50 protein-coding genes (1 of these 50 only partly in view) are annotated in these 56,618 nt (G+C 69.9%); 16 read left to right on the top strand and 34 right to left on the bottom strand.

From position 1 onward, the window contains the following. Window positions 1-46: 46 nt before the first annotated feature. The 3 genes from ACFVVM_RS31960 to ACFVVM_RS31970 are packed head-to-tail and all read right to left on the bottom strand — an operon-like array spanning window position 47 to window position 2,247. Window positions 47-556 carry an SMI1/KNR4 family protein gene (locus tag ACFVVM_RS31960; RefSeq protein ID WP_387625949.1) on the bottom strand — a complete coding sequence of 170 codons (510 nt, stop codon included), beginning with the start codon at window positions 554-556 and terminating at the stop codon, window positions 47-49. 16 nt (window positions 557-572) lie between these two features. Further along, a complete protein-coding gene (locus ACFVVM_RS31965; RefSeq protein ID WP_387625951.1) occupies window positions 573-857 on the bottom strand; it encodes a GNAT family N-acetyltransferase in 285 nt (94 codons plus the stop codon). Between the two features lie 16 nt (window positions 858-873). Continuing rightward, the gene (locus tag ACFVVM_RS31970) at window positions 874-2,247 is read right to left on the bottom strand and encodes an FAD-binding oxidoreductase (RefSeq protein WP_387625953.1); all 1,374 of its coding nucleotides are present in this window, start codon (window positions 2,245-2,247) and stop codon (window positions 874-876) included. A 361-nt stretch (window positions 2,248-2,608) separates the two neighbouring features. Here ACFVVM_RS31970 and ACFVVM_RS31975 point away from each other — a divergent pair, with 361 nt between their 5' ends. Both ACFVVM_RS31975 and ACFVVM_RS31980 read left to right on the top strand, forming a co-directional pair. Beyond that, window positions 2,609-2,920: a hypothetical protein gene (locus tag ACFVVM_RS31975; protein WP_387625955.1), complete on the top strand. Its 312-nt coding sequence runs from the start codon at window positions 2,609-2,611 to the stop codon at window positions 2,918-2,920. Between the two features lie 265 nt (window positions 2,921-3,185). Further along, on the top strand, window positions 3,186-3,656 hold the full coding sequence (locus tag ACFVVM_RS31980; RefSeq protein WP_387626092.1) for a GtrA family protein: 471 nt from the start codon (window positions 3,186-3,188) through the stop codon (window positions 3,654-3,656). A 38-nt stretch (window positions 3,657-3,694) separates the two neighbouring features. Here ACFVVM_RS31980 and ACFVVM_RS31985 read toward each other — a convergent pair whose 3' ends face one another. Genes ACFVVM_RS31985 through ACFVVM_RS31995 form a run of 3 tightly spaced genes read right to left on the bottom strand, consistent with a single transcriptional unit; the run spans window position 3,695 to window position 5,619 of the window. Next, the gene (locus tag ACFVVM_RS31985; RefSeq protein ID WP_387625957.1) at window positions 3,695-4,336 is read right to left on the bottom strand and encodes a Type 1 glutamine amidotransferase-like domain-containing protein; all 642 of its coding nucleotides are present in this window, start codon (window positions 4,334-4,336) and stop codon (window positions 3,695-3,697) included. Next, entirely contained in the window at window positions 4,336-5,178 is an 843-nt protein-coding gene (locus ACFVVM_RS31990) for a maleylpyruvate isomerase N-terminal domain-containing protein (RefSeq protein WP_387625958.1), read from the bottom strand. Before ACFVVM_RS31990 ends, ACFVVM_RS31985 begins: the two co-directional genes overlap by 1 nt. Then, window positions 5,179-5,619 (bottom strand): HIT family protein, encoded by a 441-nt coding sequence (locus ACFVVM_RS31995; RefSeq protein WP_387625960.1) that lies wholly within the window; start codon window positions 5,617-5,619, stop codon window positions 5,179-5,181. A gap of 405 nt (window positions 5,620-6,024) precedes the next feature. Here ACFVVM_RS31995 and ACFVVM_RS32000 point away from each other — a divergent pair, with 405 nt between their 5' ends. The 3 genes from ACFVVM_RS32000 to ACFVVM_RS32010 are packed head-to-tail and all read left to right on the top strand — an operon-like array spanning window position 6,025 to window position 8,878. Then, a complete protein-coding gene (locus tag ACFVVM_RS32000) occupies window positions 6,025-7,143 on the top strand; it encodes a Re/Si-specific NAD(P)(+) transhydrogenase subunit alpha (RefSeq protein WP_387625962.1) in 1,119 nt (372 codons plus the stop codon). Then, window positions 7,143-7,445, top strand: a complete 303-nt coding sequence (locus tag ACFVVM_RS32005; protein WP_387625964.1) for an NAD(P) transhydrogenase subunit alpha — start codon at window positions 7,143-7,145, stop codon at window positions 7,443-7,445. Before ACFVVM_RS32000 ends, ACFVVM_RS32005 begins: the two co-directional genes overlap by 1 nt. A gap of 14 nt (window positions 7,446-7,459) precedes the next feature. After that, window positions 7,460-8,878, top strand: coding sequence for an NAD(P)(+) transhydrogenase (Re/Si-specific) subunit beta (locus ACFVVM_RS32010; RefSeq protein WP_387626094.1), 1,419 nt, complete (start codon window positions 7,460-7,462; stop codon window positions 8,876-8,878). A 132-nt stretch (window positions 8,879-9,010) separates the two neighbouring features. Here the strand turns inward: ACFVVM_RS32010 and ACFVVM_RS32015 are convergent, their stop codons facing one another. Continuing rightward, window positions 9,011-10,144, bottom strand: a complete 1,134-nt coding sequence (locus ACFVVM_RS32015; RefSeq protein ID WP_387625966.1) for an isochorismate synthase MenF — start codon at window positions 10,142-10,144, stop codon at window positions 9,011-9,013. Window positions 10,145-10,305: 161 nt separating this feature from the next. Further along, entirely contained in the window at window positions 10,306-11,895 is a 1,590-nt protein-coding gene (locus ACFVVM_RS32020; RefSeq protein ID WP_387625968.1) for an MFS transporter, read from the bottom strand. Between the two features lie 80 nt (window positions 11,896-11,975). Here ACFVVM_RS32020 and ACFVVM_RS32025 point away from each other — a divergent pair, with 80 nt between their 5' ends. Continuing rightward, window positions 11,976-13,130: a DUF5925 domain-containing protein gene (locus tag ACFVVM_RS32025; protein WP_387625970.1), complete on the top strand. Its 1,155-nt coding sequence runs from the start codon at window positions 11,976-11,978 to the stop codon at window positions 13,128-13,130. Here the strand turns inward: ACFVVM_RS32025 and ACFVVM_RS32030 are convergent. Beyond that, a complete protein-coding gene (locus ACFVVM_RS32030) occupies window positions 13,093-13,698 on the bottom strand; it encodes a TetR/AcrR family transcriptional regulator (RefSeq protein WP_387625972.1) in 606 nt (201 codons plus the stop codon). The two genes, ACFVVM_RS32025 and ACFVVM_RS32030, sit on opposite strands and share 38 nt — an antisense overlap. A gap of 105 nt (window positions 13,699-13,803) precedes the next feature. Here ACFVVM_RS32030 and ACFVVM_RS32035 point away from each other — a divergent pair, with 105 nt between their 5' ends. After that, window positions 13,804-15,504, top strand: a complete 1,701-nt coding sequence (locus ACFVVM_RS32035; RefSeq protein ID WP_387625974.1) for a nitroreductase family deazaflavin-dependent oxidoreductase — start codon at window positions 13,804-13,806, stop codon at window positions 15,502-15,504. On the opposite strand, the gene ACFVVM_RS32040 is transcribed toward ACFVVM_RS32035, so the two are convergent. The 9 genes from ACFVVM_RS32040 to ACFVVM_RS32080 all read right to left on the bottom strand — a co-directional run bounded on the left by ACFVVM_RS32040 (window position 15,494) and on the right by ACFVVM_RS32080 (window position 32,754). Next, complete coding sequence (locus tag ACFVVM_RS32040; RefSeq protein ID WP_387625976.1) at window positions 15,494-16,879, bottom strand: MFS transporter; 1,386 nt, start codon at window positions 16,877-16,879, stop codon at window positions 15,494-15,496. The genes ACFVVM_RS32035 and ACFVVM_RS32040 overlap by 11 nt on opposite strands. Before the next feature lie 104 nt (window positions 16,880-16,983). Then, window positions 16,984-17,985, bottom strand: a complete 1,002-nt coding sequence (locus ACFVVM_RS32045; protein ID WP_387625978.1) for an ABC transporter substrate-binding protein — start codon at window positions 17,983-17,985, stop codon at window positions 16,984-16,986. A gap of 34 nt (window positions 17,986-18,019) precedes the next feature. Continuing rightward, window positions 18,020-26,773 (bottom strand): amino acid adenylation domain-containing protein, encoded by an 8,754-nt coding sequence (locus ACFVVM_RS32050; protein ID WP_387625980.1) that lies wholly within the window; start codon window positions 26,771-26,773, stop codon window positions 18,020-18,022. A gap of 214 nt (window positions 26,774-26,987) precedes the next feature. After that, window positions 26,988-27,830 carry a siderophore-interacting protein gene (locus ACFVVM_RS32055; protein WP_387625982.1) on the bottom strand — a complete coding sequence of 281 codons (843 nt, stop codon included), beginning with the start codon at window positions 27,828-27,830 and terminating at the stop codon, window positions 26,988-26,990. Next, entirely contained in the window at window positions 27,827-28,822 is a 996-nt protein-coding gene (locus ACFVVM_RS32060; RefSeq protein WP_387625984.1) for an ABC transporter substrate-binding protein, read from the bottom strand. Before ACFVVM_RS32060 ends, ACFVVM_RS32055 begins: the two co-directional genes overlap by 4 nt. A 46-nt stretch (window positions 28,823-28,868) precedes the next feature. Then, window positions 28,869-29,681 (bottom strand): ABC transporter ATP-binding protein, encoded by an 813-nt coding sequence (locus tag ACFVVM_RS32065; RefSeq protein WP_387625986.1) that lies wholly within the window; start codon window positions 29,679-29,681, stop codon window positions 28,869-28,871. Window positions 29,682-29,689: 8 nt separating this feature from the next. Then, window positions 29,690-30,745 carry a FecCD family ABC transporter permease gene (locus tag ACFVVM_RS32070; RefSeq protein ID WP_387625988.1) on the bottom strand — a complete coding sequence of 352 codons (1,056 nt, stop codon included), beginning with the start codon at window positions 30,743-30,745 and terminating at the stop codon, window positions 29,690-29,692. After that, window positions 30,742-31,740 carry a FecCD family ABC transporter permease gene (locus ACFVVM_RS32075; protein WP_387625990.1) on the bottom strand — a complete coding sequence of 333 codons (999 nt, stop codon included), beginning with the start codon at window positions 31,738-31,740 and terminating at the stop codon, window positions 30,742-30,744. Before ACFVVM_RS32075 ends, ACFVVM_RS32070 begins: the two co-directional genes overlap by 4 nt. Window positions 31,741-31,911: 171 nt before the next feature. Then, window positions 31,912-32,754: an NAD(P)H-binding protein gene (locus tag ACFVVM_RS32080; RefSeq protein WP_387625992.1), complete on the bottom strand. Its 843-nt coding sequence runs from the start codon at window positions 32,752-32,754 to the stop codon at window positions 31,912-31,914. Between the two features lie 81 nt (window positions 32,755-32,835). Between ACFVVM_RS32080 and ACFVVM_RS32085 the strand changes: the two genes are divergently transcribed. Beyond that, window positions 32,836-33,786, top strand: coding sequence for an AraC family transcriptional regulator (locus tag ACFVVM_RS32085; RefSeq protein ID WP_387625995.1), 951 nt, complete (start codon window positions 32,836-32,838; stop codon window positions 33,784-33,786). Window positions 33,787-33,813: 27 nt separating this feature from the next. After that, a complete protein-coding gene (locus ACFVVM_RS32090; protein ID WP_387625997.1) occupies window positions 33,814-34,230 on the top strand; it encodes an acyl-CoA thioesterase in 417 nt (138 codons plus the stop codon). Window positions 34,231-34,232: 2 nt separating this feature from the next. Here the strand turns inward: ACFVVM_RS32090 and ACFVVM_RS32095 are convergent, their stop codons facing one another. From ACFVVM_RS32095 to pdhA, 5 genes are all read right to left on the bottom strand, one after another. After that, complete coding sequence (locus tag ACFVVM_RS32095) at window positions 34,233-35,036, bottom strand: SDR family oxidoreductase (protein WP_387625999.1); 804 nt, start codon at window positions 35,034-35,036, stop codon at window positions 34,233-34,235. A 155-nt stretch (window positions 35,037-35,191) separates the two neighbouring features. Next, on the bottom strand, window positions 35,192-36,592 hold the full coding sequence (locus ACFVVM_RS32100; protein WP_387626001.1) for a uracil-xanthine permease family protein: 1,401 nt from the start codon (window positions 36,590-36,592) through the stop codon (window positions 35,192-35,194). 76 nt (window positions 36,593-36,668) lie between these two features. Continuing rightward, the gene (locus tag ACFVVM_RS32105; protein ID WP_387626003.1) at window positions 36,669-38,012 is read right to left on the bottom strand and encodes a dihydrolipoamide acetyltransferase family protein; all 1,344 of its coding nucleotides are present in this window, start codon (window positions 38,010-38,012) and stop codon (window positions 36,669-36,671) included. 1 nt (window position 38,013) lies between these two features. Then, the gene (locus ACFVVM_RS32110; protein WP_387626005.1) at window positions 38,014-38,988 is read right to left on the bottom strand and encodes an alpha-ketoacid dehydrogenase subunit beta; all 975 of its coding nucleotides are present in this window, start codon (window positions 38,986-38,988) and stop codon (window positions 38,014-38,016) included. Beyond that, complete coding sequence (pdhA, locus tag ACFVVM_RS32115; protein WP_387626007.1) at window positions 38,985-40,067, bottom strand: pyruvate dehydrogenase (acetyl-transferring) E1 component subunit alpha; 1,083 nt, start codon at window positions 40,065-40,067, stop codon at window positions 38,985-38,987. The genes ACFVVM_RS32110 and pdhA overlap by 4 nt, the downstream gene beginning before the upstream one ends. 169 nt (window positions 40,068-40,236) lie before the next feature. Here pdhA and ACFVVM_RS32120 point away from each other — a divergent pair, with 169 nt between their 5' ends. Next, window positions 40,237-40,731, top strand: a complete 495-nt coding sequence (locus tag ACFVVM_RS32120) for an Lrp/AsnC family transcriptional regulator (protein WP_387626009.1) — start codon at window positions 40,237-40,239, stop codon at window positions 40,729-40,731. A 170-nt stretch (window positions 40,732-40,901) separates the two neighbouring features. On the opposite strand, the gene ACFVVM_RS32125 is transcribed toward ACFVVM_RS32120, so the two are convergent. Next, window positions 40,902-42,104, bottom strand: coding sequence for a benzoate/H(+) symporter BenE family transporter (locus tag ACFVVM_RS32125; RefSeq protein ID WP_387626011.1), 1,203 nt, complete (start codon window positions 42,102-42,104; stop codon window positions 40,902-40,904). Window positions 42,105-42,577: 473 nt separating this feature from the next. On the opposite strand from ACFVVM_RS32125, the gene ACFVVM_RS32130 reads away from it, so the two are divergent. Beyond that, entirely contained in the window at window positions 42,578-43,384 is an 807-nt protein-coding gene (locus ACFVVM_RS32130; RefSeq protein ID WP_387626096.1) for a sulfurtransferase, read from the top strand. 61 nt (window positions 43,385-43,445) lie between these two features. Continuing rightward, the gene (locus ACFVVM_RS32135) at window positions 43,446-43,622 is read left to right on the top strand and encodes a DUF6670 family protein (RefSeq protein WP_387626013.1); all 177 of its coding nucleotides are present in this window, start codon (window positions 43,446-43,448) and stop codon (window positions 43,620-43,622) included. A gap of 7 nt (window positions 43,623-43,629) precedes the next feature. Here the strand turns inward: ACFVVM_RS32135 and ACFVVM_RS32140 are convergent, their stop codons facing one another. Both ACFVVM_RS32140 and ACFVVM_RS32145 read right to left on the bottom strand, forming a co-directional pair. Beyond that, on the bottom strand, window positions 43,630-44,316 hold the full coding sequence (locus ACFVVM_RS32140) for an HNH endonuclease family protein (RefSeq protein WP_387626015.1): 687 nt from the start codon (window positions 44,314-44,316) through the stop codon (window positions 43,630-43,632). A 117-nt stretch (window positions 44,317-44,433) separates the two neighbouring features. Then, on the bottom strand, window positions 44,434-44,796 hold the full coding sequence (locus tag ACFVVM_RS32145) for a hypothetical protein (protein ID WP_387626017.1): 363 nt from the start codon (window positions 44,794-44,796) through the stop codon (window positions 44,434-44,436). Window positions 44,797-44,992: 196 nt separating this feature from the next. Between ACFVVM_RS32145 and ACFVVM_RS32150 the strand changes: the two genes are divergently transcribed. After that, window positions 44,993-47,860 (top strand): DEAD/DEAH box helicase, encoded by a 2,868-nt coding sequence (locus ACFVVM_RS32150; RefSeq protein WP_387626019.1) that lies wholly within the window; start codon window positions 44,993-44,995, stop codon window positions 47,858-47,860. Next, entirely contained in the window at window positions 47,861-48,610 is a 750-nt protein-coding gene (locus ACFVVM_RS32155) for an SWIM zinc finger family protein (RefSeq protein WP_387626021.1), read from the top strand. It abuts the gene before it with no gap. A 2-nt stretch (window positions 48,611-48,612) separates the two neighbouring features. Here ACFVVM_RS32155 and ACFVVM_RS32160 read toward each other — a convergent pair whose 3' ends face one another. The 7 genes from ACFVVM_RS32160 to ACFVVM_RS32190 all read right to left on the bottom strand — a co-directional run bounded on the left by ACFVVM_RS32160 (window position 48,613) and on the right by ACFVVM_RS32190 (window position 54,485). Beyond that, entirely contained in the window at window positions 48,613-49,020 is a 408-nt protein-coding gene (locus tag ACFVVM_RS32160; RefSeq protein ID WP_387626023.1) for a DUF3224 domain-containing protein, read from the bottom strand. A 41-nt stretch (window positions 49,021-49,061) separates the two neighbouring features. Next, on the bottom strand, window positions 49,062-50,117 hold the full coding sequence (locus ACFVVM_RS32165) for an amidohydrolase family protein (RefSeq protein WP_387626025.1): 1,056 nt from the start codon (window positions 50,115-50,117) through the stop codon (window positions 49,062-49,064). Between the two features lie 88 nt (window positions 50,118-50,205). Beyond that, window positions 50,206-50,610, bottom strand: a complete 405-nt coding sequence (locus ACFVVM_RS32170; protein ID WP_387626027.1) for a hypothetical protein — start codon at window positions 50,608-50,610, stop codon at window positions 50,206-50,208. A gap of 11 nt (window positions 50,611-50,621) precedes the next feature. After that, entirely contained in the window at window positions 50,622-52,142 is a 1,521-nt protein-coding gene (locus tag ACFVVM_RS32175) for a flavin-containing monooxygenase (protein ID WP_387626029.1), read from the bottom strand. After that, window positions 52,139-52,702 (bottom strand): NAD(P)/FAD-dependent oxidoreductase, encoded by a 564-nt coding sequence (locus ACFVVM_RS32180; RefSeq protein ID WP_387626031.1) that lies wholly within the window; start codon window positions 52,700-52,702, stop codon window positions 52,139-52,141. The genes ACFVVM_RS32175 and ACFVVM_RS32180 overlap by 4 nt, the downstream gene beginning before the upstream one ends. Then, window positions 52,699-53,622 carry a ferritin-like domain-containing protein gene (locus tag ACFVVM_RS32185; protein WP_387626033.1) on the bottom strand — a complete coding sequence of 308 codons (924 nt, stop codon included), beginning with the start codon at window positions 53,620-53,622 and terminating at the stop codon, window positions 52,699-52,701. The genes ACFVVM_RS32180 and ACFVVM_RS32185 overlap by 4 nt, the downstream gene beginning before the upstream one ends. Before the next feature lie 26 nt (window positions 53,623-53,648). Next, complete coding sequence (locus tag ACFVVM_RS32190) at window positions 53,649-54,485, bottom strand: SDR family NAD(P)-dependent oxidoreductase (protein ID WP_387626035.1); 837 nt, start codon at window positions 54,483-54,485, stop codon at window positions 53,649-53,651. A gap of 109 nt (window positions 54,486-54,594) precedes the next feature. Between ACFVVM_RS32190 and ACFVVM_RS32195 the strand changes: the two genes are divergently transcribed. Beyond that, window positions 54,595-55,239, top strand: coding sequence for a TetR/AcrR family transcriptional regulator (locus tag ACFVVM_RS32195; protein WP_387626098.1), 645 nt, complete (start codon window positions 54,595-54,597; stop codon window positions 55,237-55,239). Window positions 55,240-55,323: 84 nt separating this feature from the next. Further along, a complete protein-coding gene (locus ACFVVM_RS32200; protein WP_387626037.1) occupies window positions 55,324-56,289 on the top strand; it encodes a DUF2157 domain-containing protein in 966 nt (321 codons plus the stop codon). Window positions 56,290-56,292: 3 nt separating this feature from the next. Here ACFVVM_RS32200 and ACFVVM_RS32205 read toward each other — a convergent pair whose 3' ends face one another. Further along, a protein-coding gene (locus ACFVVM_RS32205; RefSeq protein ID WP_387626039.1) for a hypothetical protein crosses the window boundary here: on the bottom strand, window positions 56,293-56,618 show its 3' portion. It continues 226 nt past the right edge of the window; 326 of the gene's 552 nt are visible here — the last part of the coding sequence; its start codon lies beyond the right edge, outside the window — the gene reads right to left on this strand; the stop codon is at window positions 56,293-56,295.

Raw genomic sequence — 56,618 nt, forward strand, 5'->3', positions numbered from 1 at the left:
TGCCGACGGAGTGAGTCGGCGGTCGCCGACGCAGTCCCGGTCGTCGTCAGCCAGTCGGATCGATCTCGTCGTTGAAAGTGCTTTCTGGGCAGAGGGATTCGAGGAATCTGCCGAAGTCGGGAGCGACCGGCTGGGACGTGCCGGTGTCGGTTTCGAAATAGGCCACCGAGGGTTCCCCTTGTGGCCCGCAGTCGCGATAGTCCAGGGCTAGCCAGCGGTGCCCGTCGCCATCGAGGAGCACCAACTGGGCCGGTAGATCCCACTCCTGCGTGAGGTAGGGGGTTTCGAGGATCGACAGCTCGGTGTCCGGATCGATGCCCATCAACTCGCTCAGCGATGCCCAGTCTTCGTCCCAGGCCGGGTCGGGAAGGCGGAACGCGTTCCACTGATCCGACACCCGGCCACCGTTCTGCTCACGGAGCAGGCGGCACATCAGAGTTGGAAGACGCATGCCCAGCGTCTGCTCGGCCGAGGAGATGAGCGTGTCGGTCGCAGGTTCGGGGGCGTCCTCTCCGGGTTCCCAGAAGGTGGCGAGGACGGTGTCGAGCTTGTTCACGGCGTCGGCTGCTCTGCTAGGCGACAAGATTCGCGTATTCGGGGTGGTCGGCGATGTATTTTTCGACGTACCAGCAGGTGGGGATGACGCGGTAGTCGTTGGTGCGGGAGTCCTGGAGGGCGAATTCGACGACCTTGGCGGCGACGCCGTGGCCGCGGAATTCGGGGAAGGTCATGGTGTGGTGGAAGTCGCGGACCTTCGGGTTCTCGCGTTCGGCGTAGTCGGCATAGCCGGCGAGGACGTCGTCGAGGTAGATCTCGAAGCGGGTGTCGTCGACGTTGTGTTCGAGCCTGGTGGTCATAGGCGATGCTAACTCGCTAGAGGACGGCGCCGGGGTTGAGGATGCCTTCGGGGTCGAGGGCGTCCTTGATGCGGCGGGTCAGGGCCATCACCTCGGGGCCGACCTGGTCGGGGAGCCAGGCCTTCTTGAGGCGGCCGACGCCGTGTTCGCCGGTGATGGTGCCGCCGAGGGTGATGGCGAGGTCCATGATCTCGCCGAAGGCGCGGTGGGCGCGGGCGGTGTTGTCGGGGTCGGTGGGGTCGTGCACGATCAGCGGGTGGGTGTTGCCGTCGCCCGCGTGCGCGATGACCGAGACGAGCACGTCGTTGCGTTCGCCGATGGCGGTGACGCCGGTGATCAGTTCGCCGAGCCGGGGCAGTGGCACGCCGACGTCCTCGAGCAGCAGCGGTCCGATCTTCTCCACCGCGGGAATGGCGAATCGCCTTGCGGCAGTGAAGGATTCACCTTCGGTCGGGTCCGCGGTGTGGAAAACCTCGGTGGCCCCGGCCTTTTCGCACAGCGACACCATCAACTCCGCCTCCTGCCCGGCGTATTCGCCCGGTGCGTCCGAACGGGCGACCAGCAGGGCGGCGGCGGTGCGGTCCAAGCCCATTCGCATCTCGTCTTCGACGGCGTTGATGGCGACGGTGTCCATGAACTCGAGCATGGCGGGCCGCAGGGTCGAGGTGATCGCCAGGATGGCGTCGGTCGCGGCGGTGAGCGAGCCGAAACTCGCGACGACGGTCGACTGTGGCGGCTGGGCGGGCAGCAGGCGCAGGGTGAGCTCGGTGATGATCCCGAGCGTGCCCTCGCTGCCGACGAACAGTTTCGTCAGCGACAATCCGGCGGAGTCCTTGAGCCGTGGACCACCGAGGCGCACCACGGTCCCGTCGGCGAGCACCACCTCCATGCCGAGCACGTAGTCGGTGGTCACGCCGTATTTCACGCAGCACAGTCCGCCCGCGTTGGTCGCCGCGTTCCCGCCGATCGAGCAGATCTCGAACGAGGACGGGTCCGGCGGATACCACAGCCCCTCGGCCGCGACGGCCCGCTTCACTTCGGCATTGAGCAGCCCCGGCTGCACGACCGCGGTCCGGGTCACCGGGTCGACGCTGATCTCGCGCAGCAATTCCGTACTCAGCACGATCCCGCCGTCCACCGCGGTCGCCCCGCCGGAGAGCCCCGACCCGGCCCCGCGCGGCACCACCGGCACCCGATGCTCGTGCGCCCACCGCATGGTCGCCGCGACGTCATCGGTACCGCGCGCCCGCACCACCGCGAGCGGCGTCCCCGCCCCGGGATCCCGCGCCCAGTCCTGCCGATACCCCGCCAGCACATCCGGATCGACCAGCACCGCCCCCGCCGACACCGCACCGACCAACGCCCCCAGCGCCACGCTTCGCTCAGCCACCTCCCCACGCTAACCCGCCGACCCCGCCCCCCGCGGGCACTCCAGATATCGCCCGCGAGCATTCGAGTTGGTCGGGTGATCACCACGCTCTGGTGGCGGCATCGGCCGAGAGGCGAACGCCATCAGAGCGTGGTGATCGGGTGACCAGATGTGATGTGGGCCGGGACCACGCAAGTTGCGCATTGTTGTGATTCGGCGCGCCCGGGTGGTGTATACGGCGTCCAAGTGGTCACAATGCGGGGGAGGGTGTTCGTTTTTCGGGGACGCCCGGCGTGTTTCGAGTTCCGCTCCGCGATGCGGTCAGCGCATCGACCAGGCGACGCTGTTGTTGCGCCGCACCGCTTTTCCCGAGGAGGACCGGATGACGAGGGAACCGCAGGACCGTGCCGAGCTGGTCGGCGCGCTGTTGGCGGCCGAGTTCGCCGACGCCGGGATCGACACCGAAGCGATGCGCCGCGTCTACACGGGCGCGCACGAGGAGTGGTTGTCGGCGCTGGAGTCGACCGGACTGTTCGGCGTGCAGGCGCTCGCCGAGATCGCCAGCCACTGGACCGCCGACCCGCGCCTGCTGCGCGACGCCCTGCTCGCCGAAGCCGACGAGTTCACCCGCCGCCGCTGCTCGGCCGCGTGGGCCTCTTTCGAGGCCGCCCCGATCGCCGCCGCGGGCGGGTGACGTGAGCAGGTGATCGCCGCCCTCGAAGGCTGACCCGTGGAGTTCGGCTGACGTTGAGCTCGGGGTGCGGGCGTGCCGCCGGATGGTGACTTGCCGGGGTGTGGGCGTGCCGAAGCTGGATGGTGACTCGCCGGGCGCTGTGCTCGCGGTCTCGGAGCGGACCACGTTCCCCCGCTGACGCGCCCGTTTGCCGGCTGCTCACTTCGGCGTCACCTGCCGCTGGCAGGCTGACTTCGTGGAGCAGCAGGGGAGTGTCACCGGCCCGATGGCCGACCGGTTCGCTCGCTGGTGCGAGGCCGTCGTGGCGCGGCTGCCCTGGGGACTGGATGCCGTCGTTCCGGCGACCCTGCTCGGGTTCGCGCTGATCAACAGCTTCACCTTCGGCGTGGACCTGATGTTGCTCACCGCGATGCACGGCGGTCTCGGGTTGCCGATCGCGTTGTCGATCACGCTGGCCTACATCGTCGCGTTCGGGCTCGCGTTCGTGCTCAACCGCACATTCAACTTCCACTCGCACGCCCCGATGGGCAAGCAGGCCGCGGTGTACGCGGTCGTGGTGCTGGTGAACTACCTGGCGTTCATCCTCGGCGTCGGATCGGGCCTCACCGCCCTCGGCCTCGACTATCACCTGGCCCGGCTGGCGGCAGGGGCCTGTGAGGCGGTCTACATGTACAGCGCGATGCGCTGGATCGTGTTCCGGCGCAAGCGATCCGCCGAACCTGTCGCGACCGGCTAGTGCGAAACGCGGGCCCAGTAGTCTTGGCCCGGCCGTGCTCAGCCTCGCAGCAATTGCGGACGCCCTCCGTCGACCATGACGACGTCGTCGTCGGTCAGCGCCCAGTGTGGGAAGCCCTCCGCACGGCAGCGGGCCACCATCTTGGCCGATTCACCGTCCGGGTCGGCGGGGGAGTCGAGGTGGACGACCAGGCGGCGATCCACCAGACCCAGTCCGTCCCACTGCGGTTCGATGCCGGTGGCGGGCAGTACCTCGGCCGGATCGTCCATCGTTTCGAGGCCGTGCAGGTCGGGCCCGAGCAGGCAGGCGCCCGCGCTGTACCCCGCGTAGACGAGGGCGTCTTCGCGCAGCAGGGCGGGGAGCACGGAATCGGCTCCGCTGCGGGCGAATTGGGCGCGCAGCACGAAGGTGTTGCCGCCGCGGACCCACACCATCGGGAACTCGCGCAGGTGCTTCTCCAGCCGGTCGGGCTGGTCGACGTAGTCTCGCAGGTCGAAGACCTCGGGCGAATACCCGTGCTGCTGTAGCGGTTTCAGGTCGCTGGTGACCGCCGAGGCCCAGGCGGCGGGCCAGGCGTCGCAGGCGTTGGGAATCACCGCGACCCGGCCGGGCGTGCCGACGAGTCCGGCGAGGCGGTCGGCGAACGCGCCGAACCGATAGGAAGCGAGGAACAGTCTCATCAGATGGTGAACGCCAGATTCCGCACGAGCCGCCGGCCCAGGTCCACATCGCCCTCGACGACGACCTCGTCCAGATGCGCCTCGGCGGTCGAACGACCGCCGCGCAGGCGCGCGAACAGCCCGGAATCCAGCCGCAGCACCGTGGTCGGATCACCATCGGCCTCGTCGAGCAGCACGCCACGCCCGTCGGTCACCGCGAGGCGGACCTGCCTGGTCACCGGTCCGGTGAGATCGATGGTGACCCGTGCGCCCTCGGGCGCCTTGGCGCCCTTCACCACGGCGCGGCCGAGTCCGAGGGTGAGTTCGGTGAACGCCGTCTCCGCGCGGGCACCGCCCTCGGCCACCGGCCTGCCGATCCCGTCGGCGAGGTCGAGTTCGTGCATCCAGCAGTCGAACAGCCGGACCCGCATGAACCGCCCGTAGGGCACCGGACCGACCGGCGACACGGTCGAGGCCTGCCAGGCGTCCTCGTCGAGCGCGGCCAGTGCCGCGCGACGCAGGTCGGTGACCTCGTCCAGCAGTGCGAGCAGGCGCTTGCCCGAGAGCGGGCGCAACCGGTCGACCCAGATCTCGTTGAGCACGGCCACTTCGTTGCGCACGTGCGGCAGGGTCCGCACATCGGTCTTGGGGCGCAGCGGATCGTGCGGCGGCGGTGTCTGTCCGAGCAGCCAGGATTCGGTGCCGATCACGTGCGCGACCACGTCGAACAGGGTCCAGCCGGGCAGTGGAGACGGTCGGCGCCATGCCTTCTCGTCGAGGTCGGCGACGAGCAGGGTGATGGCGTCCCACTGCTGGGAGAGCAGATCGGTGAGCTGTTCGCGATCGGGAACACGGTCGGGCATCTACTGTGCCCCTTCGCCGTCGAGCTCGGCGAGGCCGGCGCGGATCGCCGCCGCGGTGGTCTTGGGATCGTGCGGGCGCCGCAGCAGGAAGCCCTTGGCGAAGGTGAGTTTGTCGCCGTGCTTGCGCGGAACCACGTGGACGTGGACGTGGCCGACGGTCTGGAAGGCCGCGGTGCCGTCGTTGACCACGAGGTTGGCGCCGTCGCTGGCCAGTCCGCCGCGGCGCACGGCGCGCGCGAGCCGATGGGCGACGCCGAACATCTTCGCCCCGAGTTCGGGGTCGAGATCCTCGAGTTCGTCGGCGTGCGCTTTGGGCACGACCAGGGTGTGGCCCCGGGTGACCGGCCGGATGTCGAGGAACGCGCACACCGCGTCGTCCTCGTAGACCTTGGTCGCGGGCGCCGCACCCGCCACGATCAGACAGAAGACGCAGTCGTTCACGGCGAGAACCCTACGTGTCGGCCCGGTCCGGGGACAGCCAAGCGGCGATTCCGGCATGACTCGCATCACGTCTGACGCTGTATAGATCACCTGACCAGGACTCGTACGAGAAGGTAACCAGCTCACCTGGATGTTCGGTCTTGTCCGTTCCTACCTGCGGCGACGAATCTCGGAGTGGGCGCCACCCGGTGCCCGGTGGGCTCGCGAGCCGCTGTCGCGGCGAAACCGCTGTGCACGGTCGAATTCGAGCGCGAGAAACGAGCATCCCGCTGTGACCGGCATCTCGGCTAGGCTCACCGCGAGCCGAGTACAGTAGCGAGGATTTATGCCGAACTTACTCGTAGGTAACTTCGGCTGGACCGTTGTTCCCAGGCTCGAAGCCAGCACGAAAAGGAAGTCTGACTAGTGGAGACAACGCAAAACGCCGGCGAGGAATCGCCGCGGGGAGCGCGTGTCGGAGTCGTTCGCGAGTCCGGTGCGGGCGAGCGCCGAGTCGCCTTGGTGCCCAAGATCATCCCCGCCCTGTCCAAGCAGGGTGTCGAGGTGGTCGTGGCTGCCGGGGCGGGTCTAGGTGCGCTCATTCCCGACGAGGCCTATGTCGAGGCGGGTGCGACCATCGGTGATCCGTGGTCGGCCGACGTCGTCGTCAAGGTGGCCCCGCCCAGCGATGCCGAGATCGGCAAGCTGTCCGCGGGCCAGACCCTGATCGGGTTCCTCGCGCCGCGCAATGCCGACAATCAGATCGGCGCGCTGAAGGCCGCCGGGGTCCAGGCGTTCGCGGTGGAGGCGATTCCGCGCATCTCGCGCGCGCAGGTGATGGACGCGCTGTCCTCACAGGCGAATGTGGCCGGATACAAGGCAGTACTGCTCGCCGCCTCGGAGTCGACCCGCTTCTTCCCGATGCTGACCACCGCCGCGGGCACCGTCAAGCCCGCGACCGTGCTGGTGCTCGGCGTCGGTGTCGCCGGTCTGCAGGCGCTGGCCACGGCCAAGCGTCTCGGCGGCCGCACCACCGGCTACGACGTGCGTCCCGAGGTCGCCGATCAAGTGCGCTCGGTCGGTGCCCAGTGGCTCGACCTCGGCATCGACGCCGCCGGTGAGGGTGGCTACGCCCGCGAACTCACCGACGACGAGAAGGCCCAGCAGCAGAAGGCGCTCGAAGACGCGATCAAGGGCTTCGACGTGGTGATCACCACCGCGCTCGTGCCGGGTCGCCCCGCGCCGCGCCTGGTCACCGCCGCCGCCGTGGAGGGCATGAAGCCCGGCAGCGTGATCGTCGACCTGGCCGGGGAGACCGGTGGCAACTGCGAGCTCACCGAGCCCGGTGAGACCGTCGTCAAGCACGAGGTGACCATCGCCTCGCCGCTGAACCTGCCCGCCACCATGCCCGAGCACGCCAGCGAGCTGTACTCCAAGAACATCGCGGCGCTGCTGGAACTGATGCTGGTCGACGGGAAGGTCGCCCCTGATTTCGACGATCAGGTGCTCGCCGATTCCTGTGTCACCCGTGAGGTGGAAGCCTGATGTACACCGAACTCATCGCGAACCTCTCGATCCTGGTGCTGTCCGGATTCGTCGGCTTCGCCGTCATCTCCAAGGTCCCCAACACCCTGCACACCCCGCTGATGTCGGGCACCAACGCCATTCACGGCATCGTCGTGCTCGGCGCGCTGGTCGTCCTCGGCAACATCAAGGACCCTTCGCTGCTGGCGCAGATCATCCTGTTCGTCGCCGTGGTGTTCGGCACGCTGAACGTGATCGGTGGCTTCGTGGTCACCGACCGCATGCTCGCCATGTTCAAGGGTAAGAAGAAGGCGGCCGAGTGATGCACGCAGACACCATGACCTACGTGGTCAACGGCCTCTACATCGTGGCCTTCTCGATGTTCATCTACGGCCTGATGGGCCTGACCGGTCCGAAGACCGCGGTGCGCGGCAACCAGATCGCCGCGGTCGGTATGGCCATCGCGGTCGTCGCCACGCTGATCTCGGTCCGCAACGCGGACCTGCTCAACTGGATCCTGATCGGCGCCGGTCTGGTCGTCGGTGTGGCACTGGGCGTGCCGCCCGCCGTGCGCACCAAGATGACCGAGATGCCGCAGCTGGTCGCCGCGTTCAACGGCGTCGGCGGTGGCACGGTCGCCTTGATCGCGTGGGCCGAGTTCATCGACAGCTCGGGCTTCTCCGATCTGCACGAGGAGCCGACCGTCCACATCATCATCGGCTCGCTGTTCGCCGCGGTGATCGGTTCGATCTCGTTCTGGGGCTCGATCATCGCCTTCGCCAAGCTGCAGGAGATCCTGTCCGGCAAGCCGATCGGCATCGGCAAGCTGCAGCAGCCGCTGAACCTGCTGCTGCTGCTCGGCGCCATCGCCTGCGCCGTGGTGATCGGTGTCGGTGCGGGCAGCGGCGGCGTCTCGCAGCTGTGGATGGTCGCGCTGCTGGTGCTGGCCGGTGTGCTCGGCCTGATGGTCGTGCTGCCCATCGGCGGCGCGGACATGCCGGTCGTCATCTCGCTGCTCAACGCGCTCACCGGTCTGTCGGCCGCGGCCGCGGGCCTGGCGCTCAACAACACCGCGATGATCGTGGCGGGCATGATCGTCGGCGCGTCCGGCACCATCCTCACCAACCTGATGGCCAAGGCGATGAACCGGTCCATCCCGGCGATCGTGGCCGGTGGTTTCGGCGGCGGTGGCGCCGTGGCCGGTGGCGGTGGCGGCGAGGCCAAGTCGGCCAAGGCCACCTCGGCGGCTGACGCCGCGATCCAGATGGCCTACGCCAACCAGGTCATCGTGGTGCCCGGTTACGGCATGGCCGTGGCGCAGGCCCAGCACGCGGTCAAGGAGATGGCGGCGCTGCTCGAGGCCAAGGGCGTCGAGGTCAAGTACGCGATCCACCCGGTCGCCGGGCGCATGCCCGGGCACATGAACGTGCTGCTGGCCGAGGCCGAGGTGTCCTACGACGCGATGAAGGAAATGGACGACATCAACGGCGAATTCGGCCGCACCGATGTGGCCCTGATCATCGGCGCCAACGACGTCACCAACCCCTCGGCCCGCGAGGACGCCAGCAGCCCGATCTACGGCATGCCGGTGCTCAACGTGGACCAGGCCAAGAACGTCATCGTGCTCAAGCGCTCGATGAACTCCGGCTTCGCCGGTATCGACAACCCGCTGTTCTACGCCGACCACACCTCCATGCTGTTCGGCGACGCCAAGAAGTCCGTCGGTGCGGTCACCGAGGAACTGAAGGCGCTGTAGGGCAACCGCTCTCACCGCGAAGAGCCCCCGCTCGTTCTCCGGAACGGGCGGGGGCTCTCTCGTGTTCGGGGGTGCCGTACGACAGCACCGAGCCCCTCCGCGGTATCTCGTGAAGGGGCTCGGTGGGTCGATCTAGGAGACGCCGACCGGCAGGTCGGTGACGCCCAGCGCGCCGAGGATGCGCCCGAGCTTGCCGGTGGTCTCGGTCAATTCGGCGGCCGGATCGGATTCGGCGACGATGCCGCCACCCGCGTGGGCGAGCAGGCTCAGGCCGTCGGCGGACAGTTCGGCGCAGCGGATGCTCACCATCCACTCGCCGTTGCCCTCGGCATCGCACCAGCCGACCGCGCCCGCGTAGAAACCGCGCTCACCCTCGAGCTCGGCGATGACGCGGGCCGCCGCGGCGGTGGGGGTGCCGCAGACCGCGGGTGTCGGGTGCAGTGCGACCGCCAGTTCCAGCGCCGTCGGTCCGGCCGTCGGCACGGTCGCGGTGATCGGGGTGCCGAGATGCCACATCGCCGGGGTGCTGGTGAGTTCCGGTGCGGGAGTGCGCACGTCGGCGCAGCGGTCACGCAGCACCGTCGACACCTGGTCGGTGACGAAGCGGTGTTCGGCGTGGTCCTTGGGCGAGCCGAGCAGCGCGTCGGCGGCGGCCTGGTCCGCGACGCTGTCGGTGTGCACGCGGCGGGCCGATCCGGCGAGCGGATGGCTCAGGATCTCGTTGCCGTCGCGGCGCACCAGGATCTCGGGACTGGAACCGACGAGGTGCAGGCCCGGATAGCGACCACCGGCGGCGGACAGGTCGACCAGGAAGCCGTTGGCGTGCGGGTCCGAGGCGACCATCAGGTCCAGAATGTGTTGTGCGCGTACCGGTTGCGTGGCCAGGCCGCGAACTGCCCTGGCCAGCACCACCTTCCGCACCGGATGCCCAGGGTTGGCGAGCAGCTCGACCGCCGCGGCGACGCGGCGGTGGTGCTCCTCGGGCGCGGGGATCGCGGCGTCGATGGTGAAGCCGGGCAGTGTGCGCGGCTCGGGGCGGTGCGGCGCGTCGGTGATGGTCACCGAGTCCGGCGCCCACAGCGCCGCGGGGGCGCCGGGGGTGAACGGCAGGGCGCCGACGATGTGGCTGATCCGGCCGCTGCGCAGGGCGGTGATCGCGTCGTGTGCCGAGCGGAAGACCGTGTCGCCCGCTGTCGCGGACACCGTCCGATGCGGGCGGGACAGGACGAAAGCGGGATCGGAGCTGTCGGTATTGATGATGATCATCCTCTCGGTCACGTGTCGTGCACTGCGCCACCGTCGCCTCGTGGCGCGACCGGAGACGCCTCCCCCTCTGGTTAGCCTATCCTGAATTGACCACTAAGTGGTCAGCTCTGGTGGCAGGGGTGCTTGACAGAACCGGCGGAATCACCCGCTCGGACCACCCGTCAGTGCGAGTCCGCGACCTCCGCGACGGGCTCGGCTTCCCGCGTTTCGTTCGGTGCCGGGAGATGGCGCAGCAGCACCATGACCAGCACTGCCGCGAGCGCGGTGAGTCCGATGCCGACCACCGAGTTCACCTGCAGCGCGTGCGTATACGCCTGCCGCGCGACCTCGGCCAGCTCGCCGCCGAGCGCCGCGGGCAGCGACGTCGCGACGTGCAGTGCCCCGGCGAGGGTGTCCTCCGCGACACCGGCGACCTCGGCGGGCAGCCCGGCGGGCATGGTCTCGGCCATCTGCCCGCGATAGACCGCGGTCCCGATGCTGCCGATCACCGCGACGCCGAGCGCCGCCGACAGTTCCTGGCCGGTCTCCGAGATCGCCGAGGCGGCACCGGCGCGCGCCGGGTCGACCGCGCCGACGATCAGATCGAGGCCGAGCACGAACATCGGGCTGAGGCCGAGGGAGAACACGACCATGCCGGTGACGATCAGCGCGAGGTCGTCACCGCCGGAGAGCTGGGTGAACACCGCGTAGCCGAGCATCGCGAGGACCAGGCCACCGGCCATCAGGTACGCGGGGCGCACCCGTGGCGCGACCGCGCTCACCACACCGGCGGCCACCACCATCGCGACGGCCTGCGGCACCGTCCACAGTCCGGCCTCGAACGCCGAGAGCCCCAGGACGAGCTGCAGGTACTGGGCCAGCAGCAGGAACAGCCCGCCCATCGCGAGCATGGCGATCATCAGCGCCACCAGCGACCCGCTGAACCGCACATTGCCGAACAGGCGCAGGTCGATCAGTGGATCGGTCAGCCGTCGCTGGCGCAGCACGAACACCGTGCCGAGGGCCAGACCGGCCGCCAGCACGCCCGCCGCCTCGATCGACCAGCCGTCCTTGGCCAGTTCCTTGATGCCGTAGATGACCGACATCACCGCCAGCAGCGACAGCAGGGCGCTGAGCAGATCGAGCTTGCCCGGATTCGGGTCCTTGTACTCCGGCAACAGCACCGGGCCGCTGGCCAGCAGCAGCACCATCGCCGGGACCGCGACCAGGAACACCGAGCCCCACCAGAAGTTCTCCAGCATCGCCCCGCCGACCAGCGGGCCGATCACCATGCCGACCATGAAGCTGGTCATCCACACGCTGATCGCGGCGGTGCGCTGGCGATCGTCGTGGAACATGTTGCGGATGAGCGCCAGCGTGGACGGCATCAGCGTCGCGCCGGCGATGCCGAGCAGCGCGCGGGTGCCGATGAGCATGCTCGCGCTGGTCGAGTACGCGGCCAGCACCGAGGCGATGCCGAAGGCCAGCGCGCCGATCATCAGCAGTTTGCGGCGGCCGATGCGGTCGCCGACGGTGCCCATGGTGATCAGGAATCCGGCGACCAGGAAGCCGTAGATGTCGAGGATCCACAGCAGTTGCGAACTACTCGGCGCCAGGGCCTCGCTGATCTGCGGGATCGCGAGGTAGAGCACGCTGAGGTCCATCGAGATGAGCAGCGTCGGCAGGGCCAGGACCGCCAACCCGATCCATTCCTTGACTCCGGCTCGCGCGGGAGGTTCGCCGGGGGTCTGTTCGTGCTGGGTTGACGTCACGTCACGACGCTACCGACGGATCGAGCACGCGCGCCAATAGATTTTTACTGGTTGGACATCGCGGGGCCGGTCCAACGATGATGGGCGCGGTGTCCACACGTCATGAACAGCTCCGTCTCGTCGACCCGCCGCACCGGTCGGACGATCCCGGCGAGCCGTTCCCGTGGTCGGCGGCGATCGACTCGACCTATTCGACCCGCGACGCCATCGACGCGCTCGCCCTCGCGCCGTTCCTGCGCGGTGACCAGCCCTTCGCCCGTCAGGCCCACCTCGACCGGGTCCGTCCCGAGGCGACCCTGCGGCCCGCGGTCTCGCGCATCGTGCGCGCGGTCGCCGACGACGACAGCAGCGCGTTGCTCGCCGCCGGTGACGGCTGGTCGCTGCGGGCCGTGCGCTGGGCGGGTGGTTCGGCCACCGTCGAGGTGACCGCGGTCAGCGACGAACTCGCCGTCGAGGTGCTGGCGCAGGCCACCGAGGGCGCCGCCCAGCCCGCCGGTGCCGCGGCCTCGGTGGAAATGGGCTTCTGGCACATGGATGTTCGCCGCCCCGCGCGCAGGCGCAGGCAGATCGCGGCGCCGGCCTGGCCGGAGATCCGCGGCAATTACGCGGGGGAGGTGGCGGCGAGTCTGGACCGGCTGATGGGTCTGCGGGTCGACGACGTCCGGGGCAGGCTGGTGCTGCTGCACGGCGAGCCGGGCACGGGCAAGACCACCGCGTTGCGCGCGCTGGCGCGGGCCTGGGCGCCGTGGTGTCAGGTCGACTGTGTCGTCGATCCCGAGGAGCTGTTCAGCAATCCGGGCTATCTGATGGAGGTCGCCGCGGGCGCCGACGGTGACGACGAGGACGGCCGCTGGCGCCTGCTCGTGCTGGAGGACTGCGACGAACTCATCCGCGGTGAGGCGAAAGAGGCTGCGGGGCAGAAGCTTTCCCGACTGCTCAATCTGACCGACGGCATGCTCGGCCAGGGGCGCAAGGTGCTGATCGCCATCACCACCAACGAGGATCTGTCCCGGCTGCACCCCGCCGTCGTCCGGCCCGGTCGCTGCCTGGCCCAGCTGGAGGTCGGCCGGCTCTCGGCCGCGGAGGCGCGCGCCTGGCTAGCTGAGACTGGCTGTGCCGCAAGCGATTCCGTTGGTGATGGCGCGACGCTGGCCGAGCTGGTCTCCCGCCGTGACGGGGAGATCCGGATCCGGTCGGTCACACGGGAGTCGGCCGAGGTCGGTCTGTATCTATGAGCTGCTGGGGCGGGACGTGTGCCCGGATCAGCTCGGTGAGATGACGGCCCACCCGGTCCAGCGGCTCGGCGCTGCGCTTGGCCAGTGACATGACCACCGCGCCCTCGATCGCGGCGATCACGGTGGTCGCCAGCGACAGCGCGGTCTCGGGCGCGACGTGCTCGGCGCGCAGCCGGGTGGCCAGGGCCTGCTCCCAGTCGTCGAACGCCGCGCCTGCCGCGTCGGCGGCCCCGGCCGACTCCGACCGGCCCAGCGCCGCGGCCACGACCGGGCACCCGGCGAGGAAATCGCTGGATTCGACGACCTGCTTCCAGGTGTCGGTGAACGAGGTGACGGTCGCCTCGGGCTCGCCGCGGCGGCCGAAGGTCTCGATGAGCGTCGTCATCGCCCGGCCCGCGACCCTGGTCGCCTCGGTGATCAGTTCGGATTTGCCGCCGGGGAAGTTCAGGTAGATCGTCCGCCGGGAGATGCCGCTGTGGTCGAGCAGCTGGGTGACTCCGGTCCCGGCCACGCCGTTGCGGCGCACCAGGTCGATCGCGCTCTGCACGAGTCCGTCACGCGCTGCCATCGGCGTCCTTTCGTTCGGTCCGATTGAAGTATACCGATCGGTGTACTACTGTGCGGTAAGGTACACCGATCGGTGTACCACAGGCATCCCGCGGAGGAGTCGACGATGACAGCCCTGAGCGATCCGCTCGCCCTACCGTGCGGCCAGGTGCTGCCCAACCGGCTGATGAAGGCCGCGCTGAGCGAGGGTCTCGGCTCGACGGAGTTCGGGCCCGACGAGCGCCTCGACCGGCTCTACCGGCGCTGGGGCGCGGGCGGTTTCGGCCTGATCGTGACCGGCAATGTGATGGTCGACCGCACTCAGCTCGGCGAACCGGGCAATGTCGTCATCGAGGACGAGCGCCACCTCGCTGACCTGCGCCGCTGGGCCGAGACCGCGAAGGCGGGCTGCGCGCGGATCTGGATGCAGATCAACCATCCCGGCAGGCAGGCCAACCCGCTGGCGACCAGGACTCAGCCGGTGGCGCCCTCGGCGATCGGCCTCGAGCTGCCCGGTGTGCCCGCGCCGCGCGCGCTCACCGATGCCGAGATCGTCGACATCGTCGGCCGCTTCGCCACCACCGCGCGGATCGCGGAGGCCGCCGGATTCGACGGCGTGCAGATCCATGGCGCGCACGGCTACCTCGTCTCGCAATTCCTCTCGCCGCTGGCCAATCAGCGCGAGGACCGCTGGGGTGGGAACGCCGAGAATCGGGCGCGCTTCGTGCTCGAGGTGGCCCGCGCGATCAGGGCCGAGGTGTCGGACTCGTTCGCCGTGGCGATCAAGCTCAATTCCGCGGACTTCCAGCGTGGCGGTTTCACCGAGGACGAGTCCCGCGAAGTGGTGCGGCGCCTGGCCGCCGAGCGGCTGGATCTGATCGAGATCAGCGGTGGCAGTTACGAATCGCCCGCGATGATGGGTCGGCCGGTCACCCGGTCGGCCAGTACCGCGGCGCGGGAGGCGTACTTCCTCGAGTACGCGCGGTCGGTCCGCGCGGTCGCAGGGGCGGTGCCGCTGGCGGTGACCGGCGGGTTCCGTACCAGGACCGCGATGGACGCGGCGGTCGAGTCGGGGGAGTGCGATGTGGTCGGGCTCGGCCGCCCCGCCGCCATCGTGCCGAGCGCGGCCGGTGATCTGCTGCACGGCCGCACTGCCCGGCTGCGTTCGCCGCGGGTGTCGTTGCGGCTGCCCGCGGCGATGACGACGCTGGCCGGGATCAAGGCCGTCGAGGGCGCGCTCGACCTGCAGTGGCACACCGACCAGCTGCACCGCATCGGTGCGGGCATCGACCCCGACCCCGAGCGCACCGCGTGGTTCACCGCGGCGACCATGCTCAAGCGCAACGGCGTCGACGCGTTCCGGAGCAGAAGGAGTTCGACCGTGAATCAGAAACCGAAGGATCCGGCCCTGCGCAAGTTCGAGTTCGAACGCGCGGTGGGCCGCTATGTCGCCAACCCGACCGTTCGCGCGCTGAGCCGCCTCGGCATCCGCACCTCGTTCGCGACCGACCTGGAGACCACCGGCCGCAAGTCCGGCCAGATCAGGGTGGTCCCGGTCTCGGTGGCCTTCGACGACACCGGCGCCTGGGTGATCAGCCAGCACGGCACCCGATCCGGTTGGGCCGCCAATATCGGCGCCGAGCCGAAAATCCGGGTCCGCCAGGGCGATCGCTGGCGCACCGGCGTCGCCGAACTCCGCCCGTCCGACGACGTGGTCGCCCGGGCCCGCACCTTCGCCCCGAACCCGCTGTTCGCCGGACTCACCGCCGCGACCTTCCGGGCGTTGCAGAGCACCCCGGTCTCGGTGCGGATCACCTTCACCGACTGACTGTCCGCGCTGCCGCGGCGCAGGCCAGAGTGAGGACGAGCGGGACGGCCAGCGCCGCGGTGAGCGGGATCAGGGCGGTCAGCCAGCCGATGACCGACGGTCCCGCCAACAGGCCCAGGTAGCCGATGGTGAAGACGCGGGACATGTCGGTGGCGGCGGTGCTGCCACCGAGATTGCCTGCGGCGGAGAAGATCTGGGGGACGCCGCCGGCGATGCCGAGGCCGCACATGGCCCAGCCGACCAGCGTCAGCGGTAGCCAGGGCGAGGCGATCACCACCGCGAACCCGGCGGCGGCGAGCAAACTGCCGTACCGCACGATGGCCACCGGACCGAACGCCCCGCTCACCCGGTCGGTGAGGAACCGCCCGATCGTCATCGTCGCCGAGAAGGCCCCGAACGCCAGCGCCGCATCCGACTCCGACGCACCGAGATGCTCGCGCGCCTGCAACGCACTCCAGTCCGCGGCCACTCCTTCGGCCAGCAGCAAGACGAACGCGATCACCCCGAGCGACAACACTTTTCGCCGCCGATCGCGTGCCCAGCGATCCTCGGCGCCGGTCATGCTCGGCGCCACCTCGACCTTGCCATCCTCGGCGCCAATTTCATGAGCGGCGGGCTTCGCCACACCGGCGTCGGCCGCGGGCCGTGCGGGTGTTTCGTGAGCGGGAGCGGTCGTCTCATCAGAAGAAGCGAGCCGGGCGGTCGCTGCGTCCGTGGCGACGATGTGTGGCGCCGTCGTCTTGTCGCCGCCAGCGGGCTGCCCGGTCGCCTCGTCGTAGTCTTCGAGGCGCGATGTCGCATCGTGGTGGTCGACCAGGCGGGGGACCAGCAGGGCGGTGCAGATCAACCCGGCGATGCTCGCGCAGGTCAGGGTCAGCTGGGGTGGCCAGTCGGCGCGCTGGGCGGCGGCGCCGACCAGTGCCCCGGCGAAGCCGCCCGCGGAGAACATGGCGTGGAAGGCCGACATGATCGGCCGGTGATACGCCCGCTCGACGTGCACCGCCTGGGTGTTCATCGAGACATCGAGTGCCCCGTTCCCGAAACCGAAACAGACCAGCGCGATGCCGAGGGCGAGCGGACCGGTGGCCAGTCCCGGGCCGAGCACGGTGATCGACACGGCCGTCGCCGCGATCGCGACCAGCGTCCGACTCCCGATCCGATCGGCCACCGGCCCCGCCAGCCGCATCCCCACCAGCGCCGCCCCGGCCAGCAGCAATACGAACATGCCGAGCGCCGACGCCGAAACCCCGGCCCGATCGGTGATCGCCGGAATGTGCACAACCCACATCGCCAGCAGGAACCCGTTCAACGTGAACGCGCTGAACACCGCCACCCTCGCCGACCGAAGCCGCCGATCAACCGTCGCTGACCTCACCGGCTCGACGGTACCGCCGCCACCGAGCCCCCGCCCGAAACGCGATCACCCCGTCCGCCGGGTACGGCGAACGGGGTGATCGTGGTTGTGCCGGCCTCGGGTGGTCAGGCCTTGAAGCGCTCGGCCAGCAGGTCGAGGGTGGCCATGGCCTCCCGGTAGTCCGGGCGCTTGGCGCTCGCGGGGAGCTCGTAGACCTGGTTCTGCTGGAAGGCGGGCAGGATGCCCAGCGCCGGATCGGCCTGCAGCCCGGCGATGTCGCGGCCGCCGTCGAGCTTGATGACGAACAGCACCGGTGCGGTGACGACAGTGCTCAGCAGCTCGGGGCTGAAGGTCACCCAGTCACCTGCCTCGGCCTTGGTCGGGTTGCCCGCCTTGGCTTCGATCTGGTCGTCGATGGTGAAGCCGACCGAGGACAGCAGCGTGGCCAGCGGGGTGTTGGGGGCGAGCAGGATGGGCTTGCCGTCCGCCTGCGACTGCATCACGGCGGTCGCGCCCTGCGGCAGCTTCACCGCGGCTTTCACCTCCGCGACCTTGGCGTTGTAGGCGGCGATCATGCCGTCGACCTTTTCGGGGCGGTTGACGAAGTCGGCGACCGCCTTCAGCTGGTCTTCCCAGTTGGCGAGGTTCGAGGGCACCAGCGCGGTGGGGGCGACAGCGGCGAGCTTGTCGTAGTTCTTGATCGTCTGCTGGCCGGGCCAGCCGGGTCCGCCGCCGATGATCAGGTCGGGCTGCTGGGCGGCGATGAACTCCAGGTTCAGGTCGTCACCGGAGGTCACCGCGACGGTGCCCTGCTCCTTGGCGTCCGCGGCCCAAGCGGCCGGGAACTCGCCGGGCTCGAGTGTAACGCCGAGGATGCGCGGATCCGCGGCCTTCACCTTGGCTTCGAGGTCGAACAGGAAGCCGGCGAGCGCGCCGTTGAGGACCACGACGCGCTGCGGGTCGGCGGGCACGGTGACCGGGCCCTTGGCGGTTTCCACCTGGCGGGTGCCCGCGTCGGCGGGCTCATCGGCGGTGGAGCTGCCGCAGGCCGCTGCCGTCGCGGACACCGCGACGATCAGGAGCGCGGCGGCGGCACGCATGCGTGCCGTCATTCGGTGCGTTGACATGGAGGGTTTTCCTTCTTTCTTTCCAAGTGGAAACTCAGGTGCGGATCGCGGGATCCGCGTCGAGCAGCGCGGCGACCTCTATCCAGCCGGTCGGCATCGCGATGTCGTTGTGGGTGTAGGGAAGTCGCCGGACCACCAGCTGCGCGCCCGCGGCCTGCCACTCGGTCAGCTGGGCGTGCACGCGCTCGGGTTCGAGGCCGTTGTCCGCGCAGTACAGGGCCATCGGACCGCTGTAGCTGGGCGACTCCGACGTGGTGACCATGCGCAGCAGCTCGGTCGCGGCATTGCGCACGACCACCGCCAATTCCGGGGCGTACTCGGCGATCTCGGGGAGCAGCTCGTCCATCCCGGCGGGGTTGGCCAGGGTGGCGGCGGCCCGATCGGTCAGGTTCGAGAGCGGATGGGAGTCGAGCAGGCCCACGTAGCCGACCTGCTCGCCCTCGGCTTCCAGGATGGCCGCCATCGCGTGGGCGAGATTGCCGCCCAGCGAGTAGCCGAGCAGGTGGTACGGACCCCGCGGCTGGATGCGGCGGACGGCGGCCAGGTAGAACTGCGCCAGGTCGTCGAGCGTGCGCGTCTGGGTCTGCGGGTCGGTGAGCTGGGGCATCTGCAGGCCGATGATCGGTCGTTCGGCGCGCAGCAGGCGGGCCAGCGGCGCGTATTTCCATGCGGTGCCGCCGATCTGGTGGATGCAGAACAGCGGTGCGGCCGAGCCCTCGGCGCGCAGCTCCAGCACCGGATCGAGGCGGCGGCCCAAACTGGCCAGACCGTCGGCCGGTCGCGGCGTGCTCGGATCGACCGCGCCGATGCGTGCCGCGAGCCGACGCGGCGTGGGCGCGGTGAACACGTCGTCGAGGACCGCGGGCAGGTCGGCGCGGGTCAACCGGCCGATCAGCCGCACCGCGAGCAGCGAGTGCCCGCCCTTGTCGAAGAAGTCGTCGTCGGCGCCGATCTCCTCGACCGACAGCACCGCCGCCATGGCCTGGCAGATCGTGTCGAGCAGGCCGGGCGACACGGCCGTCGTCTCGGCAGGGGAACCGGCGATGCTGTCCGGGGACCGGGGGGCTTCCGGCGCGGGCAGCTGCTGCCTGGCGATCTTCTCGGTCGCGGTGCGCGGAATGTGATCCAGCGCCACGAAGGCCGACGGAATCATGTACGCGGGCAATGCCGTTCGCAGCTGTTCACGCACCGCGTCGGTGTCGAGCGCGATGCCGGACCTGGCGATGAGATAGGCGACCAGGCGCTGATCACCCGGTGTGTCCTCGCGCAGCAGCACCACCGCCTGGGCCACCCCGGCACAGGTGAGCAGGGCCGATTCGATATCGCCCAGTTCGATGCGCTGGCCGCGCAACTTCACCTGGCTGTCGGTGCGGCCGACGTACTCGAGTTCACCGCGCGGGTTCAGCTTCACCAGATCGCCGGTGCGGTACATCCTTTCGCCGTTCCCGTACGGGTCGGCGACGAAGGCGGCGGCACTGAGATCGGGACGGGCCAGATAGCCGCGCGCCAGCCGGACACCGGTCATGTAGAGCTCGCCGATGGTGCCCTCGGGGACCGGCCGCAGCTCGTCGTCGAGGATGCGGACGGTGTCGGCGGGTGCGCCGACCGGGACCGAGGCGGTGTCGGCGTCGACGGTCTCGTGGAAGGTGAAGCCGATCGCGGCCTCGGTGGGACCGTAGAAGTTGTACACGGCGGTGCCGGTCAGCGCGCGCATGCGATGTGCCGTCGCGGGCGGCAGCACCTCGCCGCCGGTGAGGACGCAGCGCAGATCCGTGCAGCCCGACAGGTCGGCCTCTTCGGCGAGCACGGTCAGCATGGAGGTCGTCATCCACATCGCGGTCACCCGCTCCGCGCTCATGAGCTGGGCCTGGTAGTAGGGATCGCGATGACCGCCGGGGCGGGTCAACACGATTCGCGCGCCGACGTGCAGCGGGAGGAACATCTCCATGAGCGAGGCGTCGAAGATCGGCGGGGTGCGGTAGAGCATCGTGTCGCCGGGCCCGAACCGGCGTTCGCGCTGCAGCCATTCGAAGGTGGAGATGATCGAGGCGTGTGACAGGCTCACGCCCTTGGGCACCCCGGTGGAGCCGGAGGTGAACAGCAGGCACGCGGTGTTGGCGGGGCGCAGGGGCGCGAGTCGGTCGGCATCGGTGAGTGCCGTATCGGCGAATTCGCTGGTGTCCGCCTCCATCAGCGAGTGCAGCACCAGCCGGGGTGCGGCCGTGTCGAGGATCTTCTCGACGCGCTGCGCGGGCTGTTCCGGGTCCACCGGTAGATACACGCCACCGGCTCGGCAGATGGCGTGCGCCGTGACGACCGAGTCGATGGAGCGTGGCATGGCGACGGCCACCACGATCTCGGGGCCGACACCGCGTGCGATGAGCCAGCGGGCCAGGCGATTCGCCCTTGCCTCGAATTCCTGGAAGTCGATCGTGACGCCTTCCGCCGTGATGGCGGGCTGCGCCGGATCGACGGGGGTGCCCCATTCGGCGAGGGTGTCGCCTTGCGGGTCCGGCTGGGCACTGGTGGTGGGTCGTGCCGTGGCAGCGGGTGGCGTCGTCGCGACAGCTGGTGTGGTGGCGGCAGTCGCGGGCGGGACCACCGGGGCGAGGGGGTCGAGGAACAGCGCGGGGGCGGGGTCGGTGTCGGAGGTGACGGCGGTCAGGATCGCACCGATCCGGTCGGCGATCCTGGCGAGCGTGGTGTCGTGGACGGCGGCGCGGTCGTACCAGATCACCAGCTCGAGCCGGTCGCCTGGCGGCGCGATCAGGGTCATCGGGTAGTGCGTGTTGCCGTGGTTGTGGAAGTCGCCGCGGCGAAGTTCGTGCGACTCCGGCTGTCCGGCACCGGAATTCGGGAAGTTCTCGAAAGCCACCAGGGTGTCGAAGAGAGTGCCGACGCCCGCGATCCGCTCGATCTCCGCGAGGCTCGCGTGGTCGAACTCCTGCATGGCGAACTGGTTCTCCTGCAGGTCGGCCAGCTGTTCGAGCAGCGCGCGCTCCGGGTCGAGCGCGCAGCGCACCGGCACGGTGTTGGCGAACAGGCCGACCATGCCCGCCACGCCGGGCAGTTCGGCGGGGCGGCCGGAGACCGTCGCGCCGAACACGACGTCGGTGCGGCCGGTGAGCGCGGCGAGCACCAGGGCCCAGGTGCCCTGTACCAGGGTGTTCATCGTCAGACCGCGTCGGCGGCCGAGCTCGGCGAGCGCCGTGGCGAGCGATTCCGGCAGCGGAACCTGCCACTGCCGGAACTCGCGTTCGCGAGAGGTGTTGGTGCGCACCAGGGTCGGTGCGGCGAGACCGGCCAGGCGCCGCGACCAGGCCGCGCGGACGGCCGCGCGGTCCCGGGTGCCGATCCAGGCCAGGTAGTCGCTGTAGGAGGCGGGCGAGGGCAGTTCGTCGCCGTGGTAGGTGGCCAGCACCTCGCGCAGCACGATCGGGGTCGACCAGCCGTCGATCACCAGGTGGTGGGTGTTGAGCACCAGCCGGTGTGCCTGACCGGGCATGCGAATCAGGGTGGCGCGCAACATCGGTGACCGGTCCACCGCGAACCGGTGCCGGATCGCCTCGGCTTCCAGGCGGTCGGCGGCGGCCTGCGCGGTACGCAGCGGCAATCCGGACAGGTCCACTTCACGCCAGGGCATGCCGACCGACCGGGGGACCGCCTGCACCGGCTGATCCAGGTTCTCGTAGTGGAAGGCCGCGGCCATGGTGGGGTGTCGGCCGACGACGGTGTCGAAGGCCGCCGACAAGCGGGGGCCGTCCAGTGGTCCGTGCAGGTCGACGCGGGCGCTCAGGGTGTAGACATCGTCGGCACCGTCGCGAATCGCGTGGAACAGCAACCCTTCCTGCAACGGCGACAGCGGCAGCAGTTCGGCCAGCGGGCCGTGTGCGGCCTCGAGCGCGCCGATGGTCTCCTGGGTGACGGACAGGCCGGGGGAGTCCGAGGGTGTGAGCCCGCCGGGGAACAGCACCGCGTGCGCGGCGAACGCCTCCAGGGCGAGTTCGAAGTGCCGCTGGAGCTCCGCGACCTGGCGCGCACCGAGAATCCGGCTCGCGGCGGTCCACTCGATGGCGAGCCGGGCGGCACCCTGCGCGGTACCGGACTCGTGCACGAAGACATTGAGCGCGAGCACTTCCGTGAGTGCCTTCTCCGGCGGTTCCGCCACCGCGAACGCGTCGTGTTCGGGCAGGCTCCAGCCGAGCGCGCCACCGCCACCGAAGCGGCCGAGGTAGTTGAGCAGCACCTCGGGCGCGCGCCGTCCGGCGAAGCGCGGCGCGGTCTCCGGATCGAGCCTGCGCAGCACGCCGTACCCCACGCCATTGCCCGGGGTGGCTCGCTTGGCCTCCTTGACCGCGCGCAACAGCGTGCCTGCCGCCGCGCCGCCGGCCAGTGCCTCGGCGAGCCCGTCCGGCGCGTCGATTCCGGTCGCGGGCGTCCACACCGGGAACTCGCTGGTGAACCAGCCGATGGTGCCTGCGAAATCGGTGTCGGCACGCAGGGCTTCGCGCCCGTGGCCCTCGACCGTGACCGGCCTGCCCGGCTCGAGCGCCTCGCCCCGCTCGTGCCGCCAGGCGTTGAGCGCCAGCATGAGCGCCGCGAGCAACACCTCGTCGGTCTTCGCCCGATAGGCGGCGGGCAGCGTGGTCAGCAGCGCTTCGGAGATTTCCGGCGGCGCGAAAGTCCTTGTCTGCTCGGCACTCTCGACGAGATCGAGAGCGTGGTCGAGCGCCCGTTCGCCGAGCGTCGCGACGGTGCCGTCACCCAGCGCACGCTCCCAGTGCGCCAGTTCCGAGCGGCGCTCGCCTGCCGCACCGGACTCGGCGAGCAGCGTGGCGTACCGCCGCCACGAACTACCCTTCGCGGTCAGCCGTGCCGGACGTGCGTCCCGCGCCGCCACACACGCCTCGTACAGCTCGGGCACCAGAATCCGCCACGAAACCCCGTCCACCACGACGTGATTGGCCACGAGGACCAGCCGATCGGCGGTTCCCGGCGCGGTGCGCACCAACGCGGCACGAATCTCGACACCGGCGGCGGGATCCAATTCCCCCGCCAGCTCGGTCGCCACCGACTCGATCAGCGCGGCCGTGTCCTCAGCCGAGTCAGCGTGCTGCGCTGGCTCGTCCGAGGACAGCTCGCGGACCAGGTCCGATGCGCGCACCGTGCCCACGCCCGCGACCTCCAGCCGGGGGCCGGTGTCGGAATCGTCGAGGATCAGGCGCAGGGCGTCGTGGCGGTCGAGCAGGGTTTGGAGGCCGGTGATCAGGTGGTCGAGCGCCAGGTCCTCGTGCAGGGTCAGGGCTGTCCACTGGGCGTAGCCGGCGACGGCGGTGCGGCTCGGGTTCGCTTCGAGTAGGGCGGCCACCATGGGCGGGATCGGGACGAGGCCGGTGGCCTCGTCCGGTACCGCGACCAGGGCGCGGTCTGCGGCCACCTCGGCCGCGGCGGCGATCGTCGCCAGATCGCGTTGGGACAGCAGGGTTTTCGGCTGGACCTCCCAGCCCAGTGCGCGCAGACGGCTGCTCACGCCGATCGCGGTGATGCTGTCGCCGCCGAGGCCGAAGAAGTCGTCGGTGGCATTGACCTGTGGCACGCCGAGGACGTCCGCGACCACGCCGCACAGCGCGCGCTCCTGCTCGGTGCGGGGCGGGCGGCCGGTCGAGGTGAGCTGGGGCGCGGGCAGGGCCGCGCGGTCGAGTTTGCCGTTCACGGTGGTCGGCAGGGCATCGAGCACCACGAGTGCCGAGGGCACCAGGTGGTCGGGCACCAGGGTGGTCAATCGGTGGCGCAGCTGGTCGGCGTCGAGGGTACGGCCCGCCTCGGGGACCAGGTAGCCCACCAGGCGGGTGCTGTCGCCGGACTTGCGGATGGTGGCGGCCGCGGCGACCACCCCGGGCAGTGCGCCGAGTGACGCCTCGACCTCGCCCAGCTCCACGCGATAGCCGCGCACCTTGATCTGCTGGTCGGCGCGTCCGAGGTAGTCGTAACCGTGGCCGGGAATCCAGCGCGCCCGGTCGCCGGTGCGATACATGCGCTCACCCGCCGCGAACGGATCGGCGACGAACCGCTCCGCCGTCACCACCTCACGTCCGAGGTAGCCGCGCGCCAATTGCGGACCGGCCAAATACAATTCGCCGATCTCGCCGTCCGGCACCAGCTGCAACCCACCGTCGAGCAGGTAGGCGCGGGTTCCGGCGAGCGGACCGCCGATATGCGGGAACTCACCGGTCACCGACGCACTGAGCGCGTCAACGGTGGCCTCCGTCGGGCCATACATGTTGCGGGCGGCCACCTTCGACGCGACGATCGTCGACCACAGCGCGGGCGGAGTCGCCTCGCCACCGAGCAAGAGCAGCTCGGGACGATGCGCGCTGCCGAGCAGCCCGTTGTCGATCAGGGCGGTCGCCATGGAGGGTGTCGTGTCGACGACATCGATCCGATCGGCGCGCAACGCCGCGATCTGCGCGGCCGCGTCCTTCTGGATGTCGGTGTCGTACAGATGGATCCGATGCCCACACCACAACCACAGCAGCTGATCGAGCGCAGCGTCGAAGGCGAAGGAGTAGGTGTGCGCAACGTGCAGCTGCCGCCCGCCTGCCCGTTCGGCGGTATCGGCGTAGACGGTGGACCGGTGGTGGTGCAGCAACTGGGCCATCGCCCCACAGGAGATCTGCACGCCCTTGGGCTTGCCGGTGGACCCCGAGGTGTACACGACGTAGGCCAGATGCGCGGCCGAGCGCGGCGCGGCGAGTTCGGCCGCGGCCAGGGGACCGTCTGGGAGCGCGGCGACAGCTTCGCGAATTCCGCTGTCCGACAATCGAATCAGTGCACCGGAGCGATCGGCGTGCGCCGAGTCGTCAGTCGGGCTCAGCGAACCGGAGTGAGGGGCATCGTCCGCGGGGTCGCCATTCGAGGTCGGCGCACCCGGCTGAGGGGCGTGTGCCACGTCGCCGTTCGGGGTCGGCGTGGCCGATCTGTCGGCGGACGCCGCGTTCGCGGTTTCGTCGGCCATCGCGATCAGGGAGGCGGATCGGTCGGCGAACACGGTGTCCGCGACCGCGTCATCGGTGAGGATCAGCACCGGTGCGGCGTCCTCGACGATGTCGGCGATGCGCTGCGCGGGGTGGGCGATGTCGAGGATCAAGTACGCGGCGCCCGCGTGCCGGACGGCGAGCATCGCGACGACCAGTTCCACCGTGCGCGGCAGCGCGATGCCGACGATGTCCTCGGGACCGACGCCCCGGCCACACAGATACCGTGCCAACCGGTGCGCCCGGGCGCCCAGTTCGGCGGCGGTGAGCCGGTGGGCACCGTCGACGAGCACGATGTCGTCCGGCTGGGCCGCGACCATGCGGTCGAAGACCTCGACCGCGTCCTCGGGCGCACCGGGCAGGGCGGCACCGGCGCGGTCGAGGGCGATGCGCGCCCCGATCTCGGCCGGGTACGGGGTGATCGCGCCGAGGGGCTTGTCCGCCGCGTCGACCAGTTCGGTGATCAGCGCGACCAGTGCGGCCATCCGCCGCCGGGCCGTGGCGGCGTCGAGAGAGCGGGCGTCGACCTCGAAGCCGAGCTGGATCCGGTCGCCCGACAGCGGGGTCACGGTCAGGCCGAGATCCTCCGGCGGGCCACCGGCGACATTGCGCAGCGTGCCGGTGGCGCCGTCGAAATCGAGGGCGAAGTCGAAGGCCTTGAGGTTGACGCCGATGCCGTGCAGCAGCGCTCCGGTCTGTGCGCCGCCGAATTCGCGGGCCAGGTCCTCACCGCGGAATCGCTGGTGGGCGCGCATCTCCCGCAGGGCATCGGCGACCCGCTTGCCGAGGTCGCCGAGATGATCCTGGCCGGAGACCGTGACGCGCAGCGGTAGCACGTTGACCGCCATCGACGGCGTGGTGAGGGCGGTCTTGCCGACGCGCGCCATCATCGGCAGCGCGATGACCACATCGGTCTCGCCGAGCAGCCGGTGCACGAAGCCCGCGTATCCGGCGACGAGCACGTCGGCCCAGGTGATGCCGGTCGCCGTGGCCGCGGCCTTGACGCGGGCCACCAGATCGGCGTCGAGGACGGCGCGGACTTCGTGGGTCCGCTCGACCACGCCCTCGGGCGCGCTGCCGCGACTGTCCAGCGGCGGCAGCGGGGTGAGCCGGTCGCGCCAGTAGGCGCGGTCGAGCTGATGTGCCTGGCTCGCCCGGTATTCCAGGTCCTCGGCCACCAGCGTCTCGAGCGAGCCCCACCGCAGCGGCGGCACGTCACCGCCGCGGCGCAGCGCGGTGTAGTGGGCGGCGACCCTGCGCGAGACCATGGCCGCGCTGTAGCCGTCGATGATCAGGTGGTGGTAGAGCTGGATGCACCACACGTCGGTGTCGGTGAGGCGCAGCAGTGTGTAGGTGGAGAGCTGCCGGTCGACCATGGCCCGGCAGTAGGTGGCGGAGCGTTCGCGTTCGGCGGCGACCAGCCGGTGCGCGGCCGCCACCGGGTCGGCCTCGCCGCGGAGATCGATGAGCGGCCGCAGTTCGGGTTCGCGGTCGGTGATCCGCTGCCGCGGTCCCTCGGGGGTGTCGGCGAATCGCAGTCGCATCGTGTCGGTTTCGACGATGGTGCGGCGAATCGCGGTGTCGAGCAGGGTCACGTCGATGGGACCGGGTCCGGAGATCTCCAGTACCTCGCCGACCATGTAGCTGAGTGAGTCGGGGTCGAGACGCTGGGCGTTCCAGATGCCCAGTTGTGCTCCGGTGAGCGGTGATCCGGGATCGTCGGCGCTTACGTCGTCCCGTTCCACCGTTCCCACAGCAACTCCTTCATCGACGTTCTCGACCCCTCCCTCGTGTCACTCGGGCTCACGGAGAGCCCACCCGGACCGAGGCGGAGGGTAGGTTAGCCTAAGTCCGTGCGAAACAGCAGATTGTGGCTCGTGTCACCGAGGAACTCGGCCTGAGACATATGATTAGCCTAACCTGAATAGTGCACGGAATGGTTAACTTCCTCGCAACCTTCGCCGGGTCTCAGTCCTCCTGATCGAAATCGGTGACGCCGCGCTTCCAGTACCCCGCGATGAGCGAGTCCTTGGGCCCGATGCCGAGGTCGTTGCGGATGATCTTGCGCACCCCGCGCAGGCAGCCCGCCTCGCCGGCCGCCCACGCGTAGACGCGGTGCCCGGCAGGCACTTCCACCGTGCGTACGGCCTGCTCCAGGATGTCGCTGGTGCCCGGTTCGAGCTCGCCGCGGTGCAGCCAGCGCACGCTGACACCGGCGGGCGGATCCAGCGGGATCTCCTCGGCGGGCCCGCCCACCTCGATGAACGCCCAGCCGGTGGTGTCGCGCGGCATGCGCTCGAGCCAGCGGGCCATGGCGGGCAGCGCGGTGATGTCACCAGCGAGCAGGTAGTCGTCGTAGCTCTCCGGGATGACGACGCCACCGGGCGGACCGGCGATGTGCATCTTCGTGCCGGGCGTGACCGAGCTCGCCCAATCGGAGGCGAGGCCGCCGGGATGGATGACGAAATCGATGTCGAGTTCGCCGTCTTCGACGCTGTGGCGGCGCACGCTGTACTCGCGCGAGACCGGTCGCGGGTTACTGCCCCACTCGAGCCCCATGCCCTCGCGCCGCGGCAGCCGGAGGACACCGTCCTCGCCCGGGAAGATCAGGCGCACATGCTCATCCGGCACGTAGCTGTGGAACTGCGCGATGTCCGGGCCGCCGAAGGTGATTCGCAGCAGCGCCGCGCCGACGGGAACGACCCGCAGCACCTCCACTTCCTGTAGGCCGATCGGGTACGGCACCTTGGCACCGTGCTCCCCGGCGAGCACCTCGGCGATGTTCTCGGCGCAGGCGCTGCGATCCCTCACTGGAAACGCTCGACGAGCAGGTCGAGGGTGGTCATGACGGTGCGGTAGTCCGGCCGCGAGCTGGTGGCGGGCAGTTCGAAGACCTTGTTCGCGGTGAACGAGGGCAGCGTGGCGTACATCGGGTCGGCGCGCAGCTCCTCGAGCGAACGGCCACCGGCCAGCGGGATGGTGAACAGCACGGGCGCGTCGATCACGGTGTTGATCAGCTCCGGGCTGAAGCTGATGAAGTCGGCGCTCTGCTCCTTGACCGGGTCGCCTGCCTTGGCCTCGACCTGGGTGTCCAGGGTGAAGCCGACCTCCGCGAGCAGGGCGGGCAGCGCGGCGGTGGGGATGAAGACGGTCGGCTTCTGGCTCTTGATCGACTGCATCACCACGGTCGCGCCGGCGGGCGCGTTGATCTTGTTCTTGGCCTCGGTCAGCTTGGCCTGGTAGTTCGCGATCAGGGTGTCGACATTGGCCGGCTTGTTGACGGTCTCGGCGATGAACCGCAGCTGGTCCTGCCAGTTGGTGGTCTCGGTCGGCATCAGCACGGTCGGGGCGATGGCGCTGAGCTGGTCGTAGGCATTGACCGACTGCTGGCCCGGGTAGCCCTGGCCGCCGCCGATGATCAGATCGGGGCGCTGGGCGGCGATGAACTCGAGGTTGATGTTCTCACCCGAGGGCACGGCCTGGGTGCCCTGCTTCTTCGCGTCCTCGGCCCAGCCGGTGGGGAACTCGCCCGGCTTGTTCGGGACACCGAGCAGGCGCGGATCCGCCGCGACGACGGTGGCCTCGAGGTCGTAGAGATAACCGGCCAGATTGCCGTTGAGCACGATGACGCGCTGCGGGTCGGCGGGCACCTCGATGGGGCCCTTCGCCGACGGCACGGTCCGCGCGCCCGCGTCGGCGGCGTCGGTGGACGAGTTACCGCAGGCGGTGAGCAGCGCGACCAGCGCGAGAACCACGAGGGCGAGGGCGGCGCGGAGCCGACCCGAAGAACGGTTGATGACCATGGACGGGGACTTCCTCATTTCTAGGGTCGGTGGCGGCGTTGCCACCTCAGTGCACCTGTGCGGCGTTCTCCGCCAGTGGAATCACCAGCGGCGTACCGGTTTCCGGATCGTCGACGATGCGGCACCGCAGCGAGAACACCTCGTGGACCAGTGCCACGGTGACGATCTCGGCGGGCGGACCGGCGGCGACGACCCGCCCGTCGCGCATGGCGATCAGGTGGTCGGCGTAGCGGAACGCGTGGTTCAGGTCGTGCAGTACCGCGACGACCGTGCGGCCGGAATCGCGATTGAGCGAGCGGCACAGATCCAGCAGCTGGATCTGGTAGGCGATGTCGAGATAGGTCGTCGGCTCGTCGAGCAGGATGATGGGCGTCTGCTGGGCGAGCACCATCGAGATCCACACCCGCTGGCGCTGACCACCCGACAGCTGCTCGACCGGCCGCGCCGACAGGTCGACGACACCGGTGGCCGCCATCGCCGCCGCGACCGCCTCTTCATCGGTCTTGGACCACTGGCGCAACAGCGTCTGATGCGGATAGCGGCCGCGCGCGACGAGATCCGCGACCCGGATGCCGTCGGGCGCGGTCGAGGTCTGCGGCAGCAGGCCGACCTGACGGGCGAATTCCTTGGCCGGATACTCGGTCACCGGCTTGTCGTCGAGCAGCACCGTCCCGGAGTCGGGGGTGAGCAGCCGGGCCAGCGCGCGCAGCAGCGTGGACTTGCCACAGGCGTTCGGGCCGATGATCACGGTGAACTTGCCATCCGGGATCTCCACGGACAGTTGATCACTGATCGTGGTGCCCTTGTACCCGAGCCGGACCTGGTCGGCGCGCAACCGCGCAGCGTGAGAGTCGTTCATGTCGCTTCCTATTTCCGTCGCGCTTCGGCGACGAGCAGATACGCCAGGTACAGGCCGCCGATCGAGCCGGTGACGATGCCGACCGGGATGGTGGTCGGGGCGAAGGCGCGCTGGGCGATCCAGTCGCAGACGATGAGCAGGGCCGCGCCCATCGCCGCGGCGGGGGCCAGCGCGATCGACGGGGTGCGGGTGAGCCTGCGGGCCAGGTGCGGTGCGGCCAGCGCGACGAAGGCGATCGGTCCGGCGACGGCCGTCGCCAGTGAGGTGAAGGCGACGCTGAGCGCGATCAGCCAGCCGGTCGCCTTGCTCGCGTTCACGCCGAGGGCGCGCGCGGTGTCGTCGCCGAGTTCGAGGATCTGCAGGCGGGGCGCGGCCGGGATCAGCGCCAGCGCCAGCACGGCGAGGATGAGCATCGTCGGCAGGACCTGCGGCCAGGACAGCCCGTTGAGCGAGCCCATGCCCCAGGCCGCCGCCGACATCGCCGCGTCCAGGTCGGCCCGCATGATCAGCCAGGTGTTGACCGAGGCGAGCATGGCGCTCACACCGATGCCGACGATGATCAGCCGGAAGCCGGTCACGTTGTGCCGGAAGGCCAGCAGGTGGATCACCAGGGCGGCACCGAGGCCGCCGATCATCGCGCCCGCCGCGGTCTGGAAGCTGCCGCCGCCGATGATCAGGATCACCAGCAGCGCCCCGGTGTAGGCGCCGGTGCTGAACCCGATGATGTCGGGACTGCCGAGCGGATTGCGGGTGACCGATTGCAGGATCGCGCCGCTCACGCCGAGCGCCGCACCGAGTGCCAGCGCCAGCAGGATGCGCGGCAGCCGCCAGTCCCACACCACCAGCCGGTCGAAGCGCTCGTCGCCGATGAACAGCGCCCGCACCACGCGCGGCGCGGGAATCGGGAAATCGCCGCTGCCCAGCGCGAAGACGGCGGTGGCGAGGGCGATCACCAGCAGAATCGCGCACACCACCACGGTGCGCAGACCGATTCGCGTGGTGATGCCGAGGCGCTCGGATCGCACCACGAGCATCGTGCGCCCGAAATCGAATTTCGTACTCATGCGGCAGCTCCCACCCGGGCACGGCGTGCCAGCCAGATCAGCAACGGTGCGCCGAGGAAGGCGGTGACCAGACCGGCGGGCACCTCGTCGGACGGAAGGAGCACGCGGCCGAGGATGTCCGCGGTGAGCACCAGCAGCGGCGCGAGCACCAGCGAGTACCCGAAGATCCAGCGCTGATCGGCACCGACCAGCCAGCGCGCGATGTGCGGCACCGCCAGACCGATGAAGGCGATCGGGCCGACCGCCGCGGTCGCGGTCCCGCACAGCAGCACCAGCGCCAGCGCGGTGAGCAGCCGGGTGCGGCTGACGTTCACGCCGAGGGACCGGGCCAGATCGTCGCCGAGGGCGACGGCATTGAGCGAGCGCGCGCAGGCCGCGGCGATCAGCAGACCGATCACGATGAACGGCGCGGCGCCCGCGATGATGTCGAATCCGCGGCCGGTGAGCGAACCGGCGTCCCAGTTGCGCATCTCGTCGAAAGCCTTGGGGTCGACCAGGATCAGGCCACGGGTGAGGCCGGTCAGCACCGCGGTGGCGGCGACCCCGGCCAGGGTGAGGCGGATCGGGTCGGTGCCGGTCTGACCCGCGGTGCCGAGCCGGTACACCACGATCGAGACCAGCGCGGCACCGACGAAACCGAACCACACATAGGAGGTGATCTGACTCACGCCGAGCACACCCACCGCCAGCGTGATCGCGAAGGCGGCGCCCGCGTTGACACCGAGCAGGCCGGGATCGGCGAGCGGGTTGCGGGTCAGGCCCTGCATCAGGCAGCCCGCGACGCCGAGCGCGACTCCGCAGAGCAGTCCGAGGATCGTGCGCGGCAGCCGGTATTCGGTGATGGTGATGTGGTCGGGCGTGGTCGCGGGCCCGGTCAGCGCCAGCCAGACCTCACCGAACGGAATCGACTTGGTACCGATCAGCAGGCTCAGCAAACAGGCCGCGATCAGCAACGCGACTGTCAGCAACCAGCCGAACCAGCGCGGACTTCTCATCAGGGGAATCTCTCTCGCTCGAACCAGACCATCGAGGAGGTTAGCTCGAGCAATGGTCAGACAGGTGAGCCTACCCTGATCTACTGCCCGTCTGGGAGGTGCGTTTCCAGGTCACCGGGCCCCGGCGGCCGAGAAGTCGCCGCCGCCGGAGCCCGGTGATCAACTGCCCGGCTACTGCGGAGTCCACACGCCGGACGCGGCGGTCTCCTCGGCGTACTCGGTGAAGTCGCGGGGCTCGCGGCCGAGGGCGCGGCGGACACCGTCGGCGGTGGGGGTGTTGCGGCCGTCGAGGATGGTGCCGAAGAGATAGTCGAGCAGGGAGACGACGTCGCCGGGGACCTGGTACTCGGTGAGAGCGGCGACGAACTCGGGGCGCGAGACCGGCACGAAGGCGATCTCGCGGTCGGTGGCGGCGGCGATCTCGGCGACCGCCTCGGCGAAGGTCAGCGCGCGCGGGCCGGTGAGTTCGTAGACCTCGCCCGCGTGCCGGGGATCGGTGAGGGCGGCGAAGGCCACCTCGGCGATGTCGTCGACGTGCACGAACGGTTCCGGCACATCGCCGTTGGGCAGGGCGACCGCCCCGGCCAGGACATCGGGGAGGAACGCGCCCTCGCTGAAGTTCTGGGCGAAGAAGCTGCACCGCACGATCGTCCAGTCCAGGCCCGAATCCTCCACGATGCGTTCGCATTCGCGGGCCTCGGGCTCCCCGCGCCCGGACAGCATCACCACCGAGCGCACGCCCGCGGACTTCGCGGCCGCGGTGAACGCGTGGATGATGTCCGGTGCGCCGGGTACGGCGACATCGGGCTGGAAGGCCAGGTAGACCGAGTCGACCCCGGCGAGCGCGGGCGCCCAGGTGTCGCGGTCGGTCCAGTCGAAGGGAATCGGGGCGGTGCGCGAGCCGAGCCGGACCGGATGTCCGGCGGCCTCGAGCAGTGCCGCGACGCGACTGCCGGTCTTGCCCGTACCGCCGGTGACGAGGAAAAGCTGCTGGTGAGAAGTGGTGTTTGTCATGTCTTCAGTACATCGGCGAACGGTCACCGGCAACATCGTCGCGGCGCTCACGAACATGCGCTGTCGTCTACTGTGAGAGATGTGGATGCGTTAGCCGGTCTGCTTGAAGGTCCACGGGCGCGCGGTGCGTTCCTCATGTGCTCGCTGCTCAACCCACCGTGGTCGCTGCGGATACAGGACGAGGCGCCACTGACAGTGCTCGCGATGATTCGCGGAACAGCCTGGGTGATCACCGATTCCGCGCCGCCGCGCCAGCTCGGGCCCGGTGACGTCGCGGTCTTCCGCGGGCCGAAACCGTATACGGTGGCCGACGATCCGGCGACCGAACCGCAGATCGTCATCCACCCGGGCGAGGTCACCACCACGCCCGACGGTGAGATCCTGTGCGAGACACTGAATCTCGGTGTCCGTCAGTGGGGCACCGATCCCGACGGTGAGACGCTGATGGTCACCGGCACCTACGAATCGGCGGGCGCGGTGAGCCGACGGCTGCTGCGCGCGCTGCCCGAGGTCGCGGTGCTGCCGCGCGGTGAACTCGACACCCGCCTGCTCGATCTGCTCGTCGACGAGGCCACCAAGGACCTGCCCGCCCAGAGCGTGGTGCTCGACCGCCTGCTCGACCTGCTGCTCATCGCCGCCCTGCGCGCCTGGTTCGCCCGCGACGACGCCCCCGCCTGGTATCACGCCTACAGCGATCCGCTGGTCGGCAAGGCCCTGCGCCTGCTGCAGCACAATCCGGCGCATCCGTGGACGGTGGTCGGGCTGGCCGAGGCGGTCGGGATGTCGCGGGCCGCGCTGGCCCGGCGGTTCACCGAACTGGTCGGCGAACCACCGATGACGTTCCTGACCGAATGGCGGTTGTCGCTGGCCGCCGACCTGCTCGCCGAATCCGACGCGACCGTCGAGGCCATCGCCCGCCAGGTCGGCTACGGCAGCGCCTTCGCGCTGAGTACCGCGTTCAAACGGCACTTCGGGGTGAGTCCGCGCGATCACCGCCAGGGTGGCGCGGCGGCGCTGTCGTCATCGGCCTGAGCGGGCCGGTGCTGTAAGGATGACGGTATGAACTACCCCGTGCTGTGGCCGATGCCGACCCGCTGGGCCGACAACGACCAGTACGGTCACGTCAACAACGTGACCTACTACTCCTACTTCGACACCGCGGTGAACGCCTGGCTGATGCGGGCCACCGGCGCCGACATCACCGCACTGCCCGCCCTCGGCGTCGTCGCCCAGACCGCGTGCCGGTTCCACGGTTCGATCAGCTTCCCCGACCAGCTGCAGGTCGGCCTGCGCATCGCCCGCCTGGGCAATTCGAGCATCACCTACGACCTGGCGATCTTCCGCGAAACCCCCGGCGGCCTCGACCTCGCCGCCACCGGGGACTTCGTCCACGTCTACGTCGACGCGCAGACCCGCAAACCGGTGCCGATCCCCGACGTCATCCGCACCGCGGCCGCCGAACTGGTCACCGACTAGAGCTATCCGCGCAGCATCGTCTGGAAGCGGCGCATGCCGGCGAGCCAGCGGTCGTAGTCGGAGCCCTTGTTGCGGTACATGTGCAGGACCTCGGGGTGCGGCAGGATCAGGAAGTGCTCGGCGGCCATGGCCTCGACGACGGTGTCGGCGACGTCCTCGGGGGAGAGGACCTCGCCCGCCGTCTTCACCGCCTTGATCGCCAGCGCCGACGCCTCGGGGTCGTCCGGGATCAGGTCGCCGGTGAGCAGGCGGGTGTCGACGCCCATCGGGCACAGGCAGCTCACGCGGACGCCCTGGTCGCCGTAGGTGACCGAGAGCCATTCGGCGAAGCCGACGGCCGCGTGCTTGGTCACCGAGTAGGGGGCCGAACCGATCTGGGTCAGCAGACCGGCCGCCGACGCCGTCGAGACGAAATACCCACTGCCGCGCTCGACCCATCCCGGCACGAGCAGCCGCGCCGCCCGCACATGCGCCATCACATTCACGTTCAGCGCCGCGGCCCACTGCTCCTCGGTGCTGTCCAGGCCCGGCCCGCCGCCGATCCCCGCGTTCGCGAAATACAGGTCCACCGGCCCGAATTCGCGCTCGGCCACCGCGATCAGTTCCGCGACGACCTGCTCGTCGCCCACATCCCCACCAACCGCGACCGCGTTCTCTCCGAGTTCCCCGGCGACCTTGGCCGCAGTGTCCGCATCCAGATCCGCGACGACGACCCGCGCTCCACCGGCAACCAGCCGATGCGCGAGCGCCGCCCCGATCCCCGCCCCGGCTCCGGTGACAATCGCGACTTTCCCAGCAATCTCCATCCCCGCACCCTAACGGCGCCTTCCCGCACCCCGCACCGATTCCACACCGTCGGTAGCCGTCTCGCTCCACGCCGGCGCCGCGTCCGCAGTCCAACTGCCGTGGCTCGACGGTGTCGGCGACTCGACCGCCGAGCCCGCAGCGGATCGATACCCGGTCAGCTGGTGGCGGCCGAAGCGGCCGCCGGGTCCGCCTTCGTCAGGTCGGCTTTCGTGTCGGTCGGTTCGTCCGGTTCCGGAGCGACCGCCGCGCGGGCCATGGTGCCCAGCGGGGTGTGGTTGAAGATCAGGTTCAGCACGAAGGCGGTGAGGGCGCCGAGGGTGACGCCGCTGTCGAGCAGGATCTGGGCCGAGGTGGGGAACTTGTCGAACATGCCGTGGGTGAACACCGGCAGCAGGCCGATGCCGATGGCCGTGGCCGCGATGGTGGAGTTCACCCGGTCGAGCAGGTTCGCCTGGCGCAGCGTGTTGATGCCGACGACCGCGACGGTCGCGAACAGCACCAGCCCGACACCACCGACGACCGGCTTCGGAATCACCGCGACCACCTCACCGATGCGCGGCACCAACCCGAGCACCACCAGGATCGCGCCGCTGACCGCCGTCACATACCGGCTGTAGACCCTGGTCGCGGCGACCGCGCCGACGTTCTGGTTGAAGATGGTGTCGACGAACGCGGTGAACACGCCACCCAGCACACCGGACAGGCCGTCACCGACCAGGCCGCGCGCCAGATCACCCTTGCCGATCGGCTTGCCGGTGATCTCGCTGATCGCCAGCATGCTGGCCGTCGACTCGGCGAACACCACGGCCATCACGATGCTCATCGCCACCACCGCGGTGATCGGGAACTGCGGCGATCCGAAGTGGAACGGCTGCGGGATCCCGATCCAGTCCGCCGCGCCGACGCCCGCGGTGCTCACCAGCCCCATCGGGATCGCGATGACGATGCCGATGATGAGCGCGATCAGCACACCCAGCTGCGACCACACCCCGCGTCCGAGGCAGACGAACGCGACCGCGATCAGCACGACCACCGCGGCGAGACCGATGTTCGACGGCGCGGCGAAGCTCGGCGCGGTGGAATCGGTACCGATGATCAGCCCCCCGGCGACCCCGATCAGCGACACACCGACCACGGTCAGCACGGTGCCGGTGACCAGCGGCGGGAAGAACCGCACCACCCGGGCGAACGGCCAGGCCAGCGCCACACCGACCACACCGCCGATCAGCATCGACCCGTACACGGCCTCGAGCCCGTACTCCTTGGCGATCAGGATCATCGGATTCAGCCCGACGAAGGTCGCCCCGCACACGATCGGCAGTCGCGCACCGGCCAGCTTGCCCACGCCGAGGCTCTGGATCAGCGTGATGATGCCCGCGACCAGCAGATCGGCACTGATGAGCAGCCCGATCGTCGCCTGGTCGAGCCCGGCGGCCGCGCCGAAGACCAGCGGCACCGTGATGCAACCGGTGTACATGATCAGAACGTGCTGGATGCCGAATGCCAGCTGCCTGCCGAACGGCAGCCGGGTGTCGACGGGATGCGCCTTACTCATACAACAGGTTGTAGCCCCCGTTTTTTACCGTGAGTAAGCGTCGTGTTTCGTCGGCATTGCGGGTCGGATATATCACTCACACGCGGCTGAGCAGCGTCAATGGGTCCTCGAGGTAACTGGCGGTGGTGGCGAGGAAGCGGGCGCCGAGTTCGCCGTCGACCATGCGGTGGTCGAAGCTCAGGCCGAGGGTGGTGACCCAGCGCACGGCCAGTTCGTCGCGGAAGACCCAGGGGCGCTTGCGGATCGAGCCGAGGCACAGGATGGCGGCTTCGCCGGGGTTCACCAGCGGTACTCCGGTGTCGACGCCGAAGACGCCGACATTGGTGATGGTGAAGGTGCCGCCGCGGAGGTCGGCGGGGGTGGCGTTGCCCGAGCGGGCCGTCTCGGCCGACCAGCTGATCTCGCGGCTGAGCTCGCGCAGGCTCAGTGCGTGGGCGTCCTTGAGGTTGGGGACGAGCAGCCCGCGCTCGGAAGCGACCGCGATACCGAGGTTCACGTAGTGCTTGGTGACGATCTCCTGGTTCTGCTCGTCCCAGGCGGTGTTGATCCCTGGGTACTCGGCGATCGCCGCGAGCGCCGCCTTGGCGACCAGCGCCAGGGGCGTGAGGGTGAGGCCCTCGAAGGATTTCGTGGTGCGCAGGTGGTCGAGCAGTTCCATCGAGGCGGTGCAGTCGACGGTGACGAAGGTGCTGGCCTGCGGAATCGTGCGCGAACTGGCCTGCATCGCGGCGGCGGTGCGCTTGCGGATGCCGGTGACCGGCGTGCGTTCCTCGCGCGCGGTCGGCTCGATCAGTCCGCCGTCGCTGCCCGCGCCATTGGCCGGGACGGGTGCCTGGTCGCCGAGCTTGGCCTGGGTGCGCGGCGCCGTCACCGGGACCGCCGAGCGCACGTCCTCGACAGTGACCGCGCCCTCTGGCCCCGAACCGGCGACGAACCACAGGTCGATGCCGAGTTCCTTGGCCAGCTTGCGCGCCGCCGGTGTCGCCGCCGCGCGATGGGTGCTCGGCGTACTCGCCGCCATCGCCGCCGACGGGGTGGACCGGCGCCTGCGCGAGGTGGCCTCGGCTTCGGGCCCGTAGCCGACCAGCACATCGGTGCGGGTGACCGACTCCGCGGTCGGCGGCGCGGTGATCTCGAGATCGTTGCGCACCCGGATCAGCGGTGCCCCGACGGGCACGGTGTCACCGGGTTGTGCCAGCAGCTCCACCACGACCCCGGAGAACGGCGACGGCAGCGCGACCACCGCCTTCGCGGTCTCCACCTCGGCGATGGTCTGGTTCAGCTCCACCGTGTCGCCGACCGCGACCGACCAGGACACCAGGTCACCGTCGGCGAGGCCCTCACCCAGATCGGGCAGGCGGAATTCGAGAACATGACCGTCGTCGGCGGCGGCTGGTTCCGGCACTGGGGCACCTTTCATCTCACGCGGCTAGACAGCGATCGACCGCCGCCAGAATGCGGTCGGGGTCGGGCAGGTGGTGCTTCTCGAGCTTAGCCGGGGGGTAGGGGATGTCGTAGCCGCCGACGCGCAACACCGGCGCCTCGAGCTGATAGAAGCAGCGTTCGGTGATCCGGGCCGCGATCTCGGCGCCGAGCCCGGCGAAGACCGGCGCCTCGTGCACGATGACGAGCCTGCCGGTCTTGTCCACCGATTCGGCGATCGTCTCGACATCGATCGGCGAGAGACTGCGCAGATCGATCACCTCCAGCGAATGTCCTTCCTCGGCAGCGATCTTCGCCGCCGTCAGCGCGGTGGCGACGGTGCCGCCGTAGGCCAGGACGGTGGCGTCGGCGCCGCGGGTGCACACCCTGGCCTTGTGCAGCGGCAGATCCGGCTCGCCTTCGAAATCTACGTCGGCCTTGTCCCAATAGCGACGTTTCGGCTCGAAGAAGACCACCGGATCGTCGAGCGAGATCGCCTGGCGGATCATCGAATACGCGTCCGACGGGGTGCTCGGGGAGACGACCCGCAGTCCCGCGGTGTGCGCGAAATACACCTCGGGCGATTCCGAATGATGCTCGACCGCACCGATCCCGCCACCGAACGGGATGCGAATCGTCAATGGCGCCTTGACCTTTCCGCCGGTCCGGTAGTGGATCTTGGCGACCTGGGAGACGATCTGGTCGAAGGCGGGATAGACGAAACCGTCGAACTGGATCTCCACCACCGGCCGGTAGCCGCGCAAGGCCATACCGAAAGCCGTTCCGACGATGCCGGATTCGGCGAGCGGGGTGTCGATCACCCGGTTGTCGCCGAAGTCCTTCTGCAAGGTGTCGGTCACGCGGAACACCCCGCCGAGCTTGCCGATGTCCTCACCGAGCAGCACGACCTTGGTGTCGTCGTCCATCGCCCGGCGCAGGCCGGTGTTGAGTGCGGCGGCGAAGGTGGTGATCATGACTGCGCTCCTTCGGCGAGGTGGGCCGAGAGTTGCTGTGCCTGCTCGGTCATCAGTGGGTGATCGGTCGCGTAGACGTGGTCGAACATGCTCACCGGGTCCGGGTCGGGCATCTCGAGCGTGGCCGTGCGCAGGCGCCGGGCGATGTCGTCGGCGGTGTCGGCGACGCGCTGGGTGAACTCCGGATCGAGCAGGCCCTCGTGGTCGAGCAGCAGGCGAAGCCGTTCGATCGGGTCGCGGTGCTCCCAGTACTCGGTGTCGGCGGCGGTGCGGTAGCGGGTGGGGTCGTCGGCGGTGGTGTGCGGGCCCATACGGTAGGTCAGCGCCTCGATGAAGGTCGGGCCGCCGCCGGAGCGGGCGCGCTCCACGGCCCGGCGGGTGACGGCGAGGACGGCGAGCACATCGTTGCCGTCGACCTGCACGCCCGGAATCCCGTAGCCGTCGGCCCGGCGCACCAGCGGCACGGTGGACTGCACGGCGACCGGCTCGCTGATCGCCCACTGGTTGTTCTGGCAGAAGAACACCACCGGTGCGCTCCAGGAGGCCGCGAAACCGAGCGCCTCGGCGATGTCGCCCTCGCTCGTCGCGCCGTCACCGAAGTAGGCGATGGTGGCGATGTCGGCGCCGTCGAGGTGGGCGGCGTAGGCGTAGCCGGTGGCGTGTAGGCCCTGCGAGCCGACCACGATGTTGGCGTTGGTCATGTTGACCTCGTCCGGGTCCCAGCAGTGGTGGGACACCCCGCGCCACAGGGCGGTGAGCTGTTCGGGCGCGACGCCGCGGCAGTAGGCGACGGCGGTCTCGCGGTAGGAGCAGAAGGCGTAGTCGTCGGGGTGCAGGGCGTGCGCCGAGCCAACCTGGGCGGCTTCCTGGCCGTAGAGCGGCGGCCACAGGCCGAGCTGGCCCTGGCGTTGCAGGGCGGTTGCCTCGACGTCGATCCGGCGGGTCACCACCAGGTCCTCGTAGAGCTGACGCAGGCGGGCGCCATCGATGTCGGCCACCAGTGCGGCGTGCTCGCGATCGAGCACACGGCGACCGTCGGGCTGCACCAACTGGACCGGATAGGTCTGCTTCTCCGACATCTTGATCGCCTCCTCATCACCGGCCTCGTGAGCCGACGCAAGTCCGACAATCGCTGAGTGCGATGTGTATCACTCAGCATCCACGATAATGCCGACTGCGCAAGCGATCGACACGGCAGTGAGCAGAATGCATGGTCTCGGCGCGCGTGGCGCTGTCATACTGCGTTGTATGACCAGTCGCGAACCCGATGCCGTGACGCTGGACGCCACCGACGCGCGCCTGCTGCGCGAACTGATCGCCAACCCCCGCGCCACCGGCGTCGAACTCGCCGCCCGCCTCGGCCTGTCCCGCAACACCGTGCAGGCGCGGCTGGCCCGCTGGGACAGCGGCGGGGTGCTCGGCAGCTTCGAACGGCGGGTGGAACCCCGCGCCCTCGGTTACCCGCTGGCAGCCTTCGTCGCGGTGGTCGTCGACCAGCACCAACTCGACGGCGTGGTCGACGAACTGGCCGACGTCGCCGAGGTCACCGAGGTCTGCGGGATGACCGGCTCCACCGACCTCACCGTCCGCATCGTCGCCCGCGACGCCGACGACCTCTACCGCATCGCCGGCCAGATCCTGAAGATCCCCGGCGTGGAACGCACCAACATGGCCCTGGTCATGCGCGAACTCGTCGGCCCCCGCACCAGCCCCCTCTTGGACCGCCTCGCCGGCCCGAACTGAGTTGTCGCGGCGACGTCGTGGTCCGGTTCGGCGGCAGTCACATCGACCGTGCGCCCGGCGCGCCGGCGCGGGTGCCGCGTCAGGCGCTCGGCAAGGGCTGCTGAGCGGGCCCTCGTAACACGGTCTGCACCCGCCGAGGTGATCGCGCGTTGCGATCACGGGCAGAACTGTCAGGTTCCGCTGGGGAGGAAGCGGCGGACGATCAAGCCGGCCACCAGGGCCCAGAAGGCGCCGCCGATGCCGAACAGGGTGGTGCCGGAGGCGGCGACGAGGAAGGTGACCAGGCCGGCCATGCGGTGGTCGGGGTCGCTGAGTGCGCCGGTGAGTGCCGCGGCGAGGGTGGCGAGCAGGGCCAGGCCTGCGACGGTTTCCAGGGTGCCCGCTGGTGCGGCGGCGATGAGGGTGACCAGGGCGGCCGAGGCGAGGCCGAGGATCAGGTAGGTCGCGCCCGCGGTGGCGGCGGCGATCCAGCGGCGCTTCGGGTCGGGGCTGGCGCTGGGGGCGGCGGAGAGGGCAGCGCTGATCGCGGCGAGGTTGATCGCGTGGCCGCCCGCGCCCGCGCCGGCGATGGTGCCGATTCCGGTGACGAGCATCGAGGCGCGCCACGGCACCTGGTAGTCGAACGAGCGCATCACCGCGACGCCGGGGATGTTCTGTGAGGCCATGGTGACGATGTAGAGCGGCACCGCGATCCCGACGATCGCCTGCCAATGCCAGTGCGGCGCAGTCCATTCGACCGTCGGCACCATCGCGGCGAGGTCGAGGTGGCGGCCGCTGACCACGATATCGATCCCGGTGCCGACCGCCGCGGTGGCGAAGGCGACCAGCACCGCCCACTTCGGCGCGAACCGCGTCAGCACCAGCCACACCGCGATCACTGGAACCACCACGGCGGGCGAGGTGCGTAGCGCCTGCACCGGAGCCAGGCACAGCGGAACGAGCACACCCGCGAGCATGGCCTGCGCGATCGGCACGGGAATCGCCGCGACCAGCGAACCGAGCCGCTGCCACAGTCCGGTGATCACGATCAGCACCCCGGTCACCGCGAACGCCGCCACTGCACCCGCCCAGCCGCCCACGACCAGGCCGGTACTCGCCAGCAGCGCCGCGCCGGGCGTCGACCAGGCCAGCGTGATCGGAATCCGATACCGGAAACTCAACAGCAGAATCCCCAGCCCCTGGGTCAGGCACAGCACCAGCAACCCCGAGGCCGCCTGCGCCGGAGTGGCCCCCACCGCCCGCAACCCGCTCAGCACCACCGCGAACGAACTGGTGAACCCGACCAGTGCGGTGATCGCCCCGGCGCCGAGCGGCTGAGCGAGCCCGCCGCGCTCGTCGGCGACATCAGTGGGAGTGGTGGTGACCTGCGACATTGTGCAGATACTGCCCGTCGCCCCGCCCGGTGTCGCCAGCCAGTGCCCCGAAAGTGGCCTGATCGGGCTTCGACGCGACCGGTCCACTTTGTGGGACCTCACCGGGCAGCCGGTGTGCGCAGCTGACGGCCGTGCAGTTTGCCCAGGTCCCCATCGGCCGTTCGTGCGGAAGCGTGCCAGGGACGCGGGCCGCCTGGCGTGGTCGGCCTGGTCGTTGGCCACTGCAGTGCGCACCGTTTCCAACCATCGCCATCGCCGGGCCGATCAGGGGCGCGGACTCGGGTGTTCGCCTGGCGGCGGCATGTCACCTCGGCCCTTGCCGCGCGGTGCATTCGGCAGGGCCATCGGAGGCTGAGTGGCGATCGGCTCGGATCGGGCGTCGGCGCGGGTGGTTCGCTACCGGCGGGCACGGACGGTGCGTAGGGTGGCTGGGCGGGGGACTCGGGACGTGAGGAGTGGGCGTGGGCGCGGTGTTGATCTCCCCGGAGGAACTTCGGGAAGAGCTGGCGGACAACAGGATTCATCTGCTCGATGTGCGGTGGGCGCTGGGCGATCCGGATGGCCCGCAGCACTATCTGGACGGGCACATCCCCGGCGCGGTCTTCGTCGATCTGGAGACCGAACTGGCCGCCGCGCCCGCACCGGCGCGCGGCAGGCACCCGCTGCCCGATCCCGGCACGTTCGAGAAGTGCGCGCGCAGCTGGGGACTCGGCGCCGGCGAACCGGTGGTCGTCTACGACGCGACCGGCGGTATGGCCGCGGCCAGAGCGTGGTGGCTGTTGCGCTGGGCGGGCGTGACCGATGTGCGCATCCTCGATGGCGGCCTGCCCGCGTGGACCGCCACCGACGGCGAACTCGCGACCGGCGCCGAACCCGACCCCGCCCCCGGCGACCTGGTGGTCCGCCCCGGCGGCCTCCCGGTGATCGACGCCGACACCGCGGCGACCTGGACCGGTGTCCTGCTCGATGCCAGAGCCGCCGAACGCTACCGCGGCGAGGTCGAACCGGTCGACCCGCGCGCAGGCCACATCCCCGGCGCGATCAGCGCCCCGACCGCCGAGAACCTCGACGCCACCGGCCATTTCCACGACCCCGAGACCCTGCGCACCCGCTTCGCCGCCTTCGGCACCGGCCCGGTCGCCGTCTACTGCGGTTCGGGTGTCACCGCCGCCCACCAGATCGCTGCCCTCGCCGTCGTGGGGATCGACGCCGCGCTGTATCCGGGCTCGTGGTCGCAGTGGTCGAACGACCTGAAGCGTCCCGTGGCCACGGGCGGCTGAATCGCTGCCCGCACGAGTGCGCGTTCGCCCCCGACGGCAACCCCCTGCGGTGGGGCGGGCGATGCGGTGGACCGTGCCCGGCTACGGCACCCTCGAATGCGTCGTCGAGGGTCCGCTGCGCTACGGACACGGCTTCGGCTACGTGGGTTCGTACAACTTCGGTGGACAGTGGCGCGGTCGCGAGGTCGAGGGGAACGGCTACTTCGGATGGGTCGACCTCCTCGGCCAGTTCGGGTAGGCGCTGATCACGGGCACCCGCGGGCGACGTGGTGCAGCGCGGCATGGTCGGCGGCCGTGACGGGAAGGTCGTAATCGACCGCGACGGTGAGGTATTTGGCCGCGTAGAAGCAGTGGTTGGCCCGGACCGGCGGTAACCAGGTGCCAGGTGTGCTGTCGCCTTTGGCTTGGTTGGCCGCGGCGCTCGTGGCGAGCAGGTTCACCGAGAGGTCGTTGGCGAAACGCAGGCGCTTCTCGCGGGGCCATTCGGCGGCGCCCAGGTCCCAGGCAGCGGCCAGCGGAAACACGTGGTCGATCTGGACGCGTCCGCCCTCGGCCTTGCGGAAGATCACGTCGGTGCCGGTGTAGGGATCGGTGAGAACGCCCTCCACGACGACGCAGCGGCCCCGGGTGACCACGTCCCGCAGCTGCGCGGCCAGCACATTGTTGCGGGTGTCGCAGCCGTCGTGCCCGCCCGGTGCCTCGGTGTCATCGGTCCAGGCGGGACCGAACACACAGCCCTGGCCCACCTTGCAGCCGCGTTCGTACCCGCCGGGGCGCGGGCGCGACGCCACGACCCGGACGGTGTCGAGCAGCGCGGTCACCTCCGCCCGCGACGGACTACCGGGCGCCGGGGCGACCGTCCGATCCGGAACGAGCACCCCACAGCCCGCGACGACGAGCACCGCGCAGGGCACCCAGATCAGTTTCCCCATACCCGCAGGTTGTAGCGGGTGGTACCGACAGATTCCCGCGGTCGGCCGGATATCAGGTCGCCGATCGGGCCAGGACCGTCCAGCGGTGGCCACGGTCGACAGCGGGCCGGTAGGGGCTCACAACCAGGCGCGGGCCAGGATGTCGTCGGCGGCCTGATGATTGGCCGAGGGCGGGAACCGCGTCGCCGCGATCGAGGCCACGTGCGTGCCGTCGTGACCGACCACCCACGATCCGCCCCGGTCCTCGCATTCGGCGATCTTGGCGAACACGGTGAGCAGGAAGGTGATCGATTCCCGCGGGTCGACGGTGTGCGCCAGCCGCTGGGATTCACCGGGTCTGGACAGATCGAGCCACACACCGGATTGACCGTCCAGGCGCATGCCGACGATCTTTCCGGTGTCGATGAACGTGAACTTGCGCCGCTCCCACGGGGTGGTGGGGGTGTAGCTCTGCTCGAGAACCTGGAGCAGAATCGTCATCGCTGCCCTCCGCACGCGTACAGGGGTTCATCGGCCGAGCCGGTCGAGGCCGGTTCGCCTGGGTCGGTATGGAGTTGTCGCCGGGTGATGGCCCGGCCGTGACCAGGGGATATCCCAGTATGTTCCGTGGCGGGCCAGAAATCCAGGGGTACGGGTGCCGACGATCGGTGTCGGTGCCGCCTGCTTGGATGGGTCCATGCTGCACGGTCTGTGGTCCCCCGGCTCGGGCCTGCTGCTGTGGCACGACGGCGAGCCGGTCGCGGTCGGCTCGGTGCTCGGCGACATCCTGGAACGCGCCAGATTCCGCCACCGCGCCGAGGTGCTCGTCGTCGATGCCGCAGGGCGGCCCGAGACCGCCGAGGTCCGCGCGCACGCGCTCGCGCCGCCCACGGCGGCTGTCGTGCTGCGCAGCAGGCTGCCCCGGGAGAACGTCTCCGGCGATCTGCGCTTCCTCGCCCACACCGCGCGCGGCATCGAACGGTGGGTGCGCGCCGGGCGGGTCGTCCCGCAGGTCGAGCGCGCCGACGGCCAGTGGTGGGTGCGCTGGCGCCTGGTCGGCGGGCAACGTCAGCGCGCCTGGCTGGCGGAGCTGGCCGCGGCCATGCCCGCCGCGCTGCGGGTGGCCGGATCGCCCGCCGCCGTGCTCGACGACCTGGTCACCGAACTCACCGACCCGATCGCCCGCGAATACCTCGCCCACCGCACGATGACCCACCCGCTGCTGGCCGCCCTGGTCGGCGACACCCCGCTCGACGCGGGCTCCTACCGCCTGGCCGAGACGTTGTCGCAGTGGCGTGACGGGTACGCCGCCGACGAGCCCGAACTCGTCCTTCGCCTGTGCGAACCCGACGGCGAATTCGGTTCGCTCGACGAGACGGTCGCGCTGTGGCGCCTGCAGGTGTGCCTGCGTCCGGTCGACGACGCACCCAAACCCGTTGCCCTCGATGACGATCCGGTCATCGTCCGCACCGCCGCGGAGAAGCTCGGCCAGGCCAGAAAGGCGTATCCCCGCCTGCGTGACCTGCCCACCGACCCGCGCGGCCTCGATCTGCTGCTGCCGACCGCCGTCGTCGCCGACCTGGTCGCGCACGGTGCGAATGCGTTGCGGGAGGACGGAATCCGGCTGTTGCTCCCGCGCGCCTGGAACATCGTCGAACCCAGCATGCGGCTGCGGGTGAGCAGTCCCGCGGCCGCCGAATCCACCGTGGGCCTCGGCGGCTTGCTGTCCTACCGGTGGGAACTGGCGCTCGGCGATCTGGTGCTCACCCAGGCCGAGATGGAGCGGCTGATCCGCAGCAAGTCGGATCTGGTGCAGCTGCGCGGGGAGTGGGTCCAGGCCGACCATCGCGCACTGGCCGCCGCCGCCCGCTACGTCGCCCAGCACGCCGACGACACCCCGCTCACCCTGGCCGACATGATCGGCGAACTGGCCGCCGAACGCGTCGACGATGTCCCGGTCACCGAGGTCACCGCCGAGGGCTGGGCGGCCGAACTGTTCGCCAGGGAGGTCGAACCCGAGCCGGTCCCGGTCCCGGTCGGCCTGAAGGCTCAGCTGCGCCCCTACCAGGAGCGCGGGCTGAGCTGGCTGGCCACCATGAGCCGGTTGAACTGCGGCGCGATCCTGGCCGACGACATGGGCCTCGGCAAGACGGTGCAGGTGCTCGCACTACTGGTCCATGAGCGCGAGGCCGTCGCGGACGACATCCGGCGAGCGGCCGACTCGGCACCGGTCCAGTCCTCGGCGGCCGAGTTCGACGTCCCGGCTGTGCGGGTCGGCCCCACGCTGCTGGTGTGCCCGATGTCGGTGGTCGGCAACTGGCAGCGCGAGGCGCAACGGTTCACGCCCGACCTGCGGGTCCTGGTGCATCACGGTGCCGATCGGCTCAAAGGCGCGAAATTCGCCGGGGCAGTGCGTGATTCGGACCTGGTCGTCACCACCTACGCCCTGCTCGCCCGCGATGCGGCCCTGCTCAGCGAACAGCAGTGGGAACGCGTCGTCCTCGACGAGGCACAGCACATCAAGAACGCTGCCACCAGACAGGCACGCGCGGCCAGAGCACTGCCCGCCCGGCATCGACTGGCGCTCACCGGAACTCCGGTCGAGAACCGCCTGGAAGAACTGCGCGCCCTGTTCGATTTCGCCATGCCCAAACTCCTCGGCAGCCCGCAATCGTTCCGCGCCCGCTTCGCCGTCCCGATCGAGCGCGAACGCGATCAGCACGCCATCGACCGGTTGCGCCTGATCACCGACCCGTTCGTGCTGCGCAGGCTCAAGACCGATCCGACGGTGATCAGCGATCTCCCCGAGAAGCTGGAGATGACGGTGCGGGCCAACCTCACCGTCGAACAGGCCGCCCTCTATCAGGCCGTCGTCGACGACATGCTGGAGAAGCTCAAAGACGCCAAGGGCATGGCACGCAAGGGTGCGGTACTCGGCGCGCTGACCAGGCTCAAGCAGGTCTGCAACCATCCCGCCCACTACCTGGGCGACGGCTCCCCACTGCTGCGCCGTGGTAGCCACCGTTCCGGCAAGCTGGCCCTGGTCGAGGACGTCCTCGACGCCGTGATCGCCGACGGCGAGAAGGCCCTGCTGTTCACCCAGTTCCGCGAATTCGGCGACCTCGTCCTGCCGTATCTCACCGAACGCTTCGGCGGTCCCGTCCCGTTCCTGCACGGTGGCGTAGCCAAACAGCGCCGCGACGACATGGTGACCGGTTTCCAGCGCGACGACGGTCCGCCGCTGATGCTGCTCTCGCTCAAGGCGGGCGGCACCGGCCTCAACCTCACTGCCGCCAATCACGTGATCCACCTGGACCGCTGGTGGAATCCGGCGGTCGAGAACCAGGCCACCGACCGGGCGTTCCGGATCGGTCAGCAGCGCGCGGTGCAGGTCCGCAAGCTGGTCTGTGTCGACACCATCGAAGAGCGGATCGACGAGATGATCAGCGGGAAGAAGCAATTGGCCGAACTGGCGGTCGGTACCGGGGAGAACTGGATCACCGAACTGAGCACCGACGAACTGCGCGAACTGTTCACCCTCGGCGCCGAGGCGGTGGGGGAGTAGATGGCCGATTTCAGTCAGTTCGGACCGCGCAGACCGGTCACCGGCGGCGCGCGGGCCCGCGGCGGTTTCGGCCGGACCTGGTGGGGCAAGTCGCTGCTGGACGCGGTGGAGAAGGTCGCCGACGCGGGCAGGCTCTCCCGTGGCCGCACCTACGCCAGGGTCGGCCAGGTGGTGAACTACCGGATCGAGCGCGGCGCGGTCACCGCCGAGGTGCAGGGCAGTCAGCCGAGTCCGTTCACCTCGGTGCTGGCCGTGCGGCCGCTGCGTGATGAGGAGATCGAGCTCCTGCTCGCCGAGATCAGGTCCGCGCCCGGCATGCTCGCCGAGATCGCCTCCGGTGCGCTACCGCCCGCCCTCGGCCCGCACCTGCTGCCGACCACCGCCGCCGAACTCGACTTCTCCTGCAGTTGCCCGGACATGGGCTGGCCGTGCAAACACGTCGCCGCGGTCTGCTACCTGCTCGCCGAGCGCCTGGACGAACAGCCCAGCGAGATCCTCACCCTGCGCGGCCTCGACCTCGACACTCTCATCGGCGGCGTCGAGAAGTCCACGCGCGCCGTCGAATCCGATGACCACTACGGCGACGAGCTGGTCCTGCCCGACCTGCCCCGCATCGAATTCCATCCCGTAATCGAGGATCTCGACGCGATCCCGCTGCGCCGCGCCCTGCGCATGTCGTCCGAGGACGAGCAGACCGCGTCCACCGGCCTGCGCGAATTACGTTCGCTTTACCCCGAATTCGACAGCTGACCTCAGCCCAGCTCGTATTCGAACCAGATGTGGTGCTTGCCGCGCTCGTCCACCCACAGCGCCCCCGTGCCGGTGATCCCGGTGAGTCCGCCGGTGCCGCTGGCGGGCGCGATGTGGAAGAACTCGTCGGTGCGATCGGTGCCGCCCGTGGTGGCCGAGTGTACGAAGTTGAACGCGCCCGCCGTGCCGTTGAGCGCGCCCTCGAAGGACTCCATCGCGATGTAGGTGCCCGCGCCGGAGTCGATGTCGAACGCGGCGGTGAACAGCGTGGCGGACTGCCCCTCGATCTCGCCCGCGTAGGACTTGGTCATCGTCGAGACGCCGACCGGCAGCCCGGTGACGATGGGCGGTCGCGGTGTCAGATCGGTGGGGTCGAACGCGATGATCTCGAACGTGCCGGTTGCCTTCATGCGGCGATGCTAAGCCAGGCCACCGACAATCTTCGGTGACCTCACTCGGTGTCGATCCGGTAGACCCGGACGGCATTGCCGCCGAACACCTTCCGCAGGTCATCGGGTGTGGCACCCGCGTCGGTGAGCCCGGTGGCGACGGTCTCGACCGCGCCCGTGAGGCTGGTGATCGGCTTGTCGACCGGGAAGTTCGAGCCCCAGATCAGCCGGTCGGCGCCGAACACCGTCAGCGCGTGCCCCAGCAGTGGGCCAACCCGGTCGACCAGGGTCGACACCGGTGTCGTCGTGCCGCGCCGGGGGACCGGATGCCCGAGGACCGGCATCATCAGCCCGCTCACCTTCGCCACCACATTCGGCTGCGCGGCCAGGTCGGTGAGGTCGTCGCACCAGCGCTCGAACAGGCCGCGGCGCTGCGCGGCGGTGCGGCCGGTGTCCTGCCCGAACAGGCCCGCCGGGGTGCCGAGGTGGTCGAGCACGATCGGCACCTCGGGGTACCGTTCGGCCAGTGCCGTCACCTCGGGCAGCTGCCCCGAGTAGACCCACGCCTCGAACGAGAGCCCGCGCTCGGCCAGCTGCCCGAAACCGGTGAGGAAGGCGGGTGCGGTGAGGGCGCCGTCGTGCGCGGCGAAGGACTTGATGTCCGGGTCCGGATGGTGGGCGACCATCGTCCTGATCCCGCGGAACAGTGGCGAGGCGGATTGGTGCGCGTCCAGGACCGCGGCGAAGTCGGCGGCGGCGGGATCGGCCGAGCCGAGGATCGCGGCCAGCGCGGGGGTGTCGACGCCGAACGGCAAACTCGCCACCCAGCGCGTCTCGTCGGCTTTCGACCCCGCCCACTCCACCTCGACGTGCACGATCGACGACACCGGCGTAGTGCCGAGATCCGAACGGTAATCCGCGGGCAGATACGGGTTCAGATACGCGGTCGGGTCGCCGACGAATTGCCGGTCGCGCCGCGGCGCCAGTTTCGCCACGACATCCACCGGCAGCGGGATGTAGCGCATCAACTTGGCCATGGTGCTGAATTCCCGCGGTGTCGCGTGCGGGTCCCACTGGTGGATATGCGCATCGATGATGTCGAGGCCGGTCAGATCCATACTGTGCGTCCCATCGCCGACGAGTGCTCCCGGCGATTGTCACACGCGTCGATCCGGTAGGGACCTGTTCGCAGGACGCGCCGTGGATTCACAACACGAGGGCGGCGAGCACGACGAGCAGCGGCACGAGCAGCGCGACGGCGAAGACCAGGAACTGGATGTTCTTTCCCGGTCGTTCCTGCGGTGTGAAGCCGGCGGCCCCGCTGCTGTAGAGCGTGTGGGGTGAGGCGTAATGGAAGTGCACCGGCCCGCGGGTGGTGTCGATGTCGAGCGTGGCGTGGCCGACTCGCCACAGGGCGTACTGCGACCACAGCTGAACCCGATAGTGGCCCGGCGCCAGCTGGAATTGATTCACGCCCGTGCGCAGTTCCACCACGAAGCCGGGGGCGAACTCGGCCATCATCATCGCCCGCCGGTATTTCAGGGCGATCCCGTCCGATGCCGTGATCGCGACGGGAACAGCGGGCGGGTGGTGCGGCTGCGCTGGATACACGAACAGTGAACCTACCGTGATCGCGATACCTCGGCCGGTCGGTTCGTGGTGGTGAACTCGTAGTCGTCGAGGTCGAAGTGGCCACTGCGCCATGCCGATTCCACCGTCGAGGACGGTCGCAGCGGAACATCCCCGTGCTGGTCGAAGTAGTAACTGTTGGCCACCGCGCAACTGTCCTGCCAGAACACCTGTCCGCCGCGCCGGGCCAGCATCTCCCGGAAGAATCGGTCGTTCGCCTCCCCGGTGACCTCGACCCGGCCCGCGCCCACGGAACGCGCGTGCCGCAGGCAGCGCAGGATATGGCGGGTCTGATTCTCGATCAGCGTGAAATACGACGCGCCGTTGTAGCCATAGGGCCCGATGATGGAGAAATAGTTGGGAAAGCCCGGCACGCTCACGCCCTCATAGGCCTGCAATCTGTTCTCGTCCCACCATTTCTCCAGATCACGGCCACCCACGCCGTGCAGGTCATAGGTCGGCATGTTCCCCGATTCCATCACCTTGAATCCGGTGGCCAGGATCAGGACATCGGCCGCGTGCTCGATCCCGGACGCGGTGCGCACGCCGGTGGGGGTCACCTCGGCGATCGGATCGGTCTCCAAGGTGACATTCGACCGGTTGAAAGTCGCCAGGTAATCGTTGGAGAAACTCGGCCGCTTACAGCCGAGGGCGTATTGCGGGGTGAGGGCGGCTCGCGTCGCCGGGTCCTTCACCTGTCGCTTCAGATGTGCCAGGCCCGCGCGTTCGCCGATCGCCGCGGTGGGCAGCGAGGTGTAGTAATGCGCGGCCAGCGGGAAGGTGAATTCGACGTAGGTCTGGCTGATCAGGCGGGTGAGTGTGCGCCCGCCAGGGACTTTCAGCGCGAGCCGGGCGGCGGCGGGCAGTGGCATGTCGGGGCGGGGCAGGCACCAGATCGGCGTGCGCTGGAAAACCGTCAACTGCTCCACCTCGGGGGCGATCTCCGGAATCACCTGCACCGCCGAGGCGCCGGTGCCGATGATCGCCACCCGCTTGCCCCGCAGATCCTGGCGGTGATCCCAGCGCGAGGTGTGCATGGTGATCCCGGCGAACTCCTCGATCCCCGCGATCTCGGGCAGCTTGGGGCGGGTGAGCACACCGGTCGCGCTGATCACGAAGCGCGCCGACAGTTCCGCGCCGTCGGCGGTCCGCAACACCCAGCGCTCGCCGTCGGAGTCGAAATCGGCGGCGAGGACGGTGGTGCCGAAGCGGATGCGGGAGCGCAATTCGTACTTGTCCACACAGGATTCGGCGTAGGCCTTGAGTTCGCGGCCCGGCGCGTACACCCGCGACCAGTCGGTGCGCTGTTCGAAGGAGAACTGATAGCTGAACGACGGAATGTCCACGGCCACACCGGGATAGGTGTTCCAGTGCCAGGTGCCGCCCACGCCGTCGGCCTCGTCGACGATCAGGAAGTCGTCGAATCCGGCTTTGCGCAACTCGATCGCCGCGCCGATGCCGGAGAAACCGGCTCCGACGATGAGGATCTCGTGGTCGATTCCGGCGATGGTCATGCGGTCTCCTTCATACGGGCGGGAATGTCGGTGTACCGGGGGTTTCCCGCACCGGTGATCGTGCGGACGACGTGCTGCGCGTCCTCGGCGTAGACGATGGTGTCCACCCGGTGCTCGATGCCGTCGACGGTGCGCACCCCCAGCGGCGCCAGGCGCGCGATCGGCCAGGTGACCAGCGTGCAGTGCGGTTGCCGCAGGGTGCGGTAGTAGCTGTTGTGCACCGCGACGCCCGCGGTGTCGTCGGGGGTCAGACGGTGCCGCAGCCACGAATCATGGACCTGGACACGGAGATTGACCCTTGCGGCCAGGCGCACCAGACGCTGCGGCGCTCGTCGCAGCAGTACCGCGGGCAAGGGCACGCGGGGCACGATCCACGTCGCGTCGGTCTGGAACACCGTCACCCGCGCGGCCTCGGCGGCGATGCCGGGCAGCAGGCGCGCCGCGGCCGCACCGCTGCCGATGATCGCGACCCGCTCGCCCACGAAATCCTGGCGCGGCAGGAAGGCCGTGCAGTGTGTCTGCCGACCGGTGAAGGTGTCGGCGTGGCGTGGCGCGGTCATTTCGCCACCGGGTCGTAGGTGAGTTCCTTGACCCAGGAGGGGCGGTGGCCGAGCACCCGGATCGGGAACCGATCGATGCAGGCATTGGTCACATCGGCGACCAGCTGGAACGGCTGACGCCGGTGAATGGTGGCCTTACCGTGCAGTTTCACCACGTGATAGAGCGGCATCCGCCGGATGTCGGGGCTGCGCTCGCCCACGTTCTCGTAGCGGCGCACCGCCTGCCACAGCTTCTCCTCGTCCAGACCGAGGGCGATGATGTTGGTCGACATCCGCGACAGCAGCGGCGCGTAGAGCAGCGCGCCGAGCACGAACGAGGGGCGCACCGCGAAACCCGCTGTCTCGATGGCGATCTTGCGCAGCGGACCGGCGCCGAGCTGCTCGAGCACCTGGAAACCGACGGCGAGGTGGCGGGATTCGTCGTTGTTGATGTGCCGGAACACCTGGTGGCACACCGGATCCTCGACCTCGTCGAGCAAGAACTTCACCAGCGCGCCGTCGAGCGCGGTCTCCAGCGAGGGGATGACGGTGCCGAGCACCGGCAGGCTCAGCTGCTCGGAATAGCGGTCGAGCCAGCTGATGACGAGGCGAATGTTCTTGTTGGGCTCGGGCATCGCGTCACCGTCGAGCATGCCCCAGCGGCGCATCAGCGCGAGTTCGGCATTGGCGTGTTTCTGTTCCTCGGCGTGGAAGTGTTTGTAGATCTCACGCAGCGCGCCGGGTGGGGCCTGGCGCACGAGGGCGGCGAAACCGCGGGCGCCGACGTGTTCGATCCACACCAGATCGGCCATGAAGGTGGCCAGGCGCGGGCGTTGCTCGTCGGTGATGGTCTCGGCACCCGGTGCGTCCCAGTCGATGTCGGCCAGGGCCCACTGCCTGGCGCGAATGGTGGCGAGCATATCGGGATAGGCGAACGTCATTGTTCGATCTCCTCTTGCGTGGTGGATCAGCGCACGACCCGCTCCAACAGGCCCGCCGAACGGGTGTAGGTGGCGGGCATCAGACGTTTGGCCTGCCACAGCAATTTGGCCTCGACCTGCGGGACCACGTAGAGGTCACCGCGATCGACGGCGTCGAGGGTGGTGCGGGCGATCGCGGCCGGGGCGCGGCCGGTCCAGCGCAGCAACAGGCCGCCGAGCCGTTCCGCGGTGTCGTCCATCGGCGAATCCGCCTGCATGATATTGGTTTTCACGCCCGTCGGGCACAGCACGGTGACGCCGACACCGGTCCCGGCCAGCTCCGCCGCCATCGTCTCCGACAGCGCGAGCACACCCGCCTTGCTCACGTTGTAGGCCGCCATCCGCGGCGCGGCGCCGAACGCGGCCGCCGAGGCCACATTGACCAGCGCGCCACGGCCCGCCGCGCGCAGGATCGGCGTGAAGACATGACAGCCGTTGATCACGCCCCACAGGTTCACCCCGAGTGTGCGCTGCCAGTCCGTCAGTGAGAACTCGCCGACCACCGGGCCGCCCGCGCCGATGCCCGCGTTGTTGATCACCAGGGTGGGTGCGCCGCCGAACCAGTCCTGCGCGATGCCCGACAGCTCGGTGACCTCGTCGATCACGGTGACATCGCAGCGCACGTCGACCGCCTTGCCGCCCGCGGCCTCGATGAGCTCGACGGTCTCCTCGGCGCGTTCGGCGTCGATGTCGGAACACACCACCCGCCCGCCGCGCCTGCCGAGTTCGACGGCGAACGCGCGGCCGATACCGCTGCCCGCGCCGGTGACCACGGCATCGGCCCGGTCGGTTCGACGGGGCCCGCCGAAGGGAAACAGTCGCATGGCAACTCCCGGTTTCGCCCGGTGAGGCGCACAACTGGTGGCGTCTGCCACCATTGGCCGCACCTGACACCAATTAGGCGCGCGACGGGGTACTTTGTCAACCATGGACGTGCGCGCACCAGCCCGGACCTGGGGCGGGCGAACCGCCGACGAGCGCAGAGCGCAGCGGCGCGACGCCCTGGTGACGGCCGCCCTCGACATCTGGCTCGACAGCGGCTGGGCCGCGGTGACCATGCGCGGGGTCTGTCAGCGCGCGGGTCTCAACGATCGCTACTTCTACGAGAACTTCGCCGACCGCGACCAACTGCTCGCCGCGGCCTGGGACCAGGTCTGCGTCGAGGTCTTCGCCGACCTGGCGGCCGTCGTCGCCGAGCACACCGGCGACACCCCGCTCGAGATCCTGCGCGCCGCCATCGCCCGCGCCGTCGAATTGCAGACCGACCCGCGCGGGCGGGCCCGCATCCTGCTGGCCGATCACGCGGGCAGCGCCGTGCTGGAACAGCGCCGCAAGACCATGCTCACCGACGCCACCGACCTGCTCATCGCCGCCGCCTGGCCCTATCTGCGCCCCGATGTCGACGAGACGGCCATGCGCATGAGCACCCTGGCCGGCATCGGCGGCTTCATCGAACTCCTCACCGCCTGGCGCACCGGCGCCCTCGCGGTCGACACCGACCGCATCGTCGACCACACCAGCGTCATCGCGACCCAACTCGGCGCGATGTTCCTCCCACCGGGGGTCATCGGCGGCTGAGCCCGGCGTGGCCTCGGGCGATCCGAGGGCAACGCACCGCGTGGAATCGCCGCCGTGGCCGGACCCCGCACACATACTCGACGGATGGCTCGTGAGTACCGGGTGGGGACGGCGTTGGAGCGGCTGGTGGCCTCGGGAGTGATCAGCGCCGAGCAGCGGACGGCGATCGTGCGGGCCGTCGACGAGCGGGAACGGGCGCGGCGGGCACCGGCGGGGCGGGTGATCGCCGAGATCGTCGCCTATCTCGGGGCCGGGCTGGTCGCCGCCGGATTGGTGCTGTTCCTCGATCGCGCGTGGATCGAGATCGCGCGGACCGGGCGGGTGGTGCTGCTGGTGGTCGTCGCCGGGTGTGCCATCGGCGGCGCGGTCGTCCTGGCCGACGGGTGGCGCGGGGTGTTCCGGCGCGTGCCGATCGCCTCGGCGGGACGCGTCCGGCTCGCGGCCGTGCTGCTCGCGCTGGCGGCGGGCGCGGTGACCGGCGCGGTGGCCACGGCGTTCGACACCCGCGGTCCCGACTGGGCCGCTCCGATCGCCGGACTGCTGGTCGCGGTGTTCGGATATCTGCTGGTGCCGAGCCTGCTGGGGATGGTCGTGGTGGCGGTGTTCGGCGTGGCGAGCATCGTCGAGGTGACCTCGGGGGTGTTCGTCGCGCGCTCGCCGTGGCAGGGGATCGCGCTGCTGGCCTTCGGTGCGGTCTGGTTCGCGCTGGCCGCGGCCCGGCTGCTCGTCCTCGACTGGGCCGGTTATCTGATCGGCGGGATCGTCGCGGTGATCGGCGCGCAGTCGGTGACGCTCGGCGAATCGCTGTGGCGGCCGCTGCTGACCGGGCTGATCGGCGTGCTCTGCCTGGCGTTCCACCTGTTCCGGCGCGAGGCCGTCCTCGTGCTCGGCGGGGCGACGGCGGTCGCGATCGCGGTGGGTCAGCTGGTGGCCGATTACACCGACGGTGGACCCGCGGTGGCGAGCGCGGTGCTCGGCGTCGGCACGGTGGTGCTCACGGTGGGTGTGCTCGTCCTGAACACCCGGTCGGAGCCGCGACAGCCCGACTGAGCCTCAGCGGATCAGCGTGGTCTGCTGGGCGCGGATGGTGCGGAAGAACCGCGGCCCCACATCGGAGCCGTCGTGGTTGTAGCTGTCGATGATCTCGGCCAGCTCGTCGGCCAGTCGGCGCAGGTCCCTGGTGGCGGTGATGCGGTCGAACTCGTCGGCCTCCCAGCCCCAGGCCGACGGAATGTTCTCGATGGTGACCACGATCTGATCGGCGAACGGCGTGCTCACCGCGACGGTCAGCTCGGCGGGCGCGGCGGCCAGCGGACTGTGCACGGTCAGCTCGCCCGGTGCGCCGGACGGCGCGAAATCGCGGGCGAAGGCGATGTCCT

The organism is Nocardia sp. NPDC058176 (assembly GCF_042883805.1).
Lineage (GTDB): Bacteria > Actinomycetota > Actinomycetes > Mycobacteriales > Mycobacteriaceae > Nocardia.

Coding starts and splice junctions, on each gene's coding strand:
- ACFVVM_RS31965 (WP_387625951.1), bottom strand. CDS start 857: ATGACCACCAGGCTCGAACACAACGTCGACGACACCCGCTTCGAGATC.
- ACFVVM_RS31975 (WP_387625955.1), top strand. CDS start 2,609: ATGACGAGGGAACCGCAGGACCGTGCCGAGCTGGTCGGCGCGCTGTTG.
- ACFVVM_RS31980 (WP_387626092.1), top strand. CDS start 3,186: ATGGCCGACCGGTTCGCTCGCTGGTGCGAGGCCGTCGTGGCGCGGCTG.
- ACFVVM_RS31985 (WP_387625957.1), bottom strand. CDS start 4,336: ATGAGACTGTTCCTCGCTTCCTATCGGTTCGGCGCGTTCGCCGACCGC.
- ACFVVM_RS31990 (WP_387625958.1), bottom strand. CDS start 5,178: ATGCCCGACCGTGTTCCCGATCGCGAACAGCTCACCGATCTGCTCTCC.
- ACFVVM_RS32005 (WP_387625964.1), top strand. CDS start 7,143: ATGTACACCGAACTCATCGCGAACCTCTCGATCCTGGTGCTGTCCGGA.
- ACFVVM_RS32010 (WP_387626094.1), top strand. CDS start 7,460: ATGACCTACGTGGTCAACGGCCTCTACATCGTGGCCTTCTCGATGTTC.
- ACFVVM_RS32015 (WP_387625966.1), bottom strand. CDS start 10,144: ATGATCATCATCAATACCGACAGCTCCGATCCCGCTTTCGTCCTGTCC.
- ACFVVM_RS32025 (WP_387625970.1), top strand. CDS start 11,976: ATGGGCGCGGTGTCCACACGTCATGAACAGCTCCGTCTCGTCGACCCG.
- ACFVVM_RS32030 (WP_387625972.1), bottom strand. CDS start 13,698: ATGGCAGCGCGTGACGGACTCGTGCAGAGCGCGATCGACCTGGTGCGC.
- ACFVVM_RS32035 (WP_387625974.1), top strand. CDS start 13,804: ATGACAGCCCTGAGCGATCCGCTCGCCCTACCGTGCGGCCAGGTGCTG.
- ACFVVM_RS32045 (WP_387625978.1), bottom strand. CDS start 17,985: ATGTCAACGCACCGAATGACGGCACGCATGCGTGCCGCCGCCGCGCTC.
- ACFVVM_RS32060 (WP_387625984.1), bottom strand. CDS start 28,822: ATGGTCATCAACCGTTCTTCGGGTCGGCTCCGCGCCGCCCTCGCCCTC.
- ACFVVM_RS32065 (WP_387625986.1), bottom strand. CDS start 29,681: ATGAACGACTCTCACGCTGCGCGGTTGCGCGCCGACCAGGTCCGGCTC.
- ACFVVM_RS32070 (WP_387625988.1), bottom strand. CDS start 30,745: ATGAGTACGAAATTCGATTTCGGGCGCACGATGCTCGTGGTGCGATCC.
- ACFVVM_RS32075 (WP_387625990.1), bottom strand. CDS start 31,740: ATGAGAAGTCCGCGCTGGTTCGGCTGGTTGCTGACAGTCGCGTTGCTG.
- ACFVVM_RS32080 (WP_387625992.1), bottom strand. CDS start 32,754: ATGACAAACACCACTTCTCACCAGCAGCTTTTCCTCGTCACCGGCGGT.
- ACFVVM_RS32090 (WP_387625997.1), top strand. CDS start 33,814: ATGAACTACCCCGTGCTGTGGCCGATGCCGACCCGCTGGGCCGACAAC.
- ACFVVM_RS32095 (WP_387625999.1), bottom strand. CDS start 35,036: ATGGAGATTGCTGGGAAAGTCGCGATTGTCACCGGAGCCGGGGCGGGG.
- ACFVVM_RS32100 (WP_387626001.1), bottom strand. CDS start 36,592: ATGAGTAAGGCGCATCCCGTCGACACCCGGCTGCCGTTCGGCAGGCAG.
- ACFVVM_RS32105 (WP_387626003.1), bottom strand. CDS start 38,012: ATGAAAGGTGCCCCAGTGCCGGAACCAGCCGCCGCCGACGACGGTCAT.
- ACFVVM_RS32110 (WP_387626005.1), bottom strand. CDS start 38,988: ATGATCACCACCTTCGCCGCCGCACTCAACACCGGCCTGCGCCGGGCG.
- pdhA (WP_387626007.1), bottom strand. CDS start 40,067: ATGTCGGAGAAGCAGACCTATCCGGTCCAGTTGGTGCAGCCCGACGGT.
- ACFVVM_RS32120 (WP_387626009.1), top strand. CDS start 40,237: ATGACCAGTCGCGAACCCGATGCCGTGACGCTGGACGCCACCGACGCG.
- ACFVVM_RS32125 (WP_387626011.1), bottom strand. CDS start 42,104: ATGTCGCAGGTCACCACCACTCCCACTGATGTCGCCGACGAGCGCGGC.
- ACFVVM_RS32135 (WP_387626013.1), top strand. CDS start 43,446: ATGCGGTGGACCGTGCCCGGCTACGGCACCCTCGAATGCGTCGTCGAG.
- ACFVVM_RS32140 (WP_387626015.1), bottom strand. CDS start 44,316: ATGGGGAAACTGATCTGGGTGCCCTGCGCGGTGCTCGTCGTCGCGGGC.
- ACFVVM_RS32145 (WP_387626017.1), bottom strand. CDS start 44,796: ATGACGATTCTGCTCCAGGTTCTCGAGCAGAGCTACACCCCCACCACC.
- ACFVVM_RS32150 (WP_387626019.1), top strand. CDS start 44,993: ATGCTGCACGGTCTGTGGTCCCCCGGCTCGGGCCTGCTGCTGTGGCAC.
- ACFVVM_RS32155 (WP_387626021.1), top strand. CDS start 47,861: ATGGCCGATTTCAGTCAGTTCGGACCGCGCAGACCGGTCACCGGCGGC.
- ACFVVM_RS32160 (WP_387626023.1), bottom strand. CDS start 49,020: ATGAAGGCAACCGGCACGTTCGAGATCATCGCGTTCGACCCCACCGAT.
- ACFVVM_RS32165 (WP_387626025.1), bottom strand. CDS start 50,117: ATGGATCTGACCGGCCTCGACATCATCGATGCGCATATCCACCAGTGG.
- ACFVVM_RS32175 (WP_387626029.1), bottom strand. CDS start 52,142: ATGACCATCGCCGGAATCGACCACGAGATCCTCATCGTCGGAGCCGGT.
- ACFVVM_RS32180 (WP_387626031.1), bottom strand. CDS start 52,702: ATGACCGCGCCACGCCACGCCGACACCTTCACCGGTCGGCAGACACAC.
- ACFVVM_RS32185 (WP_387626033.1), bottom strand. CDS start 53,622: ATGACGTTCGCCTATCCCGATATGCTCGCCACCATTCGCGCCAGGCAG.
- ACFVVM_RS32190 (WP_387626035.1), bottom strand. CDS start 54,485: ATGCGACTGTTTCCCTTCGGCGGGCCCCGTCGAACCGACCGGGCCGAT.
- ACFVVM_RS32200 (WP_387626037.1), top strand. CDS start 55,324: ATGGCTCGTGAGTACCGGGTGGGGACGGCGTTGGAGCGGCTGGTGGCC.